The sequence below is a fragment of the Inhella sp. genome, assembly GCF_027532025.1.
Classification (GTDB): Bacteria; Pseudomonadota; Gammaproteobacteria; order Burkholderiales; family Burkholderiaceae_C; genus Inhella.
In genome coordinates this window covers 1-55,315 of record NZ_JAPZSY010000024.1, presented here as the reverse complement: position 1 = coordinate 55,315, position 55,315 = coordinate 1, and the positions used below count along the sequence as shown (strand labels likewise).

Here is a 55,315-nt window from a genome sequence, read left to right as displayed (position 1 = left end):
TGGTGGCGCTGGCCCAGACCCAGGCCCGCAAACCCGCGCCGCCTGCCGACGATCTGCGCGCCGTCGACATCGCCCTGCGTCGGGCCATCGCGGAGCGCCTGCCGCAGTTCCCGCCGGTGGACGAGGTCCGCACAACGCCCATCCCAGGCCTGTACGAGGTGCGTTTCGGCACCGAGATCCGCTACAGCGACGCCAAGGGCGAGTACCTCATCGAAGGCGATATGGTGGATTTGAAGACCCGCCGCAGCCTGACGCAGGCGCGCGTGGAGAAGCTCACCGCTGTCGACTTCAACGCCTTGCCGCTGGCCGATGCCTTGGTGACCAAGCGCGGCACCGGAGCGCGTCGCTTGGCTGTGTTTGAAGACCCCAACTGCGGCTACTGCAAGCAGTTCGAACGTGGCCTCACCGACGTCAAGGACGTCACCATCTACACCTTCCTCATCCCCATCCTCGGGCCGTCGTCGCAGGAGCGCTCGCGCGCCATCTGGTGCAGCAAGAACCCCCAGGCCGCGTGGCAGGACTGGATGCTTCGCAGCATCCCGCCGCCGACGGTGGAAGGCAACTGCGACGACGGGGCTTTGGCGCGCAACCTGGCGTTCTCGCGCAAGCACCAGATCAACGGCACGCCGGCCTTGGTGTTCCAGGATGGCACGCGCATCCCCGGGGCCATCGGGCCCGACCAGATCGAAGAGCGGCTGAAGCGCGCGGCCGACAAGATGTCCTGACATGAGCCTGCCTGGATCCGCCGAACCATCGGCCCTGGCCAGCCGCCTGGGCTACGCCGGTTTGCTGCCTTTCGTGGGCGGCGCCGCCCTGGCTTGGCTGCTGGCTCGACCGGATTACCTGGCCGAGCACGCCTTCGTGATGCAAGGCCTGTCGGCCTACGCGGCCACGGTCATCGCGTTTTTGGGTGCCTTGCACTGGGGCTTGGTGATGCGCCAGCCCGAGCCCGGTGCCTTGCGCTGGGGCGTGTGGCCCGCCCTGTTGGCCTGGGTGGGTCTCTTGATGCCGGCCTATGCGGGCTTGGTCGTGCATGGTGTGCTGCTGCTGGCTTGCTACGCCGTGGATCGGCGCAGTTATCCGCGCCTGGGCGTGGGGGGCTGGTTGACCTTGCGCTTCCGTTGCACGGTGCTGGCCTCGCTGTGCTGCTTTTTGGCGGCGGCAGCCACCTGAGCGGCTTGACCCGTCGTCGTTGGCGCTGGGGCACCCGGTGGTGGCTGGCGCTGTGGCTGGCTTTCGTGCTGGTGGTTCACCTCGCGCTGGCGTGGCACTGGGCCCGTTGGCAACCGATGGCCAGCGCGCCACCGCCGCGTTTGGCCGTTCAACTGAGCCAGCCCATGCGTGCCACGCCGGTGCCTGCGCCCCGACCGGGTCCCCAGCCGACGATCACCGCACCCGTACCCGCACCCACCGCCGCATCCGCCTCCGCGGTGCCGCCTGCCGAGCCCGAGGCGTCGGCACCCACCCTGGAGCCCCCGCCGGTGGCGGCATCTGCCCTGCCGGCGCCAGCCTTGGCGGCGGCCGAGCCGGCGTCGGCGGCCCAGGCCCAACACGCCCGGGAGGGCGCCGATGCGCCTGGCCCCGAGTGGCCGCTGTCCACCCAACTTCGCTACACGGTCGTGGGCCATGTGCAAGGCCCGGTGCACGGCGACGCCGAGGTCGAATGGCTGCGCCAGGGGGCGCGCTACCAGGTGCGTCTGCGCGTGGGCATCGGGCCGCGATTGGCGCCGTTCGGGCAACGCCGCCTCGCCAGCGCCGGACGCATCACGCCAAGGGGCATCGCGCCCGAGCGCTACGACGAAGAGACCCAAATCCTCTGGCGCACCCCGCGTGGTTTCAGCGTGCGTTTCGAAGGCGGCGACGTGGTGCTGGCCCAAGGCCAGCGTCTGCCGTCGCCCGCTGGGGTGCAAGACTCGGCCAGCCAGTTCGTGCACCTCACCTGGCTGCTGCTCACCGGCCGCGAGCCGGCGCGCACGGGTCATGTCATCACCGTGCCGCTGGCCTTGCCCGGCAGCGTGGGCCCGTGGCGTTATGAGGTGGTGGGCGACAGCAGCCTGGACACCGCGCTGGGCCCCGTGCGAGCCTGGCACCTGCGTCCGCAAGCCCCCTTGCCCCCCAACGCGCTGGCCGCCCAGGTGTGGCTGGCGCCGAGCTATCAGTACCTGCCGGTGCAGATCCGCATCGAGCAGGGCGATGGCCTGTGGCTGCTGCTCACGCTGGCGGCTCCGCCCCTGCAAGAGGCGGTCCCCGCCGACAATCCGCAGCCTTCGAAGGAGAACCCCCCATGACCTACACCTGCATCTTGGTCGAGACCGTGGGCGACGGCCCGCGCCGCACCGGCCTCATCCGCCTGAACCGCCCCAAGGCCTTGAACGCCCTGTGCGATCCGCTGATGGACGAACTGGGCGTTGCGCTGGCCGCGTTCGACGCCGATGAGGGCATCGGCTGCATCGTGCTGACCGGCAGCGAGAAGGCCTTTTGCGCCGGCGCCGACATCCCCTCCATCAAGGACCTGGACTTTCTCGGGGCGCACCAAGGCGGCTTGGTGAGCAAGAACTGGGAGCACGTGCTCAAGGTCAAGAAGCCCGTGCTGGCCGCCGTGGCCGGCTACGCGCTGGGCGGCGGCTGCGAGCTGGCCATGATGTGCGACACCATCTACGCCGCCGAAAGCGCCAAGTTCGGCCAGCCTGAGATCAAGATCGGCGTCATCCCCGGCGCCGGCGGCACGCAGCGCCTGCCGCGCTGGGTGGGCAAGGCCAAGGCCATGGACCTGCTGCTGACCGCCCGCATGATGGACGCGCAAGAGGCCCTGCAAGCCGGCCTCGTGGCCCGCGTGTTCCCCACCGAAGGTTTCTTGGACGAGGTGCTGAAGGTGGCCGAACTGCTGAACGCGCAATCGGCCCCCGCCCTGGCCCTGATGAAGGAAATGGTCAACCAGGCCTTCGAGACCCCGCTGACCCAAGGCGTGCAGGCCGAGCGCCTGGCCTTCCACGCGATGTTCGGCACGCACGACCAGCGCGAGGGCATGACGGCCTTCTTGGACAAGCGCGCGCCCACCTGGCGCCACCGCTGAGCCGAATCGCTCAGGGCGTGACCCAGCGGGCGCCGGCGGCGTCGAACACGGCGCGGCGGTGGCCCGCGGGCAGCAAGCCGAGCCAGTCGATCGCGTCGACCTCGGCCCGGATGAGCGCGAAGTGCCCCCGCGTGTCGCGCGCGGGCACGTGCGCCGCGTCGGCAGGGCTGCCGGGCGGCAGGGGGCTCATGTAGTCCTGCGCCGCCGGGCTGAGTTTCAGTCGCGCCCAGCGGCTGGACAGGGCCAGGCCGTCGGTGTCCAAGCTCAAGCGGGCCTTCAGGCGCAGCTGCCAGCCCAGACGAGGGCACCAAGCCACCAGCGTGGCTTTGGGGTGGGCCTGCAATTGCGAGACCTTGGCGCTGCGGGCGTCGGTGTAAAGCAGCACCTGACGCCGTTCGGCCTCCACCTCGCGCAGCACCACGGTGCGGGCGTCGGCGCCGTCGCCGTCGCGCGTGGCCAGCACCGGCGTACGCCAGCCGTGGCCCTTGTCGCGCGCGGCGCGCTGCAGCTCATCCCACAGCGCCACGCGCAGCGCGGCGAGATCGTCTTGGGCGGCGCTGCTGGGCATGTCAGTGGAACTCGGTCTGCGCCAAGCTCACGGTTCCTGCGGGCCGAGCGCCGGGCCGCTCCCAAGCCGGCCCGCGTTGGTGCCGCCGGGGCCGGTCGATCCGGCCTCGCGGTGCCGTCCCCTCGGGGGACCGGCCAAGGTGTGCCTTGGACGAGGGGCTCACACGTTCTCGCGGCGGAGGGCCGGGAACAGGATCACGTCGCGGATGCTGGGCGAATCGGTCAGCAGCATGACGAAGCGGTCGATGCCGATGCCGCAGCCGCCGGTGGGCGGCATGCCGATTTCGAGCGCGCGGACGAAGTCGGCGTCGAAGTGCATGGCCTCGTCATCGCCGCCGTCCTTGGCGTCCACCTGCGCTTGGAAGCGCGCGGCCTGGTCTTCGGCGTCGTTCAACTCGCTGAAGCCGTTGGCCACTTCGCGGCCGGTCATGTAGAGCTCGAAGCGGTCGGTGATGCCGGGGTTGGCGTCGTTGGCGCGGGCCAGGGGCGAAACCTCGATCGGGTGGTTCATGATGAAGGTCGGCTGCCAGAGCTTCTCTTCCACCACGGCCTCGAACAGGGCGTACTGCAGCTGGGCCAGGTTGGCGTTGCTGGGCACCTTCTCGCCGGCCTTCTGGATGCGTGCGGTCAGCGCCGCGGGGTCGTCGGCCTCGGCCTCGCTCAGGCCTTCGTGCTGCAGCAGGGCGTCGCGGATGGTTAGGCGGGCGAAGGGCTGGTCCAGGTGCACAGGCTGGCCGTTGTAGGTCAGTGCGGCGCTGCCGTGGGCCTTGACGGCCACGTGGCGCAGCAAGGCCTCGGTGAAGTCCATCAGGTCGTGGTGGTCCCAGAACGCCGAGTAGAACTCCATCATCGTGAACTCGGGGTTGTGGCGGACCGACAGGCCTTCGTTGCGGAAGTTGCGGTTGATCTCGAACACGCGCTCGAAGCCGCCCACGATCAGGCGCTTGAGGTAGAGCTCCGGCGCGATGCGCAGGAACATTTCCTGGTCCAGCGCGTTGTGGTGCGTCACGAAGGGCTTGGCGTTGGCGCCGCCCGGGATCGGGTGCAGCATCGGCGTTTCCACCTCGAGGAAGCCGTGCTCGACCATGAAGCCGCGCATCGCGGCCACGGCCTTGCTGCGCTGGGCAAAGCGGTCGCGGGCGGCCTCGTCGGTGATCAGGTCGACGTAGCGCTGGCGGTACTTCAGCTCCTGGTCGGCCACGCCGTGGAACTTGTCGGGCAGGGGGCGCAGGCTCTTGGTCAGCAGGCGCAGCTCGGTCACCTTGATCGACAGCTCGCCGGTCTTGGTGCGGAACAGGGTGCCGCGGGCGGCCAGGATGTCGCCCAGGTCCCAGTGCTTGAAGTCGGCGTACAGGTCGTCGCCCAGGGCGTCGCGCTGCACGTAGAGCTGGATGCGGCCGGTCGCGTCTTGCACCGTGGCGAAGCTGGCCTTGCCCATGACGCGCTTGAGCATCATGCGGCCGGCCACGCTGACCGTCACGCCTTGGGGCTCCAGCTCTTCGTTCGGCAGCTCGCCGTACTGCTGCGCCAGGGGCAGCGCGCGGTGCTCGGGCTTGAAGTCGTTGGGGAAGACCACGCCACCGCGTTGGCGGCGCTCGGCCAATTTGGCGCGGCGCTCGGCGATCAAGGAGTTGTCGTCGGCGTGCGGCGCGGTGCTGTCCATGGCGGATCCCAAACGGAGGAGGGGGGTTGAAGGAGGGGGCGATTCTAGGGAGTGACCCTGATCGAGCGCCGGGGCGCCAGGGGGGTGGCTCTCTAGAATCCCGGCCCTCATGAGCGCATTTCCCGCCCCCATCACCGGCCGCAAGGTCCGCTTCGCCCTGGTGGGGTGCGGCCGCATCGCCCAGAACCACCTGACGGCCCTGCGCGAGCACGCCGAGCGTGCCGAGTTGGTGGCCGTGTGCGACACCGACGCCCAGGCCCTGGCCCGTGCCATGGCCGCCACGGGGGCGAAGGGCTTTGGCTCGCTGACCGAGCTGCTGCGCCACAGCGACGCCGATTGCGTGGTGCTCACCACCCCCAGCGGCTTGCACCCGGCCCAGGCCATCGAAGCGGCCCGCGCCGGCCGCCACGTGATGACCGAAAAGCCCATGGCCACGCGCTGGCAAGACGGCCTGGCCATGGTCAAGGCCTGCGACGAGGCCGGGGTGCGCCTCTTCGTCGTCAAGCAGAACCGCCGCAACCGCACCCTGCAATTGCTCAAGCGCGCGATGCAGGCCCACCGCTTCGGCCGCATTTACTCGGTGGCGGTCAATGTCTTCTGGACCCGTCCGCAGGACTACTACGACAGCGCCGCCTGGCGGGGCACCTGGGAGTTCGACGGTGGAGCGCTGATGAACCAGGCCAGCCATTACGTGGACCTGCTGGACTGGTTGATCGGTCCGGTGGAGTCCGTCAGCGCCTACACCGCCACGCTGGCGCGCCGCATCGAGGTGGAAGACACCGCCGTGGCCGCGCTCAAGTGGCGCAACGGCGCGCTGGGCACGGTCAACGTGACCATGCTGACCTACCCGAAGAACCTGGAAGGCAGCATCACGGTGCTGGGCGAACACGGCACGGTGCGCATCGGCGGCCTGGCCGTGAACCGCATCGACCATTGGGAGTTTGCCGAGCCGCACGCGATGGACGCCGACCTGGCCGACGCCACCTACGCGACGACCTCGGTCTACGGCCATGGCCACCCGCTGTACTACGACAACGTGCTGCAGGCCTTGCGCGGCGAGGCCGAGCCCGACACCGACGGCCGGGAGGGCCTGAAGAGCCTGGAGCTTCTGATCGCGATGTACCTGTCGGCACGCGACGGCCAGCGGGTGAACCTGCCGCTGTCGTACTGAAACATGACGCCCCCAGTCTCGCCAAAGCTCGCCACCCCCCGAGGGGGCCGCACCGTCGCTTCGGGCGGCCGGGCGCGCCGATGATGGCCGCCACCATCCACCCCAGCGCCATCGTCGACGAGGGCGCGCAACTCGGCGACGGCACCCGCGTTTGGCACTTCGTGCACGTGTGCAGCGGCGCCCGCGTCGGGCAGCGCTGCAGCCTGGGCCAGAACGTGTTCGTCGGCAACGACGTGGTGATCGGCGACAACGTCAAGATCCAGAACAACGTGTCGGTCTACGACGCCGTCATCCTGGAAGACGACGTCTTCTGTGGCCCCAGCATGGTGTTCACCAACGTGCACAACCCGCGCTCGGCCGTGACCCGCAAGGACGAGTACCGCCGCACCCTCGTGCAGCGTGGCGCCACCTTGGGCGCCAACTGCACCATCGTGTGCGGCAGCACCGTCGGCGCCTACGCCTTCGTGGGCGCCGGTGCCGTGGTCACCAAGGACGTCAAGCCCTTTGCGCTGATGGCCGGCGTGCCGGCCCGCCAGATCGGCTGGATGAGCCGCCACGGCGAGCGCTTGGCCCTGCCGCTGGAGGGCCAGGGCGAAGCGACCTGCCCGCACACCGGCGACCGCTACCGCCTCGACGGCGACCAATTGAGCCTGATCTGATGCAGTTCATCGACCTCAAGTCCCAGTACGCCGCCCTGCAGGGCCGCATCCAAGCGCGCATGCAGGCGGTGCTGGACCACGGCCAGTACATCATGGGCCCCGAGGTGGCCGAGCTGGAGGCCGCGCTGGCGGCTCGCGTGGGCGTGGCGCACTGCATCACCGTCTCCAGCGGCACCGAGGCCCTGCTCATCGCGCTGATGGCGCTGGACCTGCAGCCCGGCGACGAGGTCATCACCACGCCCTTCACCTTCGCCGCCACGGCCGAGACCATCGTGCTGGCGGGTGGGGTGCCGGTGTTCGTCGACATCGAGCCCGACACGGCCAACCTCGATGCCTCGCTGATCGAGGCCAAGATCGGCCCGAAGACCAAAGCGATCATGCCCGTCAGCCTGTACGGGCAGGTGGCCGACATGGCCGAGATCAATGCCATCGCCGCGCGCCATGGCCTGGCCGTGATCGAAGACGCGGCGCAGAGCTTCGGCGCCACGTACCAGGGCCGAGCCAGCGGCGGACTGAGCACCTTCGGCGCCACCAGCTTCTTCCCCAGCAAGCCCCTGGGCTGCTACGGCGACGGCGGCGCGCTGTTCACCGACGACGCGCGCCTGGCCCAGGCCGCCCGCGAGATTCGCGTGCACGGCCAAAGCCAGCGCTACCGCCACACGCGCGTGGGCGTGGGCGGCCGCATGGACACCCTGCAATGCGCCGTGGTGCTGGCCAAGCTGGAACGCTTCGACTGGGAGATCGAACGCCGCTTGGCGCTGGGCCAGCGCTACGGCGAGTTGTTGGCCGAGTTGCCCGTGCAGCGCCTGGCCGTTCGGCCGGACCGCGATTGCGTCTGGGCGCAGTACACCTTGTTCGTGCCCGAGCGCGAGGCGGTGCAGGTCGCGCTGAAGGCCGAGGGCATCCCCACGGCCGTGCACTACCCCATCCCCTTGAACCAGCAGCCGGCCTACGCGCGCTTTTGCTGCCCCGACTGCACCCCGAACGCCACCGCCGCGGCGGCCCGGGTGATGAGCCTGCCGATGAGCGCCGACCTCAGCGAGGCCGACCAAGACCGCGTCGTGGCCGCGCTGGCACGCGCACTGCAGCGCTGATGTCGCGCCAGGCGCTCTGGCGCGCCTCGCTGACGCTCGTGGCCGGCAGCGTGCTGGCGCAGGCCCTGCCCCTGCTGCTGGGCCCCTGGATCACGCGGCTCTACAGCCCCGAGGCCTTCGGGCGTTTCAGCCTGCTGTGGACCGTGGCCCTGAACCTTGCCGTGGTGGGCTGCGCCCGCTACGAGTTCGCGCTGCCCTTGGCGCGCGACGAAGGCGCCGCCTTGCGGCTGGCCTCGGTGTGCGCGCGCATGCTGCTGCTCAGCACGGGCCTGGCGGCCGTGGTGGGGGCCGCTTGGGCGTTGTGGGCCCACGAGCCCTTGGCCTGGGCCTTGCCCTTGGCCTTTGCGGCCTCCAGCCTGGTGCAAGCCTTCACGATGTGGGCCACGCGCGCCCAGGCCTTTGGGGTGCTGTCGGCTGCGCGCGTGATCCAGCACGGTGGCGCGGCGGTGGGTCAGGTGGTCCTGGGCCTGATGGCTTGGGGCGTGTTGGGCCTGTGGTGGGGGCCGGTGGCTGCCGCGCTCTTGGCGGCAGCGGCCCTGGCTTGGGCGACTCGACCGGCCGCCGGGTGGGCGGCCGTGCTGTGCGTGCCGGGCGCTGCATGGCGCAGCGCCATGCGTGAGCACCGCGACTTCCCGCTGCTGAACACGCCGCACGCCTTTGCCTCGGCCGCGCAAGACACCTTGGCCTTGTTGCTGATTGCTGCCTGGGTGGGCGATGCCTCAGCCGGACTCTGGGCCCTGGCCTTGCGCTACCTCAAAGCGCCGGCCACGCTCGTGGGTGGCGCGGTGTCGTCGGCCCTGTACCCGCAGCTGGTGGGCGCCGCCACGCCGGAGGAAGGGCGCCAGCACTTGCGCCACACGGTGCGCGTGCTGCTCGTCTTGGCCGTGGGCTGGACGGGGGTCCTCATGGTGGCGGGGCCGTTGTTGTTTGCCTGGGTGTTCGGCGAGCCCTGGCGCGAGGCCGGCGAGCTGGCGCGGGCCCTGGGCCCCTATTTGGCGCTGCACTTCGTGGCCTCGCCCCTGGGGGTGGTCACCATGGCCTGGAACGGTCAAGCCTGGGCCCTGAAGCTGGCCTTGGTCGGGCAAGCGCTGTTCGTGGGCGGCTTGGCCGCGGGTTTGGCCTGGGGTGGGCTGGTGGGCGCCGGTTGGGGGGTCTCGGTGGCAATGCTCGGATACTTCGGTTACTACCTGCTGGCGCTGTGGCGCTGGCCCCTCGCTCCCTCGCACTCACCCCCTGCGCCATGAACTTCCGTGCCCTGACTGTGCGCCTCAAGCGCTGGGCCTCGCTGGCCTGGGGCCCGCGCATGGTGGGCGGCTGGGTGCGGGGCGATGGCCGCTACTTGCCGCACACCCGGCTGAGCAACCACACCGTGGTGTTCGATCCCGAGAAGCTCGACATCCACGACCATGTGTTCGTCGGGCACTTCGCCATCCTCGACGCCAGCCACGGCCTCACCATCGAAGAAGGCTGCCAGATCGGCTTCTTCACTGGGGTGTTCACGCACTCCAGCCATGCCGCCATCCGGCTGTATGGCCGCCAGTACGTGCACACACCGACCAAGAAGGCCTACTTCACCGAGGGCGTGCACATCGGCGCCTACACCTTCGTGGGGGCGCACGCCACGCTGTTGCCGGGCACGCGCTTGGGCAAAGGCTGCTTGGTGTCGGCCTACAGCCTGGTGAGCGGCAGCTTCCCCGACTTCGCCATCGTGGCGGGACAGCCGGCCAAACAGGTGGGCGACACGCGTTCCATGGACCGCCGCCTGCTGAACGAGCACCCTGAACTGCGCCCGCACTACGAAGCCTGGGCCGGGCCGCTGCCCGCCGACACCGCATGAGGCTTGTCCTCTTGGGCGATGGCGACAGCCCGCACCTGCTGAAGTGGGCGCGTGCGCTGGCGCCGCGCGTGGACCTGTGGGCCGTGTCGTCGCGCGGCTTCCTGCCGGGCTTCGACGCCTGGGTGCCCCCGGGCCGCCGCTTGGCCCTGGGCCTGCACCCCGACCACGCCGGTGGCAACACCGCCATCCTCAAGCGCGTGCCCCAAGTGGCCGCTTGGTTGCGCGCGGTGGACGCCGATTGGCTGCACGCCCATTACCTGACTTCGCACGGCACACTGGCTTGGGCTGCGCGCAAGCTCGCCGGCTTGCGCGCGCAACTCGTCGGCTCGGCCTGGGGCAGCGACATCCTCGTCACCCCGGACCGCCACTGGGCCTACCTGTGGGCCACGCGCACGGTCCTGAACGCCTGCGCGCTGACGACCAGCGACAGCCGCCACATGGCCGAGCGCATGCGGCAACTGGGCGCGCGCGAGGTGATGACCTTCCCCTTCGGCTTGGAAGCCCTGCCGCCCGAGCCCGGCCTCAAAGCCTCCTGGCGCTTCTTCGCCAACCGCGGGCTGGAGCCGATCTACGCGCCCGAGCGCGTGCTGCGGGCTTTCGCATCGGTGGCCGCCGTCCAGCCCACGGCCGAGCTGGTGGTGGCCAACGACGGCAGCCTGCGCCCCGCGATGGAAGCCCTGGCCTGCCAGCTGGGCCTGGGCGAGCGCGTGCGCTTCGTCGGCCGGCTCGATGCCAAGGCGCAGGCCGCCGAGTACGACGCGGCGCGTTGGTTCCTGAGCCTGCCCGGCAGCGACTCGGTGTCGGTGTCGGTGCTGGAAGCCCTGGCGCACGGCTGCTGGCCCGTCCTGTCCGACCTGCCCGCCAACCGCGAGCTGGCCGACGCCGGCCCCGCGGTCACCGTGCTGAACGAGGCGCAGGATCGCGAGCTCCCCCATCGCCTGCAGGCCTTGCTGGCGGCCGACGGCGCGGCGATGACGGCCACGCAGCGCGCCTGGGTCGCGCAGCATGGCCTGTTCGAGCCGGCCGTGGCCCGCTTCGTGACGCGCTTGGAAGCCCTGACGCGTTGACGCGATGAAGCTGCTTGTCCTGAATCACTACGCCGGCAGCCCTGCGCTGGGCATGGAGTACCGGCCCTACTACCTGGCCCGCGAGTGGGTGCGGGCCGGGCACCAAGTGCAAGTCGTCGCGGCCGACTTCTCGCACGTGCGATCGCGCCAACCCCAGGCGGGTGACGAGGTGATCGACGGCATCGCCTACCGCTGGCTGCCCACGCCGCCCTACCAAGGCAACGGCCTGGGCCGCGTCAAGAACATCTGGGCCTACTGCCGCCAAGTGTGGGCGCAGGCCGACCGGCTGGCGCGGGACTTTCAGCCCGACGCCGTCATCGCCAGCAGCACCTACCCGATGGACATCTGGGTGGCCCGCCGCATCGCGCGCCGTGCCCGGGCCAAGCTGGTGTTCGAAGTGCACGACCTCTGGCCGCTGAGCCCCATCGAGCTGTCGGGCATGTCGCCGCACCACCCCTTTGCGCTGCTGTGCGCCTGGGCCGAAGGCACCGCCTACCGCGAGGCGGATGTCGTCGTCTCCATGCTGCCCAAGGTCCACGACTACATGGCCGGCCGCGGCCTCGACCTTCGCAAGCTCCACCTTGTGCCCAATGGCATCGTGCTGGACGATTGGGCGCAGGCGCCTGAACCCTTGCGCGCCGACGTGGCCAAAGCGTTCACCCAAGCCCGCCAAGCGGGTCGCACCGTGGTGGGCTACGCCGGCTCCATGGGCGAGCCCAACGCGCTGGACGTGCTGCTGGACGCCGCCGCACAACTGCGCGACGCCCCCATCGCCTGCGTGCTGGTGGGCGGGGGCCATTTGCAGGCCCACCTGGCCGCGCGCATGGCGCGCGAGGGCCTGGCCCACGTCCAATTGCTGCCCCCCATCCCCAAGGCGCAGATTCCGTCCTTCTTGGCCGAGGTGGACATCGCCTACATCGGCTGGCAGCGCCAGCCGCTCTACCGCTTCGGCATCGCCCCCAACAAGCTGATGGACTACATGATGGCCGGCTGCGCCGTGCTGCACAGCGTTGAGGCCGGCAACGACCCGGTGGCCGAGAGCGGCTGCGGCCTGACCGTGCCGCCCGAAGACGCCACCGCCGTGGCGCAGGGCCTGCGGCAGCTGGCCGCCTTGCCGGCGAGCGAGCGCCAGGCCATGGGCCGGCGCGGGCGCGCCTTCGTTCAGGCCGAGCACAGCTACACCGTGCTGGCCCAGCGCTTCGTGGACGCCCTGCGATGAGCGCCGACCCCCACGCCGAGCACCAGGCCCTGGCCGAGCGCTACGCGCGCCGCGCGGGCCTGGAAGACCGCTACAGCTTCCTGCAGCCCGACGTGTGGCAGACCGTTCAAGAGCGCCAGCGCGCGCTGATCCACCTGCTGCGCCGCCACGCCCGCCGCCCGCTGGCCGAGCTGCGCGTCGCCGAGGTCGGTTGCGGCGCCGGCGGCAACCTGCTGGAGCTGATTCAACTCGGCTTCGAGTCAGCGCACCTGCAGGGCCTGGAGCTGCTGCCCGAGCGCCTGGCGCGAGCGCGCGAGCGCCTGCCTGCAGCGGTGGCCCTGCACGGCGGCGACGCGACGGTGGCGCCCATCGAGGCGGCCTCGCAAGACCTGGTGCTGGCGGCGACCGTGTTTTCGTCGATCCTCGATGACGGGCTTCAGTCGCGGCTGGCCGCATCGATGTGGTCGTGGTTGCGCCCCGGCGGCGCCGTGCTTTGGTACGACTTCACCGTCAACAACCCGCGCAACCCCGACGTGAGTGGCGTGCCCCTGTCGCGGGTGCGGGCGCTGTTCCCCGGCGCGACAATCGACGCCCGCCGCGTCACCCTGGCGCCGCCCCTGGCGCGCCCGCTGTGCCGCCTGCACCCTTTGCTGTACCCCGTGGTCAATGCCGTGCCGCTGCTGCGCACGCACCGCTTGGCCATGCTGATCAAAGACAGCGATCGCGCCAGTCCATAGAATCGCTGCATCACCGCATCTGATGCAAGCTCCCTCGATCCAACATGCGCACCACCCTGGACATCGACGACGACCTGCTGCAAGCCGCCAAAGAACTGGCGCGCCTGGAGGGAGCCACGGCCGGCGCAGTGGTCTCGCGCCTCGTGCGCCAGGCGCTCACCGCCCAACCGGCCGCCGCTGCATCGCCCTCCAGCTTCCGTGTGCCAGGGTTCCGTCCTTTTGAGGCCAAGCCTGGGGTGGTGGTCACCGACGATCTGATCAACCGGTTGCGCGACGAAGAGGGCATTTGATGCGAGCCTTGCTCGACGTCAACGTGCTCTTGTCCCTGCAAGACGGCGCGCACATCCACCATGTGCGCGCCATGCAGTGGATGGAAGCCCACTGGGAGCTCGGTTGGGCATCCTGTCCGCTGACCCAGAACGGTTGCCTGCGCATCCTCAGCCGGCCCGGCCACCCGAATGTCCAGACCCCCAATGCCGTCCGCACCCGGCTGGCCGAGGCCACGGCCCACCCCATGCACCGGTTCTACGCCGACGACTTCAGCCTTCTGGACGATGGCGTGCTCGATTGGCGCTACATCACCGGCTCCCGCCAACTCAGCGATGCCTACCTGCTGGCCATGGCCGTGCGCCGCGACCTTCGGCTGGTCACCTTCGACCGTGGCATCTCCCTTCCCATGGTGTTGGGTGCCCAGCCTCACCACTTGGTCACCTTGAGCGCCTGAAACTCATGAGCACGCCACCCTTTTTGCCCTTCGCCCTGCCCGAGATCGGCGACGAAGAAATCGCCGAGGTCGTCGACACCCTGCGCAGCGGCTGGGTCACCACCGGCCCCAAGGCCAAGCGCTTCGAGGCCGCCTTCGGCGAGTTCCTGGGCGACCCCGCGCTGCACTGCATCGCCGTCAACAGCGCCACCGCCGGTTTGCACCTGGCGCTCGAGGCGCTCGGCATTGGTCCGGGCGACGAGGTCATCACCACCACCCACACCTTCACGGCCACGGCCGAGGTGGTGCGTTACCTGGGCGCCGACGTGAAGCTGGTCGACATCGACCCGGCCACGCTCAACATCGACCCGGCCCTGGTGGAGGCCGCGATCACGCCCAAGACCAAGGCCATCATCCCGGTGCACTACGCCGGCTTGGCGGCCGACATGGACACGATCCACGCCATCGCGGACAAGCATGGCTTGCAGGTGGTGGAAGACGCCGCCCACGCCCTGCCCACCACCTACAAGGGCCGCATGGTGGGCACGCTGGACTCCGCCGCCACCGTGTTCAGCTTCTACGCCAACAAGACCATGACGACGGGCGAGGGCGGCATGCTCGTCACCCGCGACGCGAAGCTCGCCGAGCGCGCCAAGGTCATGCGACTGCACGGCATCAACCGCGATGCGTTCGACCGCTTCACCGCCAAGGTCCCGTCTTGGTACTACGAGATCGTGGCGCCGGGCTTCAAGTACAACCTGACCGACATCGGCGCCGCGCTGGGCCTGCACCAGCTCGCCAAGGTGCGTCGCTTTGCCGACGCGCGTCGCGCCGTGGTCGAGCGCTACAACGAGGCCCTGGCCGACCTGCCGGTGCTGCTGCCGCCCAACGCCCTGCCCGGCGACGAGCACCCCTGGCACCTCTACGTGCTGCGCTTGGCCGATGCCTGCCCCGTGACGCGCGATGCCGTCATCGAGGCGCTGTTTCGCGCCGGCATCGGCGCCAGCGTGCACTACATCCCGCTGCACCTGCACCCCTATTGGCGCGACCGCTACCAACTGCAGCCGCAGCAGTTCCCGCACAGCCACCACGCTTACGAGCGCATGCTCAGCCTGCCGCTGTACTCGCGCATGACGCTGGCCGACGCCGACCGCGTCGTCGGTGTGCTGCGCCAGGTGCTGGGCTGAGCAGTAGGTCTCGCACCGATGGCCAAGCGCGGGTTCGACCTGCTCGTCAGCGCGCTGCTGCTGCTGCTGGCGGCCTTGCCCATGCTGCTCATCGCCGCTTGGGTGCGCTGGGACTCGCCCGGGCCAGCCCTGTTCCGACAGACGCGGGTGGGGCAGGGCGGTCGCCCGTTCACCATCCACAAGTTCCGCACCATGCGCGCCGAGTGCGGCGGTTTGGGGCTCACCGTGGGCGCCGACGCGCGCATCACCCGCGCTGGCCGTTGGCTGCGCCGCTTGAAGCTCGACGAGTTGCCGCAGCTGTGGGACGTGCTGCGCGGCGCCATGAGCCTCGTGGGCCCGCGTCCCGACCTGCCCGAGTACGTGGCGCGTTACCCCGCCGAGCTGCGCGTGCGCGTGCTTCGCGTGCGCCCCGGCATCACCGACCCCGCCTCGCTGGAATTTCGCGACGAAGCGGCGCTGCTGGCTCAAGAGAGCGATCCCGAGCGTGCCTACTTCGAGCGCATCCTGCCCGCCAAACTCGCGCTGTCGGCCGACTACGCCGACCGCGCCACGCTCTGGACCGACTTGCTGCTCATCGGCCGCACGGCCACCCTGCTACTCGGCCGCTGAAGCCGGCGGCGCCTCGTCCACATCGGCGAACAACTCGTCGGCGCTCACGCTCAAGTCCACGCTGGCCCAGCGAACCGTCTCCCCCGGTTCGAAGGCGTGCAAGACCCACAGCCCGTCGGCACCGCGCCGGAACACGTCGGTCCGGCGCGTGTCGGGGTCGATGAAGGCGACCTCTTTCAAGCTGTCAAGACGGCGATAGTGCGCAAACTTGGCCCCACGGTCGTAGGCTGCGGTGCTGGGCGATAGCACCTCCACCACAAAGAGGGGTTGGCGCATCACCAAGGTGCCCGGTGCCGTGGACTCGCCACAAGTCACCAACACGTCCGGGTAAAAGAAGTTGCGCGCATCCTGCGACTGCACCTTCATGTCACTCATGAACGTGCGGCGGTTGCTGCCTTTCAGGTGCTGTCGTAGCGCCTCGCGGCATTCATCGCGATCACCACATGCCGCGCCTCGGCACCGGCCATGGCCACGATCTGGCCCTCCACGAACTCGTGACGCTCGGTCTGGGCTTGCTCCCAATCCAAGAACTCAGCACCGCTCATCAAGGCTTTGGCTGCAGCTTGTCCCATCGTTCGCCCCTCGTTGGTTGCGGCGGGATGCGCCGCGTGTACGAAGGACAATTGTGGCCCTATGCCCCTGTCTTCCGCCTGGACCGCGCTGGACCACCTGCTGGCCCGCATCCGCCCCCACCGCGAACCCTTGAGCCTGTTGGTCGACGGCGCAGTCGTCGTGCTGGCCTGGCAGGCCGTGTACCTGTTCCGGCTCGGCTTCGAACGCTGGCTCAGCGCCCGCCCCAGCTACGACGCCGCAGTCATCGCCGGGCTGGTCGCGCTCTACCTGACCGTGCTTTGGCTGTTCAAGGTGCCCAAAGGCGTGTGGCGCTTCAGCGGCTTTGGCGAGATCCAGCGCTTGGCAGCAGCCTGCTTGGTGGCGGGTTTGCTGGGCGCCACGGTCGTGCTCATGCTGCAACTGAACAAGGTGCCGCGCGCCGTCCTGGCCCTGCACCCGGTGTTCGTCCTGGCCGGTTTGGCGGGCGTTCGATTGGCCTATCGCATGCTGTACGAGCAGATGCTGGCGCAGCAACGGGCCCAGGACGGCAGCCTGCGCCGTGCGCTTGTGCTGGGCGCGGGCGATGCCGGCCGCCTGTTGCTGGCCGGCATCCAGCACCAAGGCTGGTCCGTGGCCGGCTTTTTGGACGACGACCCCGCCAAGCGTGGCGTGCGCATCGCTGGCGTGCCCGTGGTGGGCGCCTTGGCCGACACCGCCCGCTTGGCGCAAGAACTCGACGCCAGCCACCTCATCGTCGCCATGCCCTCGGCCGATGGTGCCACCCGCCGCCGCGCCTTCGAGGCCGCCGCGCAGGCCAAACGCCCCGTGCTCACGGTGCCCAGCAGCGAAGAGCTGCGCACCGGCCAGCGGACCGACCAACTGCGCGACATCCAGCCCGAAGACCTGCTCGGCCGCGAGCCCGTGCAGCTGGATGAAGCTGGCATCAGCGGTACGCTCGCCGGCAAAGTCGTGATGATCACCGGGGCGGGCGGCAGCATCGGCTCCGAGCTGTGCCGGCAGGTGGCGCGCTTCGGGCCGTCCAAGCTCGTGTTCTACGAGCTCAACGAGTACAACCTGTACGCCATCGAGCAAGAGCTCAGCGAGCGCTTCCCTCACCTGCCGCTGGTGCGCCTCATCGGCGATGTGAAGGACCTCGATCACCTGCGCCGCACCCTGGCCAAGCAGCAGCCGCACCTCGTGTTCCACGCCGCTGCCTACAAGCACGTGCCGCTGATGGAAGACGAGGACAACGCCTGGGCTTGCCTGCGCAACAACACCCTGGGCACTTACCACGCCGCCCTGGCCAGCGCCGAGCACGGCGTCGAGCGCTTCGTGCTCATCAGCACCGACAAGGCCGTCAACCCCACTAACGTGATGGGGGCCACCAAGCGCGCGGCCGAGTTGGTCATCAGCAGCCTGGCCCAAGAACATCCGGCCACCCGCTTCATGGCGGTGCGCTTCGGCAACGTGCTGGGCTCCAGCGGCAGCGTCATTCCGAAGTTCAAAGAGCAGATCGCCAAGGGCGGTCCGGTCACAGTCACCCACCCCGAGATCATTCGCTACTTCATGACCATCCCCGAGGCTGCCCGCCTCGTCGTGCAGGCGGCCGTCATCGGCGAGTCGGGCCAGGTGCTGGTGCTAGACATGGGCGAGCCCGTCAAGATCGTCGACCTGGCCCGTCAGCTCATCCTGCTCAGCGGCCACGACCCCGAAGACATCCCCATCGTGTTCTCGGGCCTGCGCCCCGGCGAAAAGCTCTACGAAGAACTGCTGGCCCACGACGACGAAACCCTGCCCACCGCGGTGCCGCGGCTGCGCATCGCCAAGCTCCAACCCTCGGCCGCCGCAGCGCGTGTGCGCCGGGGCTTGGTTGAGCCGCTGCAAGGCCTCCATCCCACCGCCGTGCTTCGAGCCTGGCTCGACACCGAGTACCACCCAGCTGCAGCCCAACGAACCTCATGAAGCCCTTGCATCTCATCGCCGCCCTGGCCCTGGCCGCGACCGTCGCCGCCCCGTTGGCCCTGGCCCAAGACTCACGCCCCGCGCCTCAGCCGAGACCGTCGGTGTCAGCCGCGTCGGACAGTGTTCTGTTGCCCCTTATCCCTAGCCAGATGCTCGACGCACCGCAAGGCGCATGGGCCAGCGTCCACGCCTGGGTCGACCAGCAACTGCAGGTCCAAGAGGCGGGCATCGCCTCGATGGATCGCGATGCGCAGATCCAGCTGCGCATCTCGCAAGCCTTGCTGGCGCAATCGCAGGGCCAGTGGGATCGGGTCTCGGCCCCGGTCGAGCGCGCCCGTCGCCTGCAGTTCGGTCAGCCCGGTCGCCATGTGGCGGGCCTGCTCAATGAACTGCTGGCCGAACAGCAAGCGCGCCGCCATCCGGACGCCTGGCTGCATTCGGCCATTCGCGATCGCGTCCTGGCCATGCCCTGGGATGAGGTGGGTGGCGTGATCCACCAGTTGAGGCAGCAATTGCAAGCGATGCAGCCCCAGGGTGTGCGGCAGTTTGTGGCGTCCCGGTTGGACTTGTCTGCCAACATCAGCAAGGGCCAAGCCTCGTTGGGCTTTGTGCTGCAGCTGATGGGCGCCAGGATCCAACTCCATCAAGTCTTGCCCCACCGCGAGGCCTTGGTGCAAGGCCTCGACGAAGCCATCGCGCGGCGTCCCGCGCCACCCCCGCGTGCGCCGCAGCCCGCGGCTCAGCCGGCGTCCACAGGGACCTGACACAAGGCCAGCAAGCACGCTACGGCCTCGTCGACCGTGCAATCGGCCGTGTCGATGCGTAACTCCGGCTGCTCCGGCGCCTCGTAGGGCGCGTCGATGCCGGTGAACTGCGGGATCTCGCCGCGCCGGGCCTGCGCGTAGAGGCCCTTCGGGTCGCGGGCCTCGACGACGGCCAGGGGCGCGTGCACGTGCACCTCGGCGAATTCGCCCGGGCGGAACAGGCCACGCGCCAAGGCCCGTTCATGGCGGTAGGGCGAGATCAGGGCCACGATCACCCGCAAGCCGGCATCGGCCATCAAGCGGGCCACCTCGGCCGCGCGGCGGATGTTCTCGGCGCGCGCCTCGGGCGAGAAGCCCAGGTCGGCACACAGGCCGCGACGCAGCGCGTCGCCGTCCAGCACCGCCACCGCCTCGCCGCGCGCGCGCAGGCCGCGCGCCAGCGCCTCCGACAGCGTGGTTTTGCCCGCGCCCGAGAGGCCCGTGAGCCACAGCACGCGGGGACCGGCGTTCAAGGGCAGGCTCATCCCTGGCGGCTCGATTCGCACACCAAGTAGATGGACGAGCACAGGTCCGGATACTGCTGTCCCAGCGCGAAGCAGCCCTCCAGGTAGGCCGGCGAAATGATGTCGGTCTTCAACAGGCGGTCCCACTGGAAGTTGGCCAGGGCCTTGAAGAAGATGCCGGAGCGGTGCACGACCTTCAGGCCAGCGGCCACGGCGTCGCGCTCGAGCGTGTCCAGCGCGTACGTGCAACGGTGCCCGTGCTCGGCCTCGGCGGGCGTCACGGCGGCGTTGTGGTCGATCAAGCCCATCTTGACCGCGATCTGCCGCGAGGGCGCATTGGCATTCGGGCAGGCTAAGAAGAAGCGGCCGCCCGGCGCCAACCATTCTTCGTTCACGCGGCGAAGCACGCCGACCGGGTCGTCCAGGTGCTCCAGCACGTGGGTCATCACGATGTTGTCGTAGCGCCGGGGCAGCGTCACGTCCTCGAAGCGGGCATTGATGAAGTGCGCGGCCTGCGCGCCAAGCCGCCCCTGGGCCTCGGCCATGGCCTGGTCGGACGCCTCGACGCAGGTCACGTCGTCGAACTCGGCCAACAAGCGCCGCGTGAAGTCGCCCTTGTAGCTGCCCAACTCCAGCATGGCGCCCGGCCGTAAGAAGGGCGCGAACGAGCGAACCATGAACGGGTGCATGACGTCGAAGTCAAACCCGTAGGCGTATTGGCGGTCGTTGTCGACGGTTTCGGCGTTGTAGTCGCGGGTCATGGTCGGTCCAGGGTCAGGGTCATCGTCAGTTGCTCGCCCTCCACGGCGCCCGGCACGAAGCCGTGCCGCCGGTAGAGCGCGAATGCGGCCAAATTGTCCGGGTGCAAGTGAAGGCCAACGCGGGGGAAACGGCGCTCCCGGGCCCGGGCCAGGGCTTGCCGAACCAGGGCGTCGCCCAGGCCTTGGCCCCGCAGCGCCGGCAGCACGCTCACATTGCTGATGTAGGCGCCGTGGTCCCGGTCGTTGCAGTAGGTGGCCACCAGGCCCACCAAGGCACCGTCCTGCCAGGCCTCGTCCCGCTCGGCATGGGCACACAGCTTGGTCGCGTAGGCCGCCAGGTCCACCCGTTGGCTGAGCGGGGGCACGAATTGGGCGTCGGCCGCGCGCAAGTGGGTCAGCACCTGCTCGCGGTCCGACTCGTTGGCCGAGAGGCGAAGGCTCACGGCTCCAGCACCGCGGCCCCGAAGCCGTCGCGGCCGAAGGCGTTGCCGTTGTAGAGCAGCACGGTGCGGCCGTCGATCTCGCACAGGTGGGGGTAGCACACCATGTCGCTGTCCCACGCGCCGGGCTGGCGCTCGAACGCCGGCTGGTCGTCGCTGCGAACCCAGTGCACGAGGTCGTCCGACCAGGCCTGGCCCAAACGGTAGCCCCGCGAGGGATCGGTGCGGAAGCCACTGGCCTCGCGGTAGCAGAACACCATCAAGTAGCGATCGCCCACCGGCAGCACGGCCGGCAGGGCCTGGCACTCGTCGGGGCCCAGCCGGTCCGACACGATGGCGCGCCCTTCGTCCTTCGTCCAGTGCACGCCGTCGTCCGATTGCGCATGACCGATCTTGTAGATGCGATCGGGCGCCGGTTCGCCCGGGTAGTGCTTCCAGCCCGTGCCGAACATGGTCCACATGTGAAAGCGCCCGCCCAGGTGGCGCACGAAGGCGTCGCCCACCAAGCAGGGTTCCTGCAGGCTCGGCCCCAGCACCGGGCCAGGACCCAGGCGCTGAAACGTGCGGCCGCCATCGCGGCTCACGGCCAGGCCTACCGCCGTTTCGACCGACACCGCGACCCGCCGGCTCCATCCCGTGGTGTAAGCCCAGATCTCGTCGCCCACGGGCACCGGGCTGAAGGGAAACACGCCGTGCTCGTCGAAGCAACCCAGGCCGCCCGGGCCCAACACGGGCTCGCGGTTGACGCCCAGCACGGTGGACAGGTCTTTGCTGAAGTCCGCGAAGGCCACGTGGCTGACGAACTTGCCGCTCGCCTCGTCGCGCGAGCGGGTCGAGAAGTAGATCCGCACCCGGTCCGCCAGCACCACCGCCTGGGGCGACTGCGCGAAGCCCGCGCCGCCGCCCACCAGGTCGTGGTCTTGGGGGCGGAAGATGTGGCCCAGCTTGCGCCAGCGCATCACAGGCTGCCTTCCAGCCGGGCCAGGCCGAAACCTTCGCGCCCGACGCCGTTGCCCAAATAGGCCATGTAGGTCGCGCCCCCGAGTTGGAACACGTGGGGGTAGGCCACCATGTCGTCGTCCCAGCCGCTGGCGGAAACGTCCAGGCCGGCGCGAGCGTCGTCGCGCGTCCAGTGCAGCAGGTCGTCCGACCAGGCGTAGCCGATGCGGTAGCCCCGCGGACCGCTGCGGAAGTCGGTGCTGTGGCGGTAGCAGAAGAACATGTGGAAGTGCCCGTTGGCCTCGATCACGTCGGGGCTGGCCTGCGCCTCGTCGGGTTCCACCCGGCTTTCGATCAGGTCGCGATCCTGCCGAACCCAATGCACCCCGTCGTCCGAGGTGGCCATGCGGATCTTGTAGACCGGCTCGGCGCGACCGACGTGCATCTTCCAGACACGCCCCGCGATGTAGAACAGCACCCAACGATCGCCAAAGCGGCGGATCTTGGGGCCACTGAGCACGAAAGGCTCGTTCAAGCTGGCCGCCAACACCGGCCCCGGGCCGGCCTTCTGAAAGGTGCGGCCACCGTCGTCGCTGAAGGCCATGCCGATCGCGGTGTCGAAGGGCACCGACTCGCAGCGCGTCCAGCCCGCGTAGTAGGCGCGCAAGCGATCGCCGTCGCGCGCCACCGACACGGGGTAGGTGCCGAACTCGTCAAAGCAGCCGCGCTCGCCAAGCGCCAAGATGGGCTGCTCGGCCAGGCCGATCAAGCGCATCGGGTCGTCCAGCGCCAGGTCGACGTAGGCCGACAGGCTGGTGTATTGGCCGCGTTCGTCCGGCTTGGGCCGGCAGGAAAAGTACATGCGCAAGCGGTCGTCCATCAGCAAGGACGCGGGCGCTTGCGCGAACTCCGCCAGCCAGGGGCGGTCTTGGATCGATTGGGGCACGAAGGGGCGGCCCAGCTTGGTCCAACGGTAAGGGGTCACAGCCATTCGCAGTCGGTGCTCAGGGCCGCTTGGACCTGGCTCAGGGGGTTGAACATCAAGACATCCACCACCGACAACCAGGGCACGTGCGCCTGCTTCGGCCACTGGGGGTAGGGGGCCCAGGTCGAACGGATGAATTGCAGTCGGGTGCCTTGGGCCTCGAAGGCGGGTCGCTCGTACAGCTCCAGGCCCCCGATGGCGTTGACGTAGGTCGTCGCCTGCAAGGCCCGGCACAGCGCCAGCACCTTGTCTTGGGCCTTGAGGGTGTGGTCGATGGCAATGTCCGACGAGCGCACCAGGTGGGTGTTCAGCCCCAAGTGCTTCGCCACGCACGCGATCGAATGCCATAGGTAGTCGAACAGGTTGTCCTGCGGGTGCATCACCACCTGCTCGAGCAGCGGACGCACCTCGGCGAAGTGCGGGGCCTTGCGGTAGGCGCCTTCCAACTGCGCCAGCAACTTGGCGCGCTGGAAGGTGTCGGCCAGGCGGCGCTGCACCACGTCCATGTCGTCGCTGTCCTTGGCCAGCGGCAGCGAAAACGTCACCGCCTCGCCGTTGAGCAGCATGCGGTTGCGGTTGATCCAGCCCTTCTTCGTGTACTTGATGTTGTCGTAGACCACGAAGGTGTCCACGGCCGCCATCAACTGCCAGTACCCGATGTATGGCAGAAAGTACGGCTGCATGATCGCGAGGCGCACCGCGTCAGCCTCGGATCACGTCCACGATGCGGTCGATCTGCGACTCGGTCAGCGCCGGGAAGATGGGCAAGCACAGCACTTGGTCGGCCGCGGCGCGCGCCACCGGCAAGTTCGCCGGGGCCGCCGAAGGCAAGCCGCGGTACATGGGGAAGTCCGACACCAGGGGGTAGAAGTAGCGCCGGGCGTACACGTTGGCGGCACGCAGCTCGGCGTACAGCCCGTCCCTGCTGGTGCGGAAGCCCGGTCGAACCAGGATGGGGAAGTAGCTGTGGTTGCTGGTGGCCTTGGGGTCGGTGGCCACGCAGTCGATGCCGGCCACGTGGGCCAGGCGCTCGCGGTACATGGCGTCCACACGGCCGCGGCCCGCAAAGGCCTCGCCAACGTGTTCGAGTTGCAGCAGGCCCAGGGCCGCGTTGAACTCGCTCATCTTGCCGTTGATGCCCGGTGCCACGACCACGGTCTCGTCGACGAAGCCGAAGTTCTTCAGGTGGTCGATGCGCTTCTTGGTCTTGGCGTCCGGCGAGATGATGGCGCCGCCTTCGAAGGTGTTGAACACCTTGGTGGCGTGAAAGCTCAGCACGGACAGGTCGCCGTGGTTCAAGACGCTGCCGCAGTGGCAGTTCACGCCAAAGGCATGCGCCGCGTCGTAGATTACCTTGAGGTTGTAGGTGTCGGCGATGCGCTGGATGGCCTCGGTGTCGCAGGGGCGCCCGTAGCAGTGCACCGGCATGATGGCCGTGGTCTTGGGCGTGATCGCCGCCTCGATCTTCTTCGGGTCCAGGTTCAAGGACTCCGGATCGATGTCGGCGAACACCGGTTCGATGCCGTTCCACACCAGGGAGTGCGCGGTGGCGACGAAGGTGTAGGGCGTCGTGATGACCTCGCCCGTGATGCGAAGCGCTTGCAGGGCCGTGACCAGCGCGATCGTCGCGTTGGTGAACAGCGAGATGTGCGGCACGCCCAAGTGCTCGCACAGCGCCGCTTCCAGCTTTTGGTGGAACGGCCCGCCATTGGTCAGCACCTTGCTGTCCCAAATCTGCCGAAGCATCGGCATGAAGTCGTCCAGCGGAGGCAGGAAGGGCTGGGTGACGTAGATCGGCTTGTCGCTCATGGTCGCGCCTCAGGCAGGGATGGGGTCGCCAACCTTGAGCAAGTGTCGAGAGCTAGCCTGAAGGGCCTCGTGGTTGCGGTAAATCCAATCCACCGCCTCCACAAACTCAGAGGCATCCTCGGGGCGGGGGGGCTCGAACACCTTGGCTCGAACATCTGTCGCTTTCAATTGTTCGACGATCGCCTGTCGGGCCTCATCGTTATGGATCAACTTCATGGCAACTTGAAAGTAGTCCTCGTCGTTGTCCGACACCAGCCAACTTGGCAGGTCAACCAAGCGCATCACATCACGGTCGCCGATGCTCAGCACCTCATTGGCGTAGTACGCCACGGTCGGGATGCCTAGCAAGCAGGTGTCCACCGTGCTGTTGGTGTTGCCGAACGGAAATGCGGCCAAGGCCAAGTGGCAAGGAGCCAACGCTTTGAGGAAGTCACCGTAACTGCGAGTTGGCTCCAAGGTCACATGTTTGAAGCGCCTTCTCAGTACCTGCTGCATGCGGTCGTATCCGACCCCCATCATGCTGGCAAAGAAGTGGAAGTGAAGTGGCTTGGCCGATTCCTCCTCCAGCCGTTCCAGCAGTGCCAGGAAACGGGGGGACAGCTTCATCATGGAGCTGTTCACGGCGATGTGTGTGAGACCGTCTTCATAGGGACTGACAGGGCTGTCGTAGCCCGCCAGAGCGCTGTGTGGCACAAAGTGTCCCCAACTCTTGCGTTCGATGACTTTCTGGCCATATTCACCAGCGGCTACACCGTGGCCTGACTGAACCAAGCTGTAGTCGATCGTGGGTGTCATCGCAGGGGCAGGGTGGCCCAAGGTCATCATCTGAATGGGCGCGAATCGGAAGTTGGCCACCAGTTGGGTCCACTCCGACATGCCCAAACTCGGGAAATAAATGATGTCAGGCGCAATGCGGACAATTTTGGCGCCCAGCTCCGGAAACGTGCTGACTTGGTCAATGACCAGAATTTCATCAAAGAGGCTGTGGTTTTCTTCGGATGCGTACTGCTTCACCACGATGCAAACCAGCTTGAATTTCTGCCGAAGTTGGCGCAGGCAGTCGCCGTAGCTGCGATGCATGGCGTGGCCAATCGTCAGCCGCTCGGCCAAAACCAGCAACGTGGGTCGCTCCACCAGTCGTCGCGGTGTTTGGCGCTCCCGCAAGCCGGTGTTTTCTCCCACGCGGCGCCATACCGCATTCAGATTGCGCTTGAGCTCGTGCTTGTTGGTGTCGTCGGCATAGCTACAAAACATCCAAGCAGTCGTGATGGCCTGAAGCACTTCTGGGGCGGGCATGACGTCACGAATCCGGCTGGACGCGGCGATCAGGCGTTTGCGGTGCGCTTCGCCCAAGTGCGAATGCACGAAGGGCGCTGTGAACCACCCCAACATCAAGGGCAGCAGCTGGGCCGGGTGCAACTGCAGCACGCCCTCCATCAACTCCTCGGGCAGCGTGTCCAGGGAGTAAAAGAGCGACAGCATGAAGACTTGGTTGCCCGTCAAAGTCATCGATCCATCGGGGTTTTTGGCAGCGTGGTATCGCTGCAAGTGCCCGGGGCCTTCAAAGCCGCTCAGCTCGAAGATGGCCTCCAAAATCGGTTTGCGACTGCACAAGTTGGTCACTTGCGGCAATGTGAGTTGGAAGGCGGGGCTGCAAGCCAAGGCTGAGATCATGGCCGCGACGCGCGTGTAAACCGCCAATCGCTGGGCGTCTGTGGCTGGTGCTGCCAAAACGCCGAGTGGACCCCGGTTGGCATTGAGCACGTAAAGCAAGCGGAGTAGGCGTTCGATGCCCTCTTGAGTCCGCCCCTGAAAAACCGCTCGCTCCAAGCTCTCGATCGCTGCAGGGATGTCGGTGTCGGCTGTCTCTTGAAGTGTCATGGGTGAAATCAAATCTGATGCCTGATGCGCGCACGGCGCGCGCGGGAAAGGGGCAGTCCATCAGTTTGCCAGACCTGCTTTTGGCGCGATTTGCAGCCGTCTGGCCAGTTACAGGGCGGTACCGATGCAGGCGCGCAACGCTTTAGGGAAGACCCCCGGCCACTTCCGGGGCGCCCTGCTTGGCGGGGGCGATCGCTCTGCTATGCTGACCGGCAACCTACTTGCGTGTTCCTTGTGCATGCACACTGACGACAGGTGGGGGAAGCAAGGGATGAGCAAACCTTGGTCGTTTGAGGGAAATGGACTGGCAACTGCCCGCCCCTCCAGCGTCAGGGCGCTGTCATGCCTTTGTGCATAATGACGGTGCGCGAGTCCGCGCTGTTTCGCATGTTTTGTTGCAACAAACTCGGAGAGATGATCAAGATGAAAAGCTTCACCTACAAGGCGCTGGCGGTTGCTGCAGCCACGGTGTGCGGGTCGGCTGCCATTGCAGGTAGCCAGTCCGTCACCCCGACAAATTTCGCCCTTGAGGCGATCACCAACGCCACCGCAGTCACCGTCCCGCCCGTGACGTTGACCATGGGCGTGACCCGCACGGTCGCTCAAGACTTCACCGTCGTGATCAAGCCCCAGGCTGGCGCCACGTTCGTGCAAGCCTCGTGCGCCGCCGCGCTGCCGACCGATGCCAACTTCACTGCCTCGGTCAAGCGCGCATCGACCAGCGAGTGCGCCTACGAAATCGACGTGACCGAGGTCAATGGCACGATCGTGGGTCAAACCGTCGTTTTCACGGGCTTGCAGTTGGCCAGCCACTCCCTGGTGTCTGGCTCGAATGCCAGCATCGGTACCGGCGTGTGGGAATTGAGCGAGTTTGCTCGCATCGACAACTCGAACGACCTGATCAACACGGTGGCCACGGCTTCGCAAGCCATCACCTTGGTGGCTGCGGCTGACGCCTTCACCACGGTGGACGTCGACAATGCCAACGGCCCCTTGTTCGGTTTCCTGCCTGACGCCAACGGCGCTTTCACGCCGCTGGACGACGACACCGCCTCGATCGCTCGCGCCGGCTTCATCATCCGCAACAACCCCAGCAACCTGAAGATCGCTGACGGCGTCACGAACTTTGACGCCAACAACGCTGCCCACATGGACAGCGTGCGCATCAACCTGGTTGGCGATTTCAACGGCGCAGCCAGCGTCGATGCCGCGTTCTACAACGCAACTAACGTCGCTACGGGCATCGCCACGGCTACCGTGGACACCGCCAACGGCACCGCCACGTTCTCGATGCTGCCCGGCAACTTCGCTTCGCAAAGCAACAACGGTACGGTGGTGGTTTGGTTCACCTCCGCGCTGACTGCTTCGCTGGGCATCAGCCGCACCTTCGGCATCAGCGGCGTGACCGATCCTGACGTCGGCGCCAACCAAGCCCTGGCTGGCAACGCCAGCTGGTGGACCTGGGATGCCAACGCGATCCAATTGCGCTCGGCCTTCTTCAACAACGACACCTCGGCCGGTAACTTCACCCGCTTCTTCTTCCAGAACGTTGGTTCGTCGACCGCCGCTTACACCGCCGTCTGCTACGTGGACGACGCTGCCAAGACCATCACGTACGGCACGGCGCAAACCGGCACGCTGCGCATTGGTCAAACCACGATCAACGCCGCGGACGTTTGCACGTTCAGCGCCGGTCAGCGTGGCGCGATCACCTTCACGATCAACGCCCCGGCGAAGAACGTGAAGGGCGTGTACCAGCAAGCCATCAACGGCGTCGCCGCTGGTTACCTGCCGCTGGAGCGTCCGTACCTGGGCTCGTCGTATTAAGCACACGGCGCAAGCCAACTGCTTCAAGGGCGCCTTCGGGCGCCCTTTTTCATTGGTGTGCGGGGGGCGACTACACTCCCGCGCTCGTTGTTTTCACGCAGGGAATGGGGACGTGCACCCGATGTCAAACGCCAAATCGCGCGGTTTCACGCTGTTGGAAATGCTGGTGGTCTTGGTGATCATTGGCCTCTTGGCGGGCCTGGTGGGGCCGCGCCTGTTCAAGAACGTGGAGAAGTCCAACATCACCACGGCCCAGGCCCAGATCAAGCTGCTGCGTGGCGCCGTGGAGAACCTGCGCCTGGACATCGGGCGCTACCCGACGGCCGAAGAGGGCCTGAACCTGCTGAGCCGCGCCCCAGCCGATCCGGCCTTTGCCGCTCGCTGGCGGGGCCCGTACCTGGACGACGTGGCTTTGCCGCTGGATCCCTGGGGCTCGCCCTACCAGTACGCGGTGCCGGGACGCGATGGCCTGCCCTTCGCGCTGTACTCCTGGGGCGCGGACCGCCAAGCCGGCGGCACGGGCGATGCGCAAGACCTCGGGGTGTTGCCCGCCCAGTGACGGCCTGCTGATGCGGCCGTCGCCCGCCTTCCGCGCACGGCGCGGCTTCACCCTGCTGGAAATGTTGGTGGTCATGGCCTTGCTGGCCTTGGTGGCCGGCGTGGCCGCGCCGCCGGTGGCGCGCTGGCTGGAGAACGCCGAACTGCGAGGCTGGCGCGCCGACGTGCGCGCGCGCATCGAGCGCTTGCCCGTCGATGCCTACGTGTCCGGCGCGCCGATGGAAGTGGACGCCGCCACGCTGCTGAAGGGTTTGGCCGCGCAACCTGCCGGGGCCCGATTGACCCTGGAGCGACCGCTGCGCTACGCCGCCAATGGCGCTGCCGAAGGAGGCTGGGTTCGCCTGGAAGCGGGTGGGCAGGTGACGCGCTGGCGGGTGCAGCCCCTGACGGGCGAGCTCGTGGAGGCCGCGCCATGAGTTGGCGCCGGCAAGGCCTCCAACAGCGGGGTTTCGGCCTCTTGGAGGCGGTCGTGGCCATGGCGCTCATGGGCACGGCGGGTCTGATGCTGTTTGCTTGGATTCAATCCAGTTACGACACCGCCAACCGCTTGCGGGCCACGCAAGACCGCGCCCAGGCCCGCCTGGAGGCGCAGGCTTGGCTGATGCACCTGAACCCGGCCAAGGAACCGGAAGGCGAGGTGCAACTGGGCCGCTGGACCTTGCAGTGGCGCAGCAGCTTGGTCGAGCCGATGCGGCTGGAAAACGACTACGGGGGCGCCCTGAGCCCACGCTGGGCATTGGGGCTGTACGAGGTGCGGCTGGAGGCCAAAACCGCCGGCGATGCCGTGCAGTGGCGGCAACGCATCGTGGGCTGGCAGCCGCTGCGCGGCTGGGCGCCGGCCAAGCCCTCATGAGCGCGAACGGCGGCCCGGTGCGTGGCCTGACCCTCTTGGAAATGATGGTGGCGCTCCTGATTGCCGCCATGGCGACCACCTTGCTCGCTCAGGCCATGCGGCAACTGGCGGGGGTGGAACAGCTGCTGGAACGCAGTGGCAGTGCGGGGCAGACGGTGCTGGTGCGGCGCGAATGGCTCCGCGCGCTGTTGGCCTCTGCCTTGCCCGAGCAGGTCAACGAGCCCACGGCCTTCTTGGGCGATGCCCAGCGCCTGCAGCTGAAAAGCGCCGTGGGCTTGGCCGGCGGCGGGGCGGTGACCGACGCCGTCCAACTGCAACTCGATTACGAGCCCCGCACGCAAGCCGGGAGCCTGAGCCTGACCCAAGGTCCGGGCGCGGAGCCCGTGACCCTCCTGCGTTGGACGGGGGCGGCCCCGTCGTTCCAGTACCAAGACGAAGACGGCCGCTGGCTGAAGGCGTGGCCGCCGCAGCCTTTGGGCGAGCGCCCGCGCCGTCCGCCCCAGCGCGTCCTCGTGGACTTGGACGAGTCGGTGGGTGGCCCCCTGTGGGTGTCGGTGCTCGACAACGAGCGCAGCCGCCCCCGCTTGCGCGACTGGGTGGACTGATGATGCGCAAGCAACAGTCGGGCTATGTGCTGATCTTGGTGTTGGGTTTGCTGGCCGTGGGCGCCTTCGTGGCCTTGCGGTTTGCCGAGCGCAACGACGCGCTGCGCCGGCAGGTGCTGGGCTTCAACGAGATGGCGCAGGCCCAGGCCGATGCGGCCACGGCCTGGTCGGTGACCCGTTATTGGATGGCCACCCAAAGTTTGCAGCCCATGGGCCACGGGGACGGCATCCGGGTGCTGCGCGAGGACGGCCGCTGGTACCTCACCGCCGAAGGCGCGCAGGTGGCCGTGCAGGACCATCGCGGCCTCTTGTCGGTCAACGCCCTCGACCGCAACGCCCTGATCCAGCTCTTGGTCAACGACGGTTTGCCCCTGGGCACGGCGCAGGCCTGGGTGGACGTTCTGCAGGACTACGAGGACCCCGACAGCCTGCGGCGGATCAATGGCGCAGAGGCCGACGACTACCGGGCCCAAGGACGAAGCGGGCCGCGCAACGACTGGCTGTTGAGCCTGGCCGAGTTGGAGCAAATGCCGGGCTGGCGCGACGACCTAGTGCGCACCCGCCGCATCGCCCGGTGGCTGCACACCGCCATCAACAACCAGTTCAACCCCAACACGGCGCCCCTGCCGGTGCTGCGCGCCCGCTATGCGGGGGCGACCCCCGAACAGCTGACGGCGCTGGAAGGGCTGCGGGCCGCCGACCTGTTGCGAGAGAACCGTGCGGCCGGCCGGGCCACGGGCTTGTTGATGGACGACGAGCAGACCCTGCTGGTGCCTGGCTTCACGAGCCGCGTGACCGTCTGGGCCCCCGGATTGCCACAGGCCCTTGACTACAATCTACAGCTCACGCCGGCCGGTCAGGATGGACCCTGGCTGGTTCGCGAGCATCAACTGGCTCCGCGCCCTCTGCCCCTTGATGAGCCCACTCGCCGCGCGCTTCCCCGCTTCCCGCTCGATGCCGACCCTGGGTCGAACCCAAGCGCCCCTGCTGCTTCGCGCTGAGGGCCTGGAGGGCGACGCCGGGCGACACTGGGGTCGCGCCACCCTGGTCGTGGCGCGGGAACTGTGCCGCCTGAAATGGTTCGCCCTGGCGCACGTGCCGGCGCACGAGCGGGCCGACGCCCTTCGCGTGCAAGCACTGGCGTGGCAGCCCTTTGACGACAGCGCCTTGTGCTTGGTGCTCGGTGACGACGAGGGCTTGGCCGTGGCCTGGGACGCACGGCAGGTTCGCGAGGCCTTGGCCGAGCGGGGCGTGCGACCCGACGCGTGCAAGGTCCTGCCCGAAGTGCTGCTGCGCGCCCCCGGCGCCGACGGTCCTCGCTTGGTGCGGATGTCCGACGGCGTGGAAGGGCAGGTCTGGCGCAATGGCCGCTTGGTCGCCAGTCGCTGGTGGCCCGAGGCGCCGGCGCCCGAGGCGTGGCGGCTCTTTGCCCAGTCGCTGTCGGGCGAAGCGGCCAGCTGGCCGCTGCCGACCGTGGATGACGCGCCAGCGTGGCTGAACAAGCCTTGGGCCGTGCCGCTCGCGGACCAGGCCCACGACCAAGCGCGCGAGTCCCGCCTCGTCGACGTGGCGCTGGCGGCGCTCGTGTTCTGCGCCGGCGTGGTTGGCGCCCAATGGTGGGGCGTCGAGCGATCGTTGCGCGATCAGCTAGCCAGCAATGCCGACCAGCGGGCCCGGCTGGGACCGGTGCTGGCCGAGCGCGACGCCGCCCTGCAGCGCAGCGCGGAAGCCGGCCAATGGGCCCAGTGGCTGATCCCGACGGTGCTGCCGGTGGAGCTCTTCGAGGCCCTGCACGAGGCCCTGGCCAAGCGCCAAGTGGTGGTCAAGGAATTGGACTGGCGCGGCGACAAGCTGCGCATGGGATTGCAAGTGCCCGCGGCCTTGCCGCGCAGCGAGTTGCTCAAGGGCGTGCAAAGCGTGCGCCAGTTTGCCAACCCCACCGAGGTGCGGGTGGAGAGCGGGCGCGACTTGCTCTGGCTGGACGTGGACTTGCGGACGGCGATGCCGGGTGGGGCGCCCGCAGGGGCGCAGACGGCCAACGCTTCTTCCATTGCCGGCGCAGCGCCTCGCGCCGACACGGCGGCGGCCCCGAGCGGCCCCGCTGCTGCCATCACCACGGCACCCACGCCGGCGGCCCTGCCCCCAACCCCCCCGGCACCGGTGGTGGCTGCACGCCCGGCCCCTGCCCCCGGCAGCACCAAACCGAACGCGCCGGCGACGGCGCCTGCCGAAGCGCGGCCGCAGTTCCGCAGCAACCCCAAGCCCATCGCCATGGCCGCCAGTGGTGAAGACTTTCCTCCCCAGTCGGTGTTCGACGCCGTGAAATGACGAGCATGGCGGACACCTGGATCACCCGCACCTTTCCCGCGCTCTCGCCCTGGGTGGCGCAGTGGCAGGCCTCGGCCCGCCTGCGTTGGGGCGTGCGCTTGGTGCTCGGCATCTTGTGCGTGCACGGCCTGCTCACGTTGTTGGACGACGTTGACCAAAAGCGCTCGGCGCTCAAGGCCGCCCGCCAAGAAGGCAGCCGCTTGGCGGTCATGGGGCAAGAAGGCGACTGGGCAGCCCGGGCGCAGCAGGCGCAGGAGCAGCTGCTGGCGTACCGCAGCATGGCTTGGTCGGGCAGCGACCCGGCCTTGGGCGAAGCGGCCTTGCAAGACTGGTTGCGCAAGGTCACCACCGGGTTGGGACTGACGGTGCGCGACCTGCAGGTGGCCCGCGTCGCGTCGCCGTCGGCCGGTGCTGCCGCGACCACCGCCCTGCCGGCCGACGGCCTGACGGCCCGCGTGCCGCCGCAAACGACCGCCATGCGGGCGAAACTGATCGTGGACTTGAAACGCAGCGCCGTCATGGCGCTCTTGGCCGAGTTGCAACGCAACGAGCAATCGTTGTTGGTGGAGCGCTTGGTGTGGCGGGGCTCGGCGGTGCCGCCGCAGGTCGAGCTTCAGCTGCGCGCCCTCGCGGGGCCCAGCGCCACCACTGCCGCCAGCGCCCCGAAAGGCCAGCCATGACTGCTTGGCAACGGGGTGCGCTGTGGGTGGGCCTGTTGGCGCTGGGGGCCGTGCTGGCGCCGGGGGCCGACGAGGCGAGCAAGACGGTGGGTTTGCGGCAGTCGGCAAGTTGGGCCTTGGCCGGGATGCCCCGCAAGCCCGACCAAGCCGGCGTGGCCTTGTCGTTGGCGACTTCGGCGATGTTCGAGGCCGAAGCGCCTTCTGCCGCCCCTGGCGCCGCCGCGCCACCCCCCGACGAGCGCTGGCGCATCGCCGGCGTGCTGGGCCGAGGCCGCGAGGCCCAGGTCGTGGTGTCCTTCCGAGACCCGAGCCGCCCCACCCAGATCCTGCGCGTGGGCGACACCCTGCCCAGTGGGCACCGCGTGCAAGCGGTGGAGCCCGGCACGGTGTGTGTGCAAGTGGGTCGAAAGATTCTTCGCATTGGAGTGCAAGCCCTTGACTAATCGAACCCCGTGGTGGATCGCCCTGCGCGCCGGTGGCGCGCCGGCGGTGGCCGCATTGCTGGCGGCTTGCGCACCCCTGTCGCCCAACATTCCCGCGCCGCTTCGCGTGCCGGGCGCCGCGGCGTCCGCGCCGGTCAACGAGACCGTGGAAGCCCCGCGCACCTTGCGCACCAGCAGCACCCCCGTGCCGCCGGTCCAGGCTGCGCCGGCCGAGCCCGCGCCGGCCAAGGCCGCGGCGGGCGATGCCACCGTGGCCGCGGTGAACCTGCAGCAGGTGGCGCTGCCCACCTTCGTGCAATTGGTCTACGCCGAGGTGATCAAGAAGAACGTGAACCTGCACCCGTCGGTGGTGCAGCGCCAGGACCTGGTCACCTTCCGAACCGGGCCCGACCAAACGGCCGAACAGGTCGAACAGGCGGTGCGCTTGGTGTTGAAGTCGTACGGCTTGTCGGCCGTGGACGTGGGCGGCGTGGTGCGGGTCCTGCCCGACAACGCCGCCTTGGGCGACTTGCCGGCCATCCGGTACGGCGCCGCCTCGCCCGAAGTGCCATTGCCTTTGCGGCCGGTCTTCCATTTGGTGCCGCTGCAGGCGGTGCGCCAGACCGACGTCACGGTGTGGCTGCGCACCATGTTTGGCGACCGGGTGACGGTGATGGAGGACGCAGGCCGCAATGCGGTGCTGCTGCGCGGCAACCCGGACAACGTGCAGGCCGCCATGGAGGCCATTGCCGCCCTGGACCAGCCCGCGATGAAGGGCCGGGCCAGCGTGGCCTTGTCGCCCGCGTTTTGGTCGGCCGAAGAACTGGCGCGGCGCTTGGCCGAAGTGCTGGCGGCTGAGGGCTACACGGTGCACCCGGTGGGCAACCCGGTGACGCCGGGGGCGGCCCGTGCGCCGGTGATCTTGCTGCCGGTGTCGGCGCTCAACACGGTCTACGTGTTCGCGACGACGGACGCCGTCGCGGCCCACGTGTCGCAATGGGCCAAGGCCTTGGACCGGCCCGCCGACCGAGGCATTGGCAAGAACTTCTTCAGCTACGCCGTGAAGCACAAGGACGCCGAAGCCTTGGCGGGCACCTTGGACCGGCTGTTGTCAGGCGGTGGCAGCTCCGCCACCACCACGCCGGCCACCGGGGCCAAGCCCGAGGCCAGCGCGAGCACGCGTCTGAATTCCGTGGTCGTGGACAAGGCCACCAACACGCTCATCTTCCAGGCCAAGCCCGAGGAGTACGGGCAGTTGACGGGCCTGTTGCAGATGCTCGATCGGCCGTCGCGCGCGGCGCTGATCGAGGTGACCGTGGCCGAGTTGACCTTGAACGACTCGACCGAGATCGGGGTGGACCTGCTCGCGAGTCGCATCGAAGCGGGCGGGGGATATCGCATTGGCACGTCGGCCGGTGGCACGGCCACGGGCGCCTTGAGCATCAACGTGTTCAACGGGCTGAATGTGCCGAAACTGGCGCTCAGTGCCTTGGCCACGGACAACCGCGCGACCATTTTGTCGAGCCCGCGCCTGATGGCCCGCAACGGCGAGTCGGCCACGATCCAAGTCGGCCAAGAGGTGCCCATCGTCAGCCAGCAGCAGGCCACAGGCGTCACGACGAGCACCTCCAATGGACTCTTGACCACGGTGCAGTACCGCAGCACGGGCGTGATCCTCAAGATCAAGCCGGTCATCCATTCGGGCGATCAGATCGATTTGGACGTCCAGCAAGAGGTCAGCGAAGCCATCAACACCACGACCGGCGTGACCTCATCGCCGACGATCCAGCAACGCAAGGTCGACACCAAGCTCACGCTACGCAGCGGTGCCACGGTGCTGTTGGGCGGCTTGATTTCGAACACGGGATCGGAAGGCAAGAACGGCGTGCCGCTGCTGAAGGACATTCCGGTGGTGGGCAACCTTTTCAGCAAGCAAACGCGCAGCGAACGGCGCACCGAATTGGTGGTGTTGATCACGGCCTACATCGCGAACGACACGCACGAGGCCGAGGCCATCACCGAGGCGTTCCGCAAGTCGCTGGGCAGTTGGGCCCAGCAGCCCGCCGCACTGCGCAAAGCCGCCGAGCCCGCGGAAGGCGCCAGCGTGCCGCCCGCACCCTGAGCACCGCGATGGCTCTTCGCGACGACGTCCCGCCGGCGATCACACCGCCGCCCGTCCGGCTGGGGGAGCGCCTGCTGGGCTTGGGGCTCCTGCGCGCACCCGACCTGGAAGCCGCCTTGGCCTACCAGGCGGCACACGGCGGTCGCTTGGGCGACGTGCTGTTGCGCATGGGCGCGCTCACGGTCGACTCTCTGCTGGCCCCGCTGGCCGAGCATTTGGGCGTGCGCCCAGTGCGGGGCGAGGCCCTGAGCGAAGACGCCCTGCGGCAGGGGGCCGAGGCCCTGGGTCGCGACGCCAGCCGCCTGCACCGCCTGAAGGCCTTGGTATGGCAAGAGGACGACGGCGCCTGGTGGGTGGCCTCGCACCTGCCACAGGCCCCCGACCTGCAAGAAACCGTGCTCGCCTGCCCCTGGGGCGCGCAGGCACGCTGGGCGTTGATGCCCGAGACGGAGTTGGAGGCCTGGCTGGAGCGCTTGACGCGGCCGGCCACCGGGGCCGGGGCCACGGGGCCGCTGGACGAGCGCGCTTTGCGCGAGTTGGCCGAGGACGCGCCCGTGGTGGCCCTGGTCAACAACCTCATCGCCCAAGCCGTCGAGGCCCGCGCGTCGGACATCCACCTCGAGCCTGGTGAGCGGCAGTTGGAGGTGCGTTTGCGCATCGACGGCGTGCTGCACGTGCGCCAGACCCTGCCCATGGACCGCTACCCGGCGGTGGCCTCGCGCATCAAGCTGATCGCCGGCATCGACATCGCCGAGCGGCGCTTGCCGCAAGACGGGCGCATCTCCACCCGCGCGGCAGGGGCCGAGATGGACGTTCGCGTCTCCACCATCCCGGCGGTGTACGGCGAATCCATCGTGATGCGCCTCTTGCCCAAGAAACGCGACGACCTGTCGCTGGACCGCTTGGGCATGCGCCCGCCGCAGTTGCTGCAGTTCAAGCGCTGGCTGCACATGCCCAACGGGTTGGTGCTGGTGACCGGTCCTACCGGCTCGGGCAAGAGCACCTCGCTGTACACGGCCTTGGCCGCGACGAACGACCGCACGCGCAAGATCGTCACGGTGGAAGACCCGGTGGAATTCCGCTTGCCCCATGTGATCCAGGTGCAAGCCCAGCCCGACATCGGCTACACCTTTGCCCGGGCGCTGCGCGCCTTCCTGCGGCACGATCCGGACATCATCATGGTCGGCGAAATTCGCGACCGCGAGACCGCCGAGATCGCCATCCAGTCGGCCCTGACTGGCCACTTGGTCTTGGCCACCCTGCACACCAACGACGCCCCGTCGGCCATCACCCGCTTGGTGGACATGGGCATCGAGCCCTTCCTGGTGGCCGCGTCCCTGCGGGCGGTGATGGCGCAGCGCTTGGTGCGGCGCTTGTGCGAGGCCTGCGCCGTCGATGCCGGCGCGCCGCCCCCCACGCTGAGCGAGGGCTTGTTGGCCCGCGTCGAGGGCGCGCGACGCGCGGATGGCGAGGTGGCGGCGCCCCGTTGGCGCTCGGCCGTGGGCTGTGCCCGTTGCGGGGGCAGCGGCTTCTTGGGGCGTTTGGGCGTTTACGAAGTGATGGACGTCGACGCCGATCTGCAGCACGCCATCTCGCAGCAGGCGCCCATGGCCCGTTTGGTGGAGTTGGCCAACCGGGCGGGCCGCCGCTCCTTGGCCGACGAGGGCTTGGCCCGCGTGATGCAAGGCACCAGCACCTGGGACGAGGTGCTGCGGGCCACGGGGGGCGCGATGGAGGAGGGCGCATGAGCGCCGCCCTCGGTTGCCCGCCAACGACTACCGGGTTGCACCGATGAAGGTGCGGTTCAGCGCCCGCGACGCCCAGGGGCAGTTGCACCAGGGTCACCTGGACGCGCCGAGCGAGGCCGACGCCGTGCGCAGCCTGCAAGAGCGCGGGCTGACGCCCGTGTCCGTGGTGGCGCAGGGCGGTCTGGCGCCTACGAACGCTTCGCGCCGGCCCGTCAAGGCCGAGGACCGCGTGCTGCTGCTGCGTGAAATGGCCACCCTGCTGGCCGCTGGCGTGACCTTGGGCGAGGCTTTGCCGGGCTTGGCGCAGGCCTACGCCAAGCAGGCCTTGGGGCAGGCGGTGGCGCTGCTGGACGAGCGGGTCCGGCAAGGTCGCGCCCTGTCCGAGGCCATGGAAAGCGCCGGCTTGGCATTCCCGCCCTACGTGCTGGCCTTGGTCAAGGCGGGGGAGGCCAGCGGCGCCTTGGCCACGGCCTTGGACGATGCGGCCGAGCAGTTGGAATCGGCCCGGCAAAGCGTGGAAGAGCTCAAGAGCGCGCTGGTGTACCCGACGATTCTGGTGGTGGCCGGGGTTTTGGCCATCCTGCTGGTGTTCGTTGGCGTGGTGCCGCGGTTTGCCCCCATGCTGCGCAGTGCGCGGGCCGACGTGCCGGAGTTCTCACGATGGGTCATCGAGGCCGGCGTGTTCGTCAAGGGCCATTGGGAGTTCTTCGCCTACGCCGCAGGCGCTCTTGTCGCCTTGGCGGTGGTGGCCATGCGCCAGGCGGCGTGGCGGCAGGCCGTTTGGCAGTGGCTCACCCGGCTGCCGGCGATCGGCCCCTGGCTGATCCAAGGCGAGATCGGGCGCTGGGCGACGGTATTGGGGGCCTTGTTGGCCAACCGGGTGCCGATCGTGCCGGCCCTGGACCTGTCGGTGCAGGTGCTGTACTCGGCCGCCATGCGCGAGGGCGTGAGCCGCGCCTGCCGCGACATCCAACAGGGATCGAGCCTGGCCGACGCCTTGGCGATCCAAGGCTGGTTCCCGCCCGAGCGCTTGAACCTCATCCGGGTGGGGGAGCGCAGTGGCGAGTTGCCGAAGATGCTTCTGGCCTTGGGCAAGGCCCAACGCGAGGCCGCCCGCACCACCCAACGCCGTCTGCTGGCCTTGATCGAACCCGCCGCGATCTTGGTGATCGGCGGCGTGATCGCGATGGTGATGATCTCGGTGATGCTGGTGATCACCAGCATGAATCAGATGGCGGGCTGATCGACGCGCTGCTGCGCCTCGTCGAAGCGCTGGATGGCCGCCTGCACGTCGGCATCGAGGTCGTTCAAGGGCGCATAGGCGTCGATGCGGCCTGAGGCGGTGCGGGCCACCGCCGCCGCCAGGGCCGCTTCGTCCACCCGGTCGCTCAGTTGGAGCTGTTCGACGAGGCGGCGCACTTCGGCCGCGGGCTGCTGCCGCAGGCGCTCTTGGTGGCAGGTGGCAAAGCGGTTGTCGGGCAGGTCGTTCGACGCCAAGATCTCGGCGCACCGCCGCAGGGCCGCGGCCAAGAAGCGGTCGAGCGCGGCCGGTTCGACCTCGGTTAGTCCGTGCAGTTGGGTCATTTGGCGCCACATCTTGCGGTTCGAGGCGAACACGGACGCCCCATCGCGCAGCATCCACACGGCCTTGGCCTGGGGCAGGGCCGCCACGAAGGCCGGCCAGCGAAAGCTGTGGTTGGGCGACTTGAGCAGCACCTGCGGGTGCGGCCCTTGGATGGCGCCGACAAAGCGCCCCCACACCGACAGCCAGTCCGCCTGTTGCTGCCAGTGAGCCGGGTCCAGCGTGTGGTGCAGGGCGTCCAGGCGGTGCGGCATCCAAAAGCCGCGGTAGGCCGAGTCGACGCCCAGGCCCAGCAGCGCGAACTCGTCCTCTTGGGGCGACAGGGCGCCCAGCGCCAGGCCGTCCATGGGGCGGGCCACTGGGGTGTCCCGGCGCGGCGCGCGCTGCAACTGGAAGGCCGTGGGGTCCATGCACTGCCAGGTCCTGGGCGTGGGCCAGCCGAGGGCGGCGTGCAGCAGTTCGTGCATCACGGTGCTGCCGCTGCGCCAGGGGCCCAGGATGAACAGCGCGTGCTCGGGCAAGCTGCGGGCAGGGGCCAGTTGGGCGCTCAAGCCCGCGTTCCATGAGCCCAACCGGGCGCGCCACGCCAGGCCGGCGCGGGTGGACCAAGGCAGCTGGCGCCAAGCAGGGTCATCGCGCAGCCACGCCAGCAGGGGCTGGCTCACGGCCAGGGCGGGCCTCATGGGCGGGCCAGCCCGCGCTGGGCGTCGACGCGGGCGATGCGCTGCCGGATGGTGGTCTGCAGGCGCTGTGCTTCGGCCGGGTGCTGGGCGCTGAGGTCTTGCGTTTCCAGCGGGTCGCGGTCCAGGCGGAACAGTTGGTGTTGTCCGTCGTCGAGGTGGAGGATCAGCTTCCAAGGGCCGTCCACCACGGCCACGCGACCGCTCTGGATGGGGGCGTCACGACGTTGGCGCTCCAGGGCCATCGTGAACACCGGCGCGTCCGGCAGGTCGCGGCCCTCCAAGATGGGGCGCAGCGAGCGGCCTTCGGCGCGTGGCAGTGGCGCGAGGCCGGTCAGGTCGAGCAAGGTCGGCGCGATGTCCACCTGGCTCGCGGCTTGGTGCACCACCCGGCCTTCGGTCTGACCGGGCAGTTTGACCACGAAAGGCACGTTGGCCAGGGCTTGGTGCACCGGGACGCCAGCGTGGCCCAGGTAGCCCTTTTCGAACGACTCGCCGTGGTCGCTGGTGACGATGACGATCGCGTTCCTCAGCCAGCCTTCGCGCTCCAGGCGATCCAAGGTGCGCCCCAGGGCGGCGTCGGCGGCCATCAGCGACTCGCGGTAGCGCAAGCGATGCTGGTCGACCAACGGTTGCTGCGCGGAGGGGTAGGCCATGTTGTCCGGCATCAGGTCCGACAGGCGGTCCAGCATCCCGGGGGGCAGGAGCTTGTAGCGCGTGGACGGTGGCGGTAGGTAGGGCGCGTGGGGCGGCAGGCTCAGCGTGAACACGAACTGCGGGGCCCCATGGGCGCGTTCGGCGTCCAGGGTGGCATGCAGCGCGTCGTACACCGCTTCCGAGCGGTAAGGGCTCTGGTGCTGGTGGCGGCGTTCGTCGAGTGGGGCCAGGAAGGCCAAGCTGGCGGACACCAGGCGCGGCAGGGCGGTGTCGGGCCAGCGCGTGGCGGCAAAGCGCACCGCGTTGACCCACAGCGTGGTGGGCGCCAAGGGGGCACTGTCATAGCCCTCAAAGCTGCCCCGGTGGCGCGGGCTGCCCAGCAGGTTGTCGGTGATGAAGTGCGTGCGCCACCCGTGATCGCGCAGCACCTGCGCGACGGTGTGCTTGCGCAGCGGCGGCACGATGGTTGCATCGGGCTGGTTGGCGTGGTGCTGCCAGGGCAGCAGGCCCGTTTCCATGCTCGACACGGAGGCCGTGGTGAAGTTGGACGCCGCCTGGAACCGGGTGAAGCAGGTAGCGGAGCTCGCAAATCGGGCCAAGTTCGGCATCGTCGCGCTGTCGCTGCGGCACGCTGCCGCATCCTGGGCGGCCACGGTGTCGATGGCCAGCACCAAGATGTGGGGCTTGTCCGGCGTCGCCACTTGGGCCGTGGACGGCGCTTTGGCGCCCAGGGGCATCCACACCGGAGGGCGCCAAGCGATCAAGCCCAGCGCCGCGATGCACAAGCCCCAAGCCAAGGGCCGCAGGGCCTCGAATCCCGCCAGCAAGTGGCCGAGCGAGCGCTGCCAGCCTGTCCGCAGCATCCAAACCAGCCCGAGCGCGCCGAAGGCCGCCAGCAGCGCCAGTTTCTGCCATGGCGACAGCATCAGCACCCAGGGCGAGACGCTGCGCAGCCACTCCAGGCCCACGCGCCCCGTTTGCCGCAGCACCAAGAGGGCCAGCGGCAGGAGCACGATCGTCCAGGCCCACGAACTGGCCCGTGCCGTGCCGAGCCACCGGCCCAGGCCGATCCGAACCAGCGAAGACAGCGCCACCAAGCCGGCACAGGCCAGGATGCCCAGCGCGAGCAGCATGGCCAAGTCCCGCGCCACGAGCACGCCGCTGTTGATGAACAGCATGCCGTCCAAGATGGGCAACGCCGTGAGTGGCACGCCCAGAACGGCGGTTGCGGCGATGGCCGCCGCCCACGCCCGCAGGGGAGTGAACGCTGGCAAGCCCCGGGTCAAACCTCAGGCCGTCCTGTGATGCGTCGCCACCAACGACGGCATTGCGCCGCCACCCAACGCCGGGCCACGAGCCAAGCGCCCACGATGCCGGCGAACAGCGGCGCGAGCAGTTGGAACAACAGTCCGCCGGCATTGGGGTCGATGTAAGCGTGTGCCTGCTGCGTCAGAAGCAGCATGAAGCAAAGCACGGCGAGGCGGTGAACAAGCGACATGGGGGAGGGCACCAGATGCGGTGGCGCTGGGTGCGCAAATAGCGGCAAAGTTTAGCCCTCGGGCGGCGCAGGCCGGCCCGAATTGGGCTGCGGCCGTGCCCCACTTGCCTCCGGGCCATCGCCATGGATCACCCTGCGCCTTGGGGTGTTGTCGGCGTCGGGGCAGCCCAGCAAGCGGTCGCCCCAGGAGATTCGAGCGGCCGAGCGCCTGCGTGCTTTCTAGAATCCGCGCCCAATCTCTCGCTGGGGCGTAGCCCTCCATGGTTTGAAGCTCGCGCGCCACACATTGCTCAACCTCATCGGTTTGGGGGCCCCGCTCTTGGTGGCGGTCGTCAGCATTCCGGAGCTGATCCGGCTGCTGGGCGAGGCCCGCTTCGGCATGCTGGCGTTGATTTGGGCTGTGACCAGCTACTTCGGCCTGTTCGACTTGGGCCTGGGCCGCGCGCTCACACAGCAGTTGGCGATCGTGCTGGGCGAGCGCATGGACCACCAAGTCGCCCCGTTGAGCTTCACCGCGCTCAGCTTGATGACTGCCATCGGCTGCATCGCCGGCGTCTTGTTGTGGCTTTTGGCCCCGGCTGGCATCGCGCAGATCAAGTCGCTGCCCGATCCGGTCGACGCCATCCATGCGACTTGGGTGATGGCCTTGGCGCTGCCGGCGGTGGTGATGACCACCGGTCTTCGCGGCATGTTGGAGGCACAACATGCCTTCGGCCTGGTCAACGCCATCCGGCTGCCGATGGGCATTTGGACCTTTGCGGGGCCTTGGTTGATCGTGAGCTGGCAGGGGCCGAGCCTGACCCTGATTGCCGTCGCGCTGACGGCGGGACGATGGCTCGCGACCCTTGTGCACGCCGCGTACGTATGGCGCGTGTTGCCCCAAGTCCGTCAAGGTTGGGTGTGGGACCCAGCATGGGTGCGCCCGCTGCTGACATCCGGCGGCTGGCTCATGGTGAGCAACTTGGTGAGCCCCTTGCTCGCTTATGTCGATCGCTTTGTCATCGGTGCCTGCGTGTCTGCAGCTGCCGTTGCTTACTACACGACGCCTCAAGAGATCCTCACGAAGCTTTGGATCATCCCTGGGGCGCTCACGTCGGTGCTGTTCCCCACGTTCGCACTATTGATCCAGCGACGGGATCCTGGTTCGTGGGTGCTCTTTGACCACGCGGTGCAAGCCCTCTTTCTGGGGCTCATGCCCATTTCAATCGCCTTGGCGCTATTCGCCCCGGAGTTGTTGGGGCTGTGGTTGGGCAACGCGGACTTCGTGACACACAGCGCGCCGGTGATGCAAATCTTCACCTTGGGCATCTTGTTGAGCTGCTTGGCGCACGTGCCCGTGACTTGGCTTCAGAGTTCGGGCAACAACCGACCGGCAGCCATGGTCCATTTGGCTCAGTTGGTGATTTACGGCCCCCTGATCGGTTGGGTGGCCACGCACCACGGTCTGATCGGCGCCGCTTGGGTTTGGTTGCTGCGCATCAGCGTCGATTCGCTCGCGATGTTTTGGCTTTGTCATGTGCGGCGTCCAGCGCCCGGCATGTTCCGCCGGCCCATCCGGGTGGCCGTGGCCGTCTTGGTGACCTTGGGGGCCTACGCAGCCCTTGATGCCCCCCTGGTGCTGCGAACCGCGCTGGTGCTGGGCCTGCTGGTTGCCGGGGCTGCATTGGGCTACCGACAGTGGCTTGCGATGCGTGAGCAGCAGGCGCGCAGTCCGGCGGGCCTCGCCGATGAAGCGGTCGTCGAACCGAGGGAGCCGCTTCCGTGGGTCACCATCGTCACGCCGGTCTACAACCAAGCCGACTTCGTGGCGGAAACGGTCCAAAGCGTCTTGAGCCAAGACTACCCCCGCATCGAGTACATCGTCATCGACGACGGTTCCAGCGACGGCTCGGCGGCGGTGCTGCAGCGACTGTTGGCGCAACACCCTGGTCGCTTCACGCTGATCACCCAAAGCAATGCGGGCCAAGCGGCCACGCTGAACCGGGGGTGGGCCATGGCGAAGGGGGAGGTGTTGGCCTACCTGAGCTCCGATGACCGTTTGCACCCCCAAGCCGTTTCAAGGATGGTCCGGGCTTTGCAAGCCGCCCCTGACGTTGCAGTCGCCTATTGCGATTTCAGCCTCATCGACTCGCGGGGCGATCGCATGGCCGACGTGATGACCGAAGACTTCTCGGAGACTCGGCTCCGAGAGCAGTTGGTGTGCCAGCCAGGGCCCGGTGCCTTCTTCCGTCGGGCGGTCTACGCCAAGGCAGGTGGATGGGACGCCAACTTGCGGCAGGTCCCGGACTTTGAATTCTGGTTGCGGGCTTCTCAGAGTGGTCCCTTTCTGCGGGTCCCCTTGCTCCTTGCGGACTACCGCGTTCACGACGAGTCGGCCTCCTTTCGGCCCATGTCCGAGGCGCGAGCGGACGAAATCGTCATGGTGGTGCGTCGGCACATCTGCATGCCGGACGCCGCACCGCGCCACCACTTCGCCATGGGCATGGCCTTGGTGATCAGCGCCATGAACCACGCTCAGTCGGGCCGTGTTCGGATGGCCTTCCAACGTTTGCGCGAAGCCTTGCGCGTGCACCCTGCCATCGGTTTGCAGTTGATCGTCTGGCGCCGAATCGTTTCAGGCTTCTTCCGTCGAAGCTACTACCGCCTGGGGTCCAGCTGATGAGCAACGAATCGGGTCGCGCATGGGTCTACCCCGCGATGCTTTGGATCTTGGTCGTGCTGGCGCCCATGCCAATCTTGGGGGGGGCAACATCGCTGGGGGCTCACGTTCTGGCCATCGTCGTCTTGGCTGGCGTTGTGCTGCTTCGAGGTGGTGTTCGCGGCGTGGCGGGTGGGTGGGTGCTCGGCATCGCTGGGGCGCTGTTGGTGCACACCGTGCTGGCCTCGTTGATGTCACCTTGCCGAGACATGCTTGGGCGGTCCTTGGGCAGCCTGGGCTTGTTGCTGATGCTGATCGTTGCCACCGCGTTGGTGGCCGCTGCCTCCGGTGCTGAGCGAGGTCCCATTGGGGCAACATTGCGCTGGATCATGGGGGTAATCGTCTTGTCGGTCTTGCTTGACAAGGCCTACCTGCTGTGGACAAACGCCTCCGTCTTTATCCGGCCCAGTGGCATCTTCGAGGAGCCCAGCCATTTGGCCCTGTCATGCGCGCCCGTCTTGGCGGCTTTGGTGGTGTCGGAGCACGGAAAGGACAAGGCCGTGGGCTGGATCAGCGTCGCGATGCTGATGGGCCTCGCGGCTTCGGCCACCCTGTTCGTGTTGTTTGCCGCGTGTGCTGTTGTGGCCCTGATGTTGGCGCGTCGAGGCGGCGGGGTGCAGCGTCTTCTGCGCGGGCTGGGCGTGGCAGCCTTGGTGTTGCTGCTCGTCGCTGTGTCGCCTTACCGTGACGATTTCCTGGCTCGCATCGTGGGTCTGGGGGAGGTTTCGGCCGAGTCGAACGTGTCGAGCTTGATTTACTTGAACGGACTTCAGTCGGCACTTGCCAACGTGGAAGCTTCCCAGTGGTTTGGCCTGGGACTCAACCGGATGGGATGTGAGCCTCGGCCGGTCACCGACGTGACGCCACTGCTGGAAGTTTGGAACTTGGCCGACTTCAATTACAACGATGGTTCGTTTACTGCGGCCAAGCTCTTGAGCGAGTTGGGTGCGCTGGGCGCGCTTTGGTTGCTCGTCGGACTCGGTGTCTTGGTGGCCTTGATCCGTGCGGGCCGGCGTGAAGCCGATGCCGATCGACGTCAGCGAATGGCGCTGGCGGCGGGGGCCTTGTTGGTCATCACCTTGGGGGCCTTTGTTCGCGGCACCGGCTATTTCTCGGGCCCGTACCTGCTGGGGCTCTTTGCATTTTTTCTCTTTTGCCGGCCATCCAGCCGCCGGAGTTCGACATGAACGAAGCTTTGATTGGCGCCATCGTGGCGCGCCTTGAACGCGATGAACCGAGCTTGGCCAAGGCCTTTGCCGCGTCCGCCGCGGAGGTCGGGGTTCGGTACGTCGCCATCGACGACCTGCTGCCCGCTGAGTGGGCCGAGCAAGTTGCCAGCAAGTTTCCGCAGCCCCATCAAATGCGCCTCATGGACTCGTTTCGGGAGCGCAAGCACACCTCCAAGGACTTCGATGCTTTCGACCCCTTGATGAAGGACATCACCTTTGCCTTGCAAGACGAGCGCGTGGTCCGGGTGGTGGAGCGCATCACGGGCATCGCGCAGCAGGTGCCGGATCCCTCGCTGTACGCGGGGGGCTTGAGCGCCATGACGCGGGGGCACTTTCTTGGCCCTCACATTGACAACTCGCACGAGGGGTCGCGTCGCCTGTACCGGACCCTGAACCTGCTGTACTACGTGACGCCCGGCTGGCAGCGCGAGCGCGGCGGGCATTTGGAGCTGTGGGACACGGCGGTGCGGCGGAACGTGGTCATCGAAAGCCGCTTCAACCGATTGGCCCTGATGGAGACGACGCCGACCTCCTGGCACTCGGTTTGCCCGGTGGTGGGCGAAGGCGTTCGCCGCTGCGTCTCGAACTACTACTTCTCGCCACAGTCGCCGACGGGGCGCCCGTACTTCAACGTCACTTCCTTCAGCGCGCGGCCCGAGCAACCGTGGCTGCGGCTCTTGGCTCGCGCCGACGGCCTGGCCCGCAACGCCCTGCGCAAGCTGGTGCCCGGGGGCTTGGGCAAGCGGGACGTGTACGAGGGCCCCAAGGCTTGAACGAGTCCAGGATCTTGCTGTACGCCCCCAATGTGCACACGGGCGGGGGGGCGGTGCTGCTCGAGGCCTTGCTGCGCGGGCTGCCGGCCGGCGTGCCGGTGCTGGCGTGGCTGGACCAGCGCTCGCGCGACCGCGGGGCCCCGCTGCCCGAGCACGTGCAGGTGCGCTGGGTGGCCGCGACGGCCAAGTCGCGCTGGGCGGCCGAGTGGGACCTTCGCCGGGAGGCCCGGGCCACGGATCGCTTGCTGTGCTTCCACGGCCTGCCACCCCTGTGGCGCAGTCGGGCGTTCACGGCCCTGCTCCAGCAGAACCGCAACTTGCTGGGGCAGGTGCCCTTGCGGCAGTTCGCGCCGCGCACGCGCGTGCGCCTCTGGTTCGAACAGCAGGTGAGCCGGCGCATGCGACACCATGTCGATGTCTATTGGGTGCAAACCGAGGCCATGGCCGACGCCGTGCGGGCCTGGTGGGGCCCGTCAGGGACGCCCACCGTCCGCGTGTGCGGCTTTGCCCCGCCCCTGCCCACGCATGCGGCACCGCCGTCCACGACGCCGCGGCGCGACTTCATCTACGTGGCCGATGGCGAAGCGCACAAGAACCACCGGCGCTTGTTGGCCGCCTGGGTGCTGATGGCCGGTTCAGGGCACCGACCGAGCCTGGCGCTGACCCTGGGCGCGCGCGACGGCGCGCTGCGCGCCGAGTGGGAGGCGGGCATCGCGGCGCACGGCTTGGCCGTGGAGTTTTTGCCCCCCATGGACCACGTGGCGGTGCTGAAGGCCTATGCCGAATCGGGGGCCTTGGTGTTCCCCTCGCTCGGTGAAAGCTACGGGCTGCCCCTGGTGGAGGCCGCCGCGCAGGGCCTGCCCATCGTGGCGGCCGAGCGCGATTACGTGCGCGAGGTTTGTGTGCCGGTGCAAACCTTCGACCCCGAGTCCCCGCGTTCCATCGCGCACGCGGTCCTGCGGCACTTGCAGCTGGCGCCGACGCCGGCCGCCCCGGCCTCGGCGGCGGACTTCTGGCGTGCGTGTTTGTCGTGAGGGTGTTGATCGTCAGCCAGCATTTCTGGCCGGAATCGTTTCGCATCAACGAGGTCGCAGCCTCCTTGTTGGCGCAGGGCGCGGACGTGACCGTGCTCACCGGCCAGCCCAACTACCCGGAAGGCCGCGTGTTCTCCGGCTACCGGGCCTGGCGCGTCCAACGCGAACGCCACGTTGATGGCTACGAAGTCTTGCGCGTGCCCTTGGTGCCGCGCGGCCCGGGGGGCGCCTTGCGCTTGGTGCTGAACTACCTGAGCTTCATCGCCAGCGCGATGGGCTTCGGCCTGTGGCTGCTGCGCGGCCGGCGTGTCGACACGGTGTTCGTCTACGCCACCTCGCCCATCTTGCAAGCCCTGGCGGCCTTGTGGATCGGCCGTTGGAAGCGGGCCAAGGTGGTGGTGTGGGTGCAGGACCTGTGGCCCGACAGCCTGGTGATCACGGGCTACGTGCGTTCGCCCCGCGTGCTGGCGGCCGTGGCGGCCGTGACCCGCTTCATCTACCGACGCAGCGACCGCCTCTTGGTGCAATCGCCGGCCTTCATGGCGCCGGTGCAGGCCATGGCGGGCGCCACGCCGGTGGCGGTGCATGAGAACCCCGGCGACCGCGACGCGCCCCTGCAGCCCTTGCCCGAGGGCCTTCGCAAGCCCGCGGACCGGTTCACGCTGGTGTTTGCCGGCAATCTGGGCACGGTGCAGGCCCTGGAGACGGTTTTGGACGCGGCCGAGCAGGCCGGACCGGACCTGGTTTGGATGCTGGTGGGCAGCGGCGCTCGCAGCCCTTGGTTGGCCGCCGAGGTGACCCGGCGCGGATTGGGCGATCGGGTGCGCTTGCCCGGCCGGTTTGAGGCCGCCCTGATGCCCGCTCTGTTTGCCCAAGCGGATGCCCTGCTGGTCACCTTGAACCGCGCGCCCGCGCTGGCGCAGGTCGTGCCCAGCAAAATACAGGCTTACTTGGCCGCCGGGAGACCGATCCTTGCCGCCCTGGATGGCGAGGGCGCGCGCGTGGTGCAGGCGTCGGGGGCTGGGCTGGCGGTGGCCGCCGAAGACGCCGCGGGCCTGGCGACCGCCGCGCGGCACTTGCAATCTCTGGACGAAGGGCGGCGCGCCGACATGGGGCGCGCCGGCCGCCGTTACTTCGAAACCCATTACGAGCCGACGCAGTCGGCCCAGCGCCTGCTGGCGCAACTGCAACTCGCATGAACGCCTCGACTCCCCGCCGTGTGTTGATCCTGGGTGCCAGCGGCATGCTCGGGCACACGGCCTTGCGTTACCTGTCAACCCAACCCGAGCTGGAGGTGGTGGGCAGCGTCCGCGCGCCCCAAGCCGCGCTGCAAGACTGGGCCCCCCGGGCGCGCTTGGTGGCGGGGGTCGACGTGGAGAACCCCGACGCGCTGGCCGCGCTGCTGGCCCAGGTTCGCCCGGACGTGGTGATCAACGCCGTCGGCGTGGTGAAGCAGTTGGCCGCGGCCGACGACCCGCTGGTGGCGCTGCCGATCAACGCCCTGCTGCCGCACCGGCTGGCGCGGCTGTGCGAGCTGGCGGGCGCGCGCTTGGTCCACGTCTCGACCGACTGCGTGTTCACCGGCCGGCAAGGCGCGTACCGCGAAACCGACGTGCCCGACGCCCTGGACCTGTACGGCCGCTCCAAGCTGCTGGGCGAGGTCGACTACCCCCATGCCGTGACCCTGCGCACCTCCATCATCGGGCCGGAGTTGCGGGGCGGCGCCCAAGGCCTCGTCGGTTGGTTTTTGGCGCAGCAGGGGGAGGTCAAGGGCTTCACCCGCGCGGTGTTCTCCGGGCTGCCGACGCTCGAGTTGGCGCGGGTGATTCACCGCCACGTGCTGCCGCGTCCGGCGTTGCGGGGCGTCTGGCACGTCTCCACCGCGCCCATCGACAAGCACGCCTTGCTCGGCCTGGTGAAGCAGGCTTGGCAGCGCGAGACGCTCATTCGGCCCGACGACGCCTTGGTCATCGACCGCTCTTTGGATTCCTCTCGCTTTCGCGATGCCACCGGCTACCAGCCTGCGGCCTGGCCCGAGTTGGTGCAGGCCATGAAGGACTTTTCCGCATGAATTCGTTCCAGAACAAGACGCTCCTGATCACCGGGGGCACGGGCAGCTTCGGCAACGCCGTGTTGAGCCGCTTTTTGGCCTCCGACATCAAGGAGATTCGCATCCTGAGCCGCGATGAGAAGAAGCAGGAGGACATGCGCATCGCGCTCAAGTCCGACAAGCTCAAGTTCCACATCGGCGACGTGCGCGACCTCGACGCCTGCATGGACGCGCTGAGCGGCGTCGACTACGTGTTCCACGCTGCCGCGCTGAAGCAGGTGCCCTCCTGTGAGTTCTACCCGATGGAGGCCGTGAAGACCAACGTGGTGGGGGCCGAGAACGTGATCCGCGCGGCCATGGCCCAGGCGGTCTCGCGCGTCGTGGTGCTGTCCACCGACAAAGCGGTCTACCCGATCAACGCCATGGGCCTGTCCAAGGCCATGATGGAAAAGGTGATGGTGGCCAAGAGCCGCATTGCCGACCCCAACAAGACAGTCATGAGCGCCACGCGCTATGGCAACGTGATGGCCTCGCGCGGCTCGGTCATCCCTCTGTTCTTGCAGCAGCTGCAAGAGGGCAAGCCGCTGACGCTGACCGACCCTTCGATGACGCGCTTCCTGATGTCCTTGGAAGAGTCGGTCGACCTGGTGCTGTACGCCTTCGAGCACGCCCGGCCGGGCGACATCTTTGTGCAGAAGGCGCCGGCCAGCACGGTGGGCGACTTGGCCGAGGCCATGCGCCAGCTGTTCCGGCCCGAGGCCGAGCTGCGCGTGATCGGCACCCGGCACGGCGAAAAGCTTTACGAGAGCCTGGTCTCGCGCGAGGAAATGGCCCGTGCCGAAGACCTGGGCGGCTACTACCGCATCCCTGCCGATGCGCGCGATTTGAACTACGACAAGTACTTCGTCGAGGGCCAGCGCGAGATCGCAGAACTGGACGACTACACCTCGCACAACACCCGCCGGCTGACGGTGGAAGAGGTCAAGCAAACCCTGCTGACCCTGCCGCTGATCCAGCAAGCGCTGCGGGAGGCCGGCCGTGCTTAAGGTCATGACGGTGGTCGGCACGCGGCCCGAAATCATCCGGCTGTCGCGCTGCATCGCCCAACTCGACGCCCACACTCAGCACGTGCTGGTGCACACGGGCCAGAACTTCGATTACGAGCTCAACGAGGTCTTCTTCGAGCAACTGGTCATTCGCAAGCCCGACCACTTCCTCGGCGCGGCCGGGGCCACGGCCGCGGAGACCATCGGGCAGGTGATTGCCAAGGTGGACGCCGTGTTGGTGGCCGAGCAACCCGACGCGATGCTGATCCTGGGCGACACCAACAGCTGCTTGGCGGCCATTGCGGCCAAGCGGCGCAAGGTTCCCATCTTCCACATGGAGGCCGGCAACCGCTGCTTCGACTTCCGCGTGCCGGAGGAGATCAACCGCCGCATCGTCGACCACACGGCCGACATCCACTTGCCCTACAGCCAAATCGCCCGCGACTACCTGCTGCGGGAGGGCCTGCCGCCGGACCAAATCATCGTCACGGGCAGCCCCATGGGGGAGGTGTTGGCGCACTACCGGCCGGGCATCGAGGCCAGCGACGCCTTGGTGCGCCTGGGTTTGTCGCCGCAGCAGTACTTCGTGGTCAGCGCCCACCGAGAAGAAAACGTGGACGACCCGGCACGCCTGCGCCGCCTGCTGGGCATCGTCAACGCGCTGGCGCAGGAGCACCAGCTGCCCGTCATCGTGTCCACCCACCCGCGCACCCGCAAGCGCCTGGAGGCGGTGGACGACGTGGCCATGGACTCGCGCGTGCAGTTCCTCAAGCCTTTCGGCTTTCTCGACTACGTGCAGTTGCAGCGCCAGGCCCGGGCCGTACTCAGCGACAGCGGCACCATCACCGAGGAAAGCAACATCCTGAACTTCCCGGCAATGAACCTGCGCGATGTGCACGAGCGCCCCGAGGGCTTCGAGGAGGGCGCCGTGATGATGGTGGGCCTTGACCTGGAGCGCGTGCGCGACGGCTTGCGCGTGTTGGCCCAGCAGCCGCGCGAGGCGCAGCGCCTGGTGCGCACCGTGGCCGACTACACCCCGGCCAACGTGTCCGACAAGGTGCTGCGCATCGTCCTGAGCTACACGGGTTTCGTGCGGCGGCGGGTGTGGGGCCAGGCCTGAGCGCACCCGGGTGCGCCGCCTAGAATTTGCCGGTTTCCTGTTCCAAGCCGCCCGGTGGGGCGGCTTGCTTTTGTCAGTCACCATGATCCAAGCCATGCGCCTCCTCTTGATCGTGCCGAGCCTGTGCGGGGCCTTGATCGCCGCGCCCGCCTGGGCGCAGCGGGTCATCCCCACCGACGTGTCGCCCGCCGCCGGGCCGGTGCAGATCCAGCAGCAGCCGGAGTCGCGCGAGCAAAAGGCGGCCAAGGACGACAAAAAGGCCAAGCGGGCCCGCGGCGAGGGCAACGACGGCAAAGCCGAACGCGACACCGTCGAGCCCTGGGTCTTGCCGCTGAGCGAGTTCGAGCGCCACGTCACGCGCTTGGCCGCGACCGCCAAGACGGAGCGCGACCTCAAGGGCGAGCCCATCGAATGGGTGCGCCGTTACGGCAGCGAGCTGCTGTGGGCGCCGGTCAGCAACGAGGGCGAAGTCGACCAGGCCCTGGTGGCCGACGACTACATCGTGGGCCCGGGCGACGAGCTGATCGTGGACATCTGGGGCAGCGTGTCGGCCAGCTTGCGCGCGAAGGTGTCGCAGCGCGGCACCCTCTCGCTGCCGCGCATCGGCAGCGTGGGCGTGGCCGGGGTTCGCTTCGCCGACCTGCCCAAGGCGCTGCGCGCGCGGGTGGGCGAGCAATTCCGCAACTTCGAGGTGGCCGTGAGCCTGGGCGAGATCCGCCAAGTGCGGGTGTTCGTCACCGGCTTCGTCGTCAAGCCCGGCGTGCATCTCGTGTCGGCCGCGGCCGGCATCACCCAGGCGCTGGCCGCGGCCGGCGGGCCGTCGGCCGTCGGCTCGATGCGTCAAGTTCAGCTACGCCGCAAGGGCGTGCTGGTGGAGACGCTGGACCTGTACGACCTGCTGTTGCGCGGCGACCTGAGCACCGACCCCCGGCTGCAGGCCGGCGACGTGCTGCACGTGCCGGCCGTGGGTCCGCAAGTGGCGGTGATCGGCAGCGTGAACAGCCCGGCGGTGTTCGAGCTCAAGGGCGAAGAGTCCGTGGCCGACCTCCTGCGCATGGCCGGCGGCTTGGCGCCGGTGGCCAACCGCGAGCAGGCGGCGGTGGTGGGTCTGGGGCGCAATGCCCCGGCGCGCGCGGTGGAGCTGTCGCAAGCGGCGCGGCTCAAGTTGCAGGCCGGTGAGGTGCTGCGCATCCACAACGTGTCCGAGCTGAACCTGCCCGCGCTGGCGGGGGCGCGCCGCATCCGGGTGGAGGGCGAGGTCAAGCGACCGGGCGATTACGTGCTGCCCGCCCAGGCCACCTTGCGCGACGCCGTGGCCGCCGCGGGCGGCATCACGCCCCAGGCCTACCTGTTCGGGTCGGAGTTCAACCGGGAGTCGGTGCGACTGACGCAGCAAGACGCCTATGACCGCAGCCTGCGCGAGCTGGAGGCCGAGTTCACGCGCGCCGCCGTCACGCGCCGTGAGCGCCTGGGTCCGCCTGGTGAACAGTCGAATCCTGCTCAACCTCTGATCCACGCCCGCATCATCGAGCGCTTGCGCCAGGTGCAGCCTACGGGCCGCATCGTGCTGCAACTGCAGCCCGATGCCACGGAATTGCCAGCCATCCCGCTGGAAGACGGCGACCGCCTGCTGGTGCCTTCGCGGTCGGCCTCGGTGCACGTGTACGGCAGCGTCTTCAACACGGGCAGCTTCCTGTACCAGCCTGGCACGAAGCTGGGCGACTACCTGAAGCAGGCCGGCGGTGCCACCCGCAACGCCGATAGTGGCGAGGTCTTCGTGCTGCGCGCCGACGGCTCCGTCGTGAGTGCGCGCCAGGCCGAGTCGGGTTGGTGGCGTCAGGGCCTGCAAACCCTGCCGGCCTTGCCGGGCGACACAGTGTTCATGCCCGAGGAGCTCGACAAGATCCGTTGGTCGACGGCGCTGAAGGACTGGGCCCAGATCGTGTCGCAGTTCGGCCTGGGGGCCGTGGCTTTGAAGAACTTGACCCAATGAGCGACCTCGCCGCACCGCACCTCGAGCCCGCTGGCCCCGGCCCTCTGGACTACCTGCTGGAAATCGCGCGCTCGGCGCGCTTGCTGGTGGGCGGTTCGCTCGCCGCGGGGGCTTTGGCGGTGGCCTTGAGCTACGCCGTACCGCCCACCTTCACCGGCGCCACGGTGGTGCTGCCGCCTGCCCAGGCCAGCGGCGGCGGCGCTGCCGCCTTGGCCTCGCTCGGGGCCTTGGCCGGGTTGGCCGGCGGTGCCGGCGGCGTGCGCAGCTCGCTCGACCAGTACGTGGCCTTGATCCAAAGCACCACGGTGGCCGATCGCATGATCGACCAGTTCAAGCTGATGGAGGTCTACGACGAGACGCTGCGCATGGACGCCCGCAAGCAGTTCTGGAAGAACCTGCGCGTGACGGCGGGCCGTCGCGATGGCCTTATCACCATCGAGGTGGACGACCACGACCCGCAGCGCGCGGCCGACATGGCCCGCGCCATGGTCGAGCAGTTCCGCCGCATGGCCAGCGAGATCGCCGTCACCGAGGCCCAACAGCGTCGTGTGTTTTTCGAAAAGCGTGTGGAAGAAGTTCAGCGTCGCCTGGAGGAGGCCCAGCAAGCCTTGACCTCGTCGGGCTTCGCGGCCAACCTTCTCAAGGCGGAACCCAAGGCGGCGGCCGAGAGCTACGCCAAGATGCGGGCCGAGTTGACGACGGCCCAGGCCCGCTTGCAGGGTTTGCGAAGCACTTTTTCTCCTCAGGCTGCCGAGGTTCGGCAGCAGGCCTCGCTCGTGGCTGAGTTGCAGGCCCAGTTGCGCGACCTTGAGAGCCGCCAAGACGCGCCCAAGGCCGACGAGGCTGCCTACCTGTCGCGCTACCGCGAGTTCAAGTACCAAGAGGCCCTGTTCGAGCAGTTCTCGCGTCAGCTTGAGCTGGCGCGGGTGGACGAAGGCCGCGAAGGCGGCATCTTGCAGGTCGTCGATGTTGCGCAATTGCCCGAACGCAAGAGCAAGCCCAAGCGGGCGTTCGTCGGCATCGGGGTGAGCGTGCTGGTGGGCTTCCTTATGTTGGCCGGGGTGCTGGCGCGCTTCCACGTGCGCCACAACGACCCCGGTGGCCATCAGCGTCGCCTGTTGAGGGACCTGGGGCCGGCCGTGCTGCGTGGCCGATCCGGCTGATTCGATGTCTTGGTTATTTGGATCGGCCTTCGTGGCCTTCGCCGTGGCCCTGGTCCTGGCCTTACTGCTGGTCCGCTCCGCCCGGCTGCACGTCGGCTGGTCGGGTGACCTGGACCTGGACGGCCCTCAAAAGTTTCATGACCGCCCGGTGCCACGGGTTGGCGGCCTGGCGGTATGGGGCGGCATGCTGGCGGGTACCTTGTGCTGGGTGTGGGATCAGCCGGAGCATCGCTGGTGTTTTGGCGTGCTGCTGGTGGCGAGTACGCCTGCATTCCTGGGCGGCCTGCTAGAAGACGTGACGAAAAAGGTACGCCCCGCGATGCGCATGGGCGCCGTCGTCATCGCTGCCCTGCTGGCGGCCTGGTGGTTGGGTGCCATCCTGTATCGCACCGATATCCCGGGCATCGAGACCCTGGTTTCGACCACCCTTGGAGCCCTCGCGGTCACGGTGTTCGTGGTGGCCGGTGTGGCCAACGCCATCAACATCA

General features: G+C 68.5%; 56 protein-coding genes (1 of these 56 cut by a window edge). 41 read left to right on the top strand and 15 right to left on the bottom strand.

The window, feature by feature from the left end:
• The 4 genes in view from O9335_RS04970 to O9335_RS04955 are tightly spaced (at most 1 nt apart) and all read left to right on the top strand, a layout consistent with a single transcriptional unit that may run on beyond the window.
• Positions 1 to 725: the 3' portion of a DsbC family protein gene (locus tag O9335_RS04970; protein ID WP_298384434.1), read on the top strand. The gene continues 52 nt to the left of window position 1, outside the view; only the last 725 of its 777 coding nucleotides appear in the window; its start codon lies beyond the left edge, outside the window; the stop codon is at positions 723 to 725.
• A gap of 1 nt (position 726) precedes the next feature.
• Positions 727 to 1,173, top strand: a complete 447-nt coding sequence (locus O9335_RS04965; protein WP_298384431.1) for a DUF3429 domain-containing protein — start codon at positions 727 to 729, stop codon at positions 1,171 to 1,173.
• Entirely contained in the window at positions 1,143 to 2,288 is a 1,146-nt protein-coding gene (locus O9335_RS04960; protein ID WP_298384428.1) for a DUF3108 domain-containing protein, read from the top strand. Before O9335_RS04965 ends, O9335_RS04960 begins: the two co-directional genes overlap by 31 nt.
• Positions 2,285 to 3,073: an enoyl-CoA hydratase-related protein gene (locus tag O9335_RS04955; RefSeq protein ID WP_298384425.1), complete on the top strand. Its 789-nt coding sequence runs from the start codon at positions 2,285 to 2,287 to the stop codon at positions 3,071 to 3,073. The genes O9335_RS04960 and O9335_RS04955 overlap by 4 nt, the downstream gene beginning before the upstream one ends.
• A 10-nt stretch (positions 3,074 to 3,083) precedes the next feature.
• Here the strand turns inward: O9335_RS04955 and O9335_RS04950 are convergent, their stop codons facing one another.
• Together O9335_RS04950 and lysS are read right to left on the bottom strand one after the other, a co-directional pair.
• On the bottom strand, positions 3,084 to 3,641 hold the full coding sequence (locus O9335_RS04950; RefSeq protein ID WP_298384422.1) for a pyridoxamine 5'-phosphate oxidase family protein: 558 nt from the start codon (positions 3,639 to 3,641) through the stop codon (positions 3,084 to 3,086).
• Positions 3,642 to 3,800: 159 nt separating this feature from the next.
• Positions 3,801 to 5,303, bottom strand: coding sequence for a lysine--tRNA ligase (gene lysS / locus O9335_RS04945; protein WP_298384419.1), 1,503 nt, complete (start codon positions 5,301 to 5,303; stop codon positions 3,801 to 3,803).
• Positions 5,304 to 5,412: 109 nt separating this feature from the next.
• Between lysS and O9335_RS04940 the strand changes: the two genes are divergently transcribed.
• From O9335_RS04940 to O9335_RS04885, 12 genes are all read left to right on the top strand, one after another.
• Positions 5,413 to 6,474: a Gfo/Idh/MocA family oxidoreductase gene (locus O9335_RS04940; RefSeq protein ID WP_298384417.1), complete on the top strand. Its 1,062-nt coding sequence runs from the start codon at positions 5,413 to 5,415 to the stop codon at positions 6,472 to 6,474.
• A gap of 83 nt (positions 6,475 to 6,557) precedes the next feature.
• Positions 6,558 to 7,133, top strand: a complete 576-nt coding sequence (locus O9335_RS04935; RefSeq protein WP_298384414.1) for an acyltransferase — start codon at positions 6,558 to 6,560, stop codon at positions 7,131 to 7,133.
• Positions 7,133 to 8,227, top strand: a complete 1,095-nt coding sequence (locus O9335_RS04930; RefSeq protein WP_298384411.1) for a DegT/DnrJ/EryC1/StrS aminotransferase family protein — start codon at positions 7,133 to 7,135, stop codon at positions 8,225 to 8,227. Before O9335_RS04935 ends, O9335_RS04930 begins: the two co-directional genes overlap by 1 nt.
• A complete protein-coding gene (locus O9335_RS04925; RefSeq protein ID WP_298384407.1) occupies positions 8,227 to 9,471 on the top strand; it encodes a lipopolysaccharide biosynthesis protein in 1,245 nt (414 codons plus the stop codon). Before O9335_RS04930 ends, O9335_RS04925 begins: the two co-directional genes overlap by 1 nt.
• A complete protein-coding gene (locus O9335_RS04920; RefSeq protein ID WP_298384404.1) occupies positions 9,468 to 10,064 on the top strand; it encodes an acyltransferase in 597 nt (198 codons plus the stop codon). The genes O9335_RS04925 and O9335_RS04920 overlap by 4 nt, the downstream gene beginning before the upstream one ends.
• Positions 10,061 to 11,131 (top strand): glycosyltransferase, encoded by a 1,071-nt coding sequence (locus O9335_RS04915; protein ID WP_298384401.1) that lies wholly within the window; start codon positions 10,061 to 10,063, stop codon positions 11,129 to 11,131. Before O9335_RS04920 ends, O9335_RS04915 begins: the two co-directional genes overlap by 4 nt.
• Positions 11,132 to 11,135: 4 nt before the next feature.
• Positions 11,136 to 12,350 (top strand): glycosyltransferase family 4 protein, encoded by a 1,215-nt coding sequence (locus O9335_RS04910; protein WP_298384398.1) that lies wholly within the window; start codon positions 11,136 to 11,138, stop codon positions 12,348 to 12,350.
• A complete protein-coding gene (locus O9335_RS04905) occupies positions 12,347 to 13,066 on the top strand; it encodes a class I SAM-dependent methyltransferase (protein ID WP_298384395.1) in 720 nt (239 codons plus the stop codon). The genes O9335_RS04910 and O9335_RS04905 overlap by 4 nt, the downstream gene beginning before the upstream one ends.
• Before the next feature lie 44 nt (positions 13,067 to 13,110).
• On the top strand, positions 13,111 to 13,356 hold the full coding sequence (locus O9335_RS04900; protein ID WP_298384392.1) for a type II toxin-antitoxin system VapB family antitoxin: 246 nt from the start codon (positions 13,111 to 13,113) through the stop codon (positions 13,354 to 13,356).
• Positions 13,356 to 13,790, top strand: coding sequence for a TA system VapC family ribonuclease toxin (locus O9335_RS04895; protein ID WP_298384389.1), 435 nt, complete (start codon positions 13,356 to 13,358; stop codon positions 13,788 to 13,790). The genes O9335_RS04900 and O9335_RS04895 overlap by 1 nt, the downstream gene beginning before the upstream one ends.
• Positions 13,791 to 13,795: 5 nt before the next feature.
• Complete coding sequence (locus O9335_RS04890; protein WP_298384386.1) at positions 13,796 to 14,956, top strand: DegT/DnrJ/EryC1/StrS aminotransferase family protein; 1,161 nt, start codon at positions 13,796 to 13,798, stop codon at positions 14,954 to 14,956.
• Between the two features lie 18 nt (positions 14,957 to 14,974).
• Positions 14,975 to 15,565, top strand: a complete 591-nt coding sequence (locus tag O9335_RS04885) for a sugar transferase (protein WP_298384383.1) — start codon at positions 14,975 to 14,977, stop codon at positions 15,563 to 15,565.
• On the opposite strand, the gene O9335_RS04880 is transcribed toward O9335_RS04885, so the two are convergent.
• Positions 15,551 to 15,940 (bottom strand): Uma2 family endonuclease, encoded by a 390-nt coding sequence (locus tag O9335_RS04880; RefSeq protein ID WP_298384378.1) that lies wholly within the window; start codon positions 15,938 to 15,940, stop codon positions 15,551 to 15,553. The genes O9335_RS04885 and O9335_RS04880 overlap by 15 nt on opposite strands.
• Positions 15,941 to 15,963: 23 nt before the next feature.
• Positions 15,964 to 16,137, bottom strand: a complete 174-nt coding sequence (locus O9335_RS04875; protein ID WP_298384375.1) for a Uma2 family endonuclease — start codon at positions 16,135 to 16,137, stop codon at positions 15,964 to 15,966.
• 61 nt (positions 16,138 to 16,198) lie between these two features.
• Here O9335_RS04875 and O9335_RS04870 point away from each other — a divergent pair, with 61 nt between their 5' ends.
• Both O9335_RS04870 and O9335_RS04865 read left to right on the top strand, forming a co-directional pair.
• The gene (locus tag O9335_RS04870; protein WP_298384372.1) at positions 16,199 to 18,079 is read left to right on the top strand and encodes a nucleoside-diphosphate sugar epimerase/dehydratase; all 1,881 of its coding nucleotides are present in this window, start codon (positions 16,199 to 16,201) and stop codon (positions 18,077 to 18,079) included.
• A gap of 128 nt (positions 18,080 to 18,207) precedes the next feature.
• Complete coding sequence (locus tag O9335_RS04865) at positions 18,208 to 18,843, top strand: hypothetical protein (protein ID WP_298384366.1); 636 nt, start codon at positions 18,208 to 18,210, stop codon at positions 18,841 to 18,843.
• Here O9335_RS04865 and cysC read toward each other — a convergent pair.
• From cysC to O9335_RS04825, 8 genes are read right to left on the bottom strand one after another with little or no spacing between them, the layout of a single operon-like run.
• Entirely contained in the window at positions 18,819 to 19,367 is a 549-nt protein-coding gene (gene cysC / locus O9335_RS04860; RefSeq protein WP_298384364.1) for an adenylyl-sulfate kinase, read from the bottom strand. The genes O9335_RS04865 and cysC overlap by 25 nt on opposite strands.
• Positions 19,364 to 20,107 carry a class I SAM-dependent methyltransferase gene (locus tag O9335_RS04855; RefSeq protein WP_298384361.1) on the bottom strand — a complete coding sequence of 248 codons (744 nt, stop codon included), beginning with the start codon at positions 20,105 to 20,107 and terminating at the stop codon, positions 19,364 to 19,366. Before O9335_RS04855 ends, cysC begins: the two co-directional genes overlap by 4 nt.
• Entirely contained in the window at positions 20,104 to 20,550 is a 447-nt protein-coding gene (locus tag O9335_RS04850) for an N-acetyltransferase (RefSeq protein WP_298384358.1), read from the bottom strand. The genes O9335_RS04855 and O9335_RS04850 overlap by 4 nt, the downstream gene beginning before the upstream one ends.
• Positions 20,547 to 21,506 carry a hypothetical protein gene (locus O9335_RS04845; RefSeq protein ID WP_298384355.1) on the bottom strand — a complete coding sequence of 320 codons (960 nt, stop codon included), beginning with the start codon at positions 21,504 to 21,506 and terminating at the stop codon, positions 20,547 to 20,549. Before O9335_RS04845 ends, O9335_RS04850 begins: the two co-directional genes overlap by 4 nt.
• Entirely contained in the window at positions 21,506 to 22,477 is a 972-nt protein-coding gene (locus tag O9335_RS04840) for a hypothetical protein (RefSeq protein WP_298384352.1), read from the bottom strand. The genes O9335_RS04845 and O9335_RS04840 overlap by 1 nt, the downstream gene beginning before the upstream one ends.
• Positions 22,468 to 23,169: a WbqC family protein gene (locus tag O9335_RS04835; RefSeq protein ID WP_298384349.1), complete on the bottom strand. Its 702-nt coding sequence runs from the start codon at positions 23,167 to 23,169 to the stop codon at positions 22,468 to 22,470. Before O9335_RS04835 ends, O9335_RS04840 begins: the two co-directional genes overlap by 10 nt.
• A gap of 4 nt (positions 23,170 to 23,173) precedes the next feature.
• Entirely contained in the window at positions 23,174 to 24,280 is a 1,107-nt protein-coding gene (locus O9335_RS04830; protein WP_298384346.1) for a DegT/DnrJ/EryC1/StrS aminotransferase family protein, read from the bottom strand.
• Positions 24,281 to 24,289: 9 nt separating this feature from the next.
• A complete protein-coding gene (locus tag O9335_RS04825; protein WP_298384343.1) occupies positions 24,290 to 26,161 on the bottom strand; it encodes a hypothetical protein in 1,872 nt (623 codons plus the stop codon).
• A 414-nt stretch (positions 26,162 to 26,575) separates the two neighbouring features.
• Here O9335_RS04825 and O9335_RS04820 point away from each other — a divergent pair, with 414 nt between their 5' ends.
• The 12 genes from O9335_RS04820 (at position 26,576) to O9335_RS04765 (ending at position 38,547) form a co-directional block, all read left to right on the top strand.
• Positions 26,576 to 27,988 (top strand): hypothetical protein, encoded by a 1,413-nt coding sequence (locus tag O9335_RS04820; RefSeq protein WP_298384340.1) that lies wholly within the window; start codon positions 26,576 to 26,578, stop codon positions 27,986 to 27,988.
• A 121-nt stretch (positions 27,989 to 28,109) separates the two neighbouring features.
• Positions 28,110 to 28,547, top strand: a complete 438-nt coding sequence (gene gspG, locus O9335_RS04815; protein ID WP_298384337.1) for a type II secretion system major pseudopilin GspG — start codon at positions 28,110 to 28,112, stop codon at positions 28,545 to 28,547.
• 10 nt (positions 28,548 to 28,557) lie between these two features.
• Complete coding sequence (locus O9335_RS04810) at positions 28,558 to 28,962, top strand: type II secretion system protein (protein WP_298384334.1); 405 nt, start codon at positions 28,558 to 28,560, stop codon at positions 28,960 to 28,962.
• Positions 28,959 to 29,399, top strand: a complete 441-nt coding sequence (locus O9335_RS04805) for a type II secretion system protein (protein ID WP_298384332.1) — start codon at positions 28,959 to 28,961, stop codon at positions 29,397 to 29,399. Before O9335_RS04810 ends, O9335_RS04805 begins: the two co-directional genes overlap by 4 nt.
• Positions 29,396 to 30,004: a type II secretion system protein J gene (locus O9335_RS04800; protein ID WP_298384329.1), complete on the top strand. Its 609-nt coding sequence runs from the start codon at positions 29,396 to 29,398 to the stop codon at positions 30,002 to 30,004. The genes O9335_RS04805 and O9335_RS04800 overlap by 4 nt, the downstream gene beginning before the upstream one ends.
• Positions 30,004 to 31,005, top strand: a complete 1,002-nt coding sequence (locus O9335_RS04795) for a general secretion pathway protein GspK (RefSeq protein WP_298384326.1) — start codon at positions 30,004 to 30,006, stop codon at positions 31,003 to 31,005. The genes O9335_RS04800 and O9335_RS04795 overlap by 1 nt, the downstream gene beginning before the upstream one ends.
• A complete protein-coding gene (locus O9335_RS04790; protein ID WP_298384322.1) occupies positions 30,959 to 32,332 on the top strand; it encodes a hypothetical protein in 1,374 nt (457 codons plus the stop codon). Before O9335_RS04795 ends, O9335_RS04790 begins: the two co-directional genes overlap by 47 nt.
• A 5-nt stretch (positions 32,333 to 32,337) precedes the next feature.
• On the top strand, positions 32,338 to 33,012 hold the full coding sequence (locus O9335_RS04785; protein ID WP_298384319.1) for a hypothetical protein: 675 nt from the start codon (positions 32,338 to 32,340) through the stop codon (positions 33,010 to 33,012).
• On the top strand, positions 33,009 to 33,455 hold the full coding sequence (locus tag O9335_RS04780; RefSeq protein ID WP_298384316.1) for a hypothetical protein: 447 nt from the start codon (positions 33,009 to 33,011) through the stop codon (positions 33,453 to 33,455). Before O9335_RS04785 ends, O9335_RS04780 begins: the two co-directional genes overlap by 4 nt.
• Positions 33,448 to 35,556, top strand: coding sequence for a secretin N-terminal domain-containing protein (locus tag O9335_RS04775; protein WP_298384313.1), 2,109 nt, complete (start codon positions 33,448 to 33,450; stop codon positions 35,554 to 35,556). Before O9335_RS04780 ends, O9335_RS04775 begins: the two co-directional genes overlap by 8 nt.
• An 8-nt stretch (positions 35,557 to 35,564) precedes the next feature.
• Complete coding sequence (locus O9335_RS04770) at positions 35,565 to 37,304, top strand: ATPase, T2SS/T4P/T4SS family (RefSeq protein ID WP_298384311.1); 1,740 nt, start codon at positions 35,565 to 35,567, stop codon at positions 37,302 to 37,304.
• A 43-nt stretch (positions 37,305 to 37,347) separates the two neighbouring features.
• Positions 37,348 to 38,547, top strand: coding sequence for a type II secretion system F family protein (locus O9335_RS04765; RefSeq protein ID WP_298384309.1), 1,200 nt, complete (start codon positions 37,348 to 37,350; stop codon positions 38,545 to 38,547).
• Here O9335_RS04765 and O9335_RS04760 read toward each other — a convergent pair.
• Genes O9335_RS04760 through O9335_RS04750 form a run of 3 tightly spaced genes read right to left on the bottom strand, consistent with a single transcriptional unit; the run spans position 38,532 to position 41,721 of the window.
• A complete protein-coding gene (locus O9335_RS04760) occupies positions 38,532 to 39,569 on the bottom strand; it encodes a sulfotransferase (RefSeq protein ID WP_298384306.1) in 1,038 nt (345 codons plus the stop codon). The two genes, O9335_RS04765 and O9335_RS04760, sit on opposite strands and share 16 nt — an antisense overlap.
• Positions 39,566 to 41,497, bottom strand: coding sequence for a sulfatase-like hydrolase/transferase (locus O9335_RS04755; protein WP_298384304.1), 1,932 nt, complete (start codon positions 41,495 to 41,497; stop codon positions 39,566 to 39,568). The genes O9335_RS04760 and O9335_RS04755 overlap by 4 nt, the downstream gene beginning before the upstream one ends.
• Positions 41,498 to 41,505: 8 nt before the next feature.
• On the bottom strand, positions 41,506 to 41,721 hold the full coding sequence (locus O9335_RS04750; RefSeq protein ID WP_298384302.1) for a hypothetical protein: 216 nt from the start codon (positions 41,719 to 41,721) through the stop codon (positions 41,506 to 41,508).
• 286 nt (positions 41,722 to 42,007) lie between these two features.
• Between O9335_RS04750 and O9335_RS04745 the strand changes: the two genes are divergently transcribed.
• The 11 genes from O9335_RS04745 to O9335_RS04695 all read left to right on the top strand — a co-directional run.
• Positions 42,008 to 44,380, top strand: a complete 2,373-nt coding sequence (locus O9335_RS04745; protein ID WP_298384300.1) for a glycosyltransferase — start codon at positions 42,008 to 42,010, stop codon at positions 44,378 to 44,380.
• Positions 44,380 to 45,606, top strand: coding sequence for a hypothetical protein (locus tag O9335_RS04740; protein ID WP_298384297.1), 1,227 nt, complete (start codon positions 44,380 to 44,382; stop codon positions 45,604 to 45,606). Before O9335_RS04745 ends, O9335_RS04740 begins: the two co-directional genes overlap by 1 nt.
• Positions 45,603 to 46,421, top strand: coding sequence for a 2OG-Fe(II) oxygenase (locus O9335_RS04735; protein WP_298384295.1), 819 nt, complete (start codon positions 45,603 to 45,605; stop codon positions 46,419 to 46,421). The genes O9335_RS04740 and O9335_RS04735 overlap by 4 nt, the downstream gene beginning before the upstream one ends.
• Positions 46,418 to 47,455, top strand: coding sequence for a glycosyltransferase (locus O9335_RS04730; RefSeq protein ID WP_298384292.1), 1,038 nt, complete (start codon positions 46,418 to 46,420; stop codon positions 47,453 to 47,455). Before O9335_RS04735 ends, O9335_RS04730 begins: the two co-directional genes overlap by 4 nt.
• Complete coding sequence (locus tag O9335_RS04725; protein WP_298384289.1) at positions 47,452 to 48,654, top strand: glycosyltransferase family 4 protein; 1,203 nt, start codon at positions 47,452 to 47,454, stop codon at positions 48,652 to 48,654. The genes O9335_RS04730 and O9335_RS04725 overlap by 4 nt, the downstream gene beginning before the upstream one ends.
• Positions 48,651 to 49,526: an SDR family oxidoreductase gene (locus tag O9335_RS04720; protein ID WP_298384286.1), complete on the top strand. Its 876-nt coding sequence runs from the start codon at positions 48,651 to 48,653 to the stop codon at positions 49,524 to 49,526. The genes O9335_RS04725 and O9335_RS04720 overlap by 4 nt, the downstream gene beginning before the upstream one ends.
• Positions 49,523 to 50,551, top strand: a complete 1,029-nt coding sequence (locus O9335_RS04715) for a polysaccharide biosynthesis protein (protein WP_298384282.1) — start codon at positions 49,523 to 49,525, stop codon at positions 50,549 to 50,551. Before O9335_RS04720 ends, O9335_RS04715 begins: the two co-directional genes overlap by 4 nt.
• A gap of 4 nt (positions 50,552 to 50,555) precedes the next feature.
• The gene (wecB, locus tag O9335_RS04710) at positions 50,556 to 51,671 is read left to right on the top strand and encodes a non-hydrolyzing UDP-N-acetylglucosamine 2-epimerase (RefSeq protein ID WP_298384483.1); all 1,116 of its coding nucleotides are present in this window, start codon (positions 50,556 to 50,558) and stop codon (positions 51,669 to 51,671) included.
• A 94-nt stretch (positions 51,672 to 51,765) separates the two neighbouring features.
• Positions 51,766 to 53,664: an SLBB domain-containing protein gene (locus O9335_RS04705; RefSeq protein WP_298384279.1), complete on the top strand. Its 1,899-nt coding sequence runs from the start codon at positions 51,766 to 51,768 to the stop codon at positions 53,662 to 53,664.
• On the top strand, positions 53,661 to 54,827 hold the full coding sequence (locus tag O9335_RS04700; RefSeq protein WP_298384276.1) for a lipopolysaccharide biosynthesis protein: 1,167 nt from the start codon (positions 53,661 to 53,663) through the stop codon (positions 54,825 to 54,827). Before O9335_RS04705 ends, O9335_RS04700 begins: the two co-directional genes overlap by 4 nt.
• Before the next feature lie 31 nt (positions 54,828 to 54,858).
• On the top strand, positions 54,859 to 55,315 hold a 457-nt coding region (locus tag O9335_RS04695), incomplete at its 3' end, for a glycosyltransferase (RefSeq protein ID WP_298384273.1).

Bases quoted from the DNA above. Each gene is read 5' to 3' on its own strand.
- O9335_RS04965 (WP_298384431.1), top strand. From the start codon at position 727: ATGAGCCTGCCTGGATCCGCCGAACCATCGGCCCTGGCCAGCCGCCTG.
- O9335_RS04955 (WP_298384425.1), top strand. From the start codon at position 2,285: ATGACCTACACCTGCATCTTGGTCGAGACCGTGGGCGACGGCCCGCGC.
- O9335_RS04950 (WP_298384422.1), bottom strand. From the start codon at position 3,641: ATGCCCAGCAGCGCCGCCCAAGACGATCTCGCCGCGCTGCGCGTGGCG.
- lysS (WP_298384419.1), bottom strand. From the start codon at position 5,303: ATGGACAGCACCGCGCCGCACGCCGACGACAACTCCTTGATCGCCGAG.
- O9335_RS04940 (WP_298384417.1), top strand. From the start codon at position 5,413: ATGAGCGCATTTCCCGCCCCCATCACCGGCCGCAAGGTCCGCTTCGCC.
- O9335_RS04935 (WP_298384414.1), top strand. From the start codon at position 6,558: ATGGCCGCCACCATCCACCCCAGCGCCATCGTCGACGAGGGCGCGCAA.
- O9335_RS04930 (WP_298384411.1), top strand. From the start codon at position 7,133: ATGCAGTTCATCGACCTCAAGTCCCAGTACGCCGCCCTGCAGGGCCGC.
- O9335_RS04925 (WP_298384407.1), top strand. From the start codon at position 8,227: ATGTCGCGCCAGGCGCTCTGGCGCGCCTCGCTGACGCTCGTGGCCGGC.
- O9335_RS04920 (WP_298384404.1), top strand. From the start codon at position 9,468: ATGAACTTCCGTGCCCTGACTGTGCGCCTCAAGCGCTGGGCCTCGCTG.
- O9335_RS04915 (WP_298384401.1), top strand. From the start codon at position 10,061: ATGAGGCTTGTCCTCTTGGGCGATGGCGACAGCCCGCACCTGCTGAAG.
- O9335_RS04910 (WP_298384398.1), top strand. From the start codon at position 11,136: ATGAAGCTGCTTGTCCTGAATCACTACGCCGGCAGCCCTGCGCTGGGC.
- O9335_RS04905 (WP_298384395.1), top strand. From the start codon at position 12,347: ATGAGCGCCGACCCCCACGCCGAGCACCAGGCCCTGGCCGAGCGCTAC.
- O9335_RS04900 (WP_298384392.1), top strand. From the start codon at position 13,111: ATGCGCACCACCCTGGACATCGACGACGACCTGCTGCAAGCCGCCAAA.
- O9335_RS04895 (WP_298384389.1), top strand. From the start codon at position 13,356: ATGCGAGCCTTGCTCGACGTCAACGTGCTCTTGTCCCTGCAAGACGGC.
- O9335_RS04890 (WP_298384386.1), top strand. From the start codon at position 13,796: ATGAGCACGCCACCCTTTTTGCCCTTCGCCCTGCCCGAGATCGGCGAC.
- O9335_RS04885 (WP_298384383.1), top strand. From the start codon at position 14,975: ATGGCCAAGCGCGGGTTCGACCTGCTCGTCAGCGCGCTGCTGCTGCTG.
- O9335_RS04880 (WP_298384378.1), bottom strand. From the start codon at position 15,940: ATGAGTGACATGAAGGTGCAGTCGCAGGATGCGCGCAACTTCTTTTAC.
- O9335_RS04875 (WP_298384375.1), bottom strand. From the start codon at position 16,137: ATGGGACAAGCTGCAGCCAAAGCCTTGATGAGCGGTGCTGAGTTCTTG.
- O9335_RS04870 (WP_298384372.1), top strand. From the start codon at position 16,199: ATGCCCCTGTCTTCCGCCTGGACCGCGCTGGACCACCTGCTGGCCCGC.
- cysC (WP_298384364.1), bottom strand. From the start codon at position 19,367: ATGAGCCTGCCCTTGAACGCCGGTCCCCGCGTGCTGTGGCTCACGGGC.
- O9335_RS04855 (WP_298384361.1), bottom strand. From the start codon at position 20,107: ATGACCCGCGACTACAACGCCGAAACCGTCGACAACGACCGCCAATAC.
- O9335_RS04845 (WP_298384355.1), bottom strand. From the start codon at position 21,506: ATGCGCTGGCGCAAGCTGGGCCACATCTTCCGCCCCCAAGACCACGAC.
- O9335_RS04840 (WP_298384352.1), bottom strand. From the start codon at position 22,477: ATGGCTGTGACCCCTTACCGTTGGACCAAGCTGGGCCGCCCCTTCGTG.
- O9335_RS04830 (WP_298384346.1), bottom strand. From the start codon at position 24,280: ATGAGCGACAAGCCGATCTACGTCACCCAGCCCTTCCTGCCTCCGCTG.
- O9335_RS04825 (WP_298384343.1), bottom strand. From the start codon at position 26,161: ATGACACTTCAAGAGACAGCCGACACCGACATCCCTGCAGCGATCGAG.
- O9335_RS04820 (WP_298384340.1), top strand. From the start codon at position 26,576: ATGATCAAGATGAAAAGCTTCACCTACAAGGCGCTGGCGGTTGCTGCA.
- gspG (WP_298384337.1), top strand. From the start codon at position 28,110: ATGTCAAACGCCAAATCGCGCGGTTTCACGCTGTTGGAAATGCTGGTG.
- O9335_RS04810 (WP_298384334.1), top strand. From the start codon at position 28,558: ATGCGGCCGTCGCCCGCCTTCCGCGCACGGCGCGGCTTCACCCTGCTG.
- O9335_RS04805 (WP_298384332.1), top strand. From the start codon at position 28,959: ATGAGTTGGCGCCGGCAAGGCCTCCAACAGCGGGGTTTCGGCCTCTTG.
- O9335_RS04800 (WP_298384329.1), top strand. From the start codon at position 29,396: ATGAGCGCGAACGGCGGCCCGGTGCGTGGCCTGACCCTCTTGGAAATG.
- O9335_RS04795 (WP_298384326.1), top strand. From the start codon at position 30,004: ATGATGCGCAAGCAACAGTCGGGCTATGTGCTGATCTTGGTGTTGGGT.
- O9335_RS04790 (WP_298384322.1), top strand. From the start codon at position 30,959: ATGCCGACCCTGGGTCGAACCCAAGCGCCCCTGCTGCTTCGCGCTGAG.
- O9335_RS04785 (WP_298384319.1), top strand. From the start codon at position 32,338: ATGGCGGACACCTGGATCACCCGCACCTTTCCCGCGCTCTCGCCCTGG.
- O9335_RS04780 (WP_298384316.1), top strand. From the start codon at position 33,009: ATGACTGCTTGGCAACGGGGTGCGCTGTGGGTGGGCCTGTTGGCGCTG.
- O9335_RS04770 (WP_298384311.1), top strand. From the start codon at position 35,565: ATGGCTCTTCGCGACGACGTCCCGCCGGCGATCACACCGCCGCCCGTC.
- O9335_RS04765 (WP_298384309.1), top strand. From the start codon at position 37,348: ATGAAGGTGCGGTTCAGCGCCCGCGACGCCCAGGGGCAGTTGCACCAG.
- O9335_RS04760 (WP_298384306.1), bottom strand. From the start codon at position 39,569: ATGAGGCCCGCCCTGGCCGTGAGCCAGCCCCTGCTGGCGTGGCTGCGC.
- O9335_RS04750 (WP_298384302.1), bottom strand. From the start codon at position 41,721: ATGTCGCTTGTTCACCGCCTCGCCGTGCTTTGCTTCATGCTGCTTCTG.
- O9335_RS04740 (WP_298384297.1), top strand. From the start codon at position 44,380: ATGAGCAACGAATCGGGTCGCGCATGGGTCTACCCCGCGATGCTTTGG.
- O9335_RS04735 (WP_298384295.1), top strand. From the start codon at position 45,603: ATGAACGAAGCTTTGATTGGCGCCATCGTGGCGCGCCTTGAACGCGAT.
- O9335_RS04720 (WP_298384286.1), top strand. From the start codon at position 48,651: ATGAACGCCTCGACTCCCCGCCGTGTGTTGATCCTGGGTGCCAGCGGC.
- O9335_RS04715 (WP_298384282.1), top strand. From the start codon at position 49,523: ATGAATTCGTTCCAGAACAAGACGCTCCTGATCACCGGGGGCACGGGC.
- wecB (WP_298384483.1), top strand. From the start codon at position 50,556: ATGACGGTGGTCGGCACGCGGCCCGAAATCATCCGGCTGTCGCGCTGC.
- O9335_RS04705 (WP_298384279.1), top strand. From the start codon at position 51,766: ATGCGCCTCCTCTTGATCGTGCCGAGCCTGTGCGGGGCCTTGATCGCC.
- O9335_RS04700 (WP_298384276.1), top strand. From the start codon at position 53,661: ATGAGCGACCTCGCCGCACCGCACCTCGAGCCCGCTGGCCCCGGCCCT.